General features: G+C 66.1%; 45 protein-coding genes, 1 tRNA gene and 1 other RNA gene. 22 read left to right on the forward strand and 25 right to left on the reverse strand.

The genetic code is table 11. The features are described 5' to 3' along the window. From C7411_RS31550 to gyrA, 15 genes are all read right to left on the reverse strand, one after another. Positions 1–94 (reverse strand): NAD-dependent epimerase/dehydratase family protein (locus C7411_RS31550; RefSeq protein WP_116603299.1); only part of this gene is annotated, 94 nt, incomplete at its 3' end. Between the two features lie 105 nt (positions 95–199). Further along, positions 200–1204 carry a D-glycero-beta-D-manno-heptose-7-phosphate kinase gene (gene rfaE1, locus C7411_RS31555; RefSeq protein ID WP_110387987.1) on the reverse strand — a complete coding sequence of 335 codons (1005 nt, stop codon included), beginning with the start codon at positions 1202–1204 and terminating at the stop codon, positions 200–202. Next, complete coding sequence (locus C7411_RS31560; RefSeq protein ID WP_110387988.1) at positions 1176–2573, reverse strand: UDP-glucose dehydrogenase family protein; 1398 nt, start codon at positions 2571–2573, stop codon at positions 1176–1178. The genes rfaE1 and C7411_RS31560 overlap by 29 nt, the downstream gene beginning before the upstream one ends. Before the next feature lie 86 nt (positions 2574–2659). Continuing rightward, positions 2660–3835: a lipopolysaccharide assembly protein LapB gene (gene lapB, locus C7411_RS31565; RefSeq protein ID WP_110387989.1), complete on the reverse strand. Its 1176-nt coding sequence runs from the start codon at positions 3833–3835 to the stop codon at positions 2660–2662. A gap of 64 nt (positions 3836–3899) precedes the next feature. After that, entirely contained in the window at positions 3900–4193 is a 294-nt protein-coding gene (locus C7411_RS31570; protein ID WP_110388053.1) for a lipopolysaccharide assembly protein LapA domain-containing protein, read from the reverse strand. Positions 4194–4487: 294 nt separating this feature from the next. Next, positions 4488–4811, reverse strand: a complete 324-nt coding sequence (locus tag C7411_RS31575) for an integration host factor subunit beta (RefSeq protein WP_027817382.1) — start codon at positions 4809–4811, stop codon at positions 4488–4490. Positions 4812–4836: 25 nt separating this feature from the next. After that, on the reverse strand, positions 4837–6567 hold the full coding sequence (gene rpsA / locus C7411_RS31580; protein WP_258365450.1) for a 30S ribosomal protein S1: 1731 nt from the start codon (positions 6565–6567) through the stop codon (positions 4837–4839). Positions 6568–6771: 204 nt separating this feature from the next. Further along, positions 6772–7467, reverse strand: a complete 696-nt coding sequence (cmk, locus tag C7411_RS31585) for a (d)CMP kinase (protein WP_110387990.1) — start codon at positions 7465–7467, stop codon at positions 6772–6774. Positions 7468–7495: 28 nt separating this feature from the next. Then, positions 7496–8800, reverse strand: coding sequence for a 3-phosphoshikimate 1-carboxyvinyltransferase (aroA, locus tag C7411_RS31590; RefSeq protein ID WP_110387991.1), 1305 nt, complete (start codon positions 8798–8800; stop codon positions 7496–7498). A gap of 76 nt (positions 8801–8876) precedes the next feature. Then, positions 8877–9833, reverse strand: a complete 957-nt coding sequence (locus tag C7411_RS31595) for a prephenate dehydrogenase (RefSeq protein ID WP_110387992.1) — start codon at positions 9831–9833, stop codon at positions 8877–8879. Between the two features lie 31 nt (positions 9834–9864). After that, positions 9865–10986 (reverse strand): histidinol-phosphate transaminase, encoded by a 1122-nt coding sequence (gene hisC, locus C7411_RS31600; RefSeq protein ID WP_110387993.1) that lies wholly within the window; start codon positions 10984–10986, stop codon positions 9865–9867. 138 nt (positions 10987–11124) lie between these two features. Then, on the reverse strand, positions 11125–12210 hold the full coding sequence (gene pheA / locus C7411_RS31605) for a prephenate dehydratase (protein ID WP_110387994.1): 1086 nt from the start codon (positions 12208–12210) through the stop codon (positions 11125–11127). Between the two features lie 63 nt (positions 12211–12273). Next, positions 12274–13356, reverse strand: coding sequence for a 3-phosphoserine/phosphohydroxythreonine transaminase (serC, locus tag C7411_RS31610; protein ID WP_110388054.1), 1083 nt, complete (start codon positions 13354–13356; stop codon positions 12274–12276). Between the two features lie 224 nt (positions 13357–13580). After that, entirely contained in the window at positions 13581–14189 is a 609-nt protein-coding gene (locus tag C7411_RS31615) for a DUF2059 domain-containing protein (protein ID WP_042261293.1), read from the reverse strand. Positions 14190–14384: 195 nt separating this feature from the next. Continuing rightward, positions 14385–16994 (reverse strand): DNA gyrase subunit A, encoded by a 2610-nt coding sequence (gyrA, locus tag C7411_RS31620; protein ID WP_110387995.1) that lies wholly within the window; start codon positions 16992–16994, stop codon positions 14385–14387. Between the two features lie 563 nt (positions 16995–17557). On the opposite strand from gyrA, the gene ompA reads away from it, so the two are divergent. The 4 genes from ompA (at position 17558) to ssrA (ending at position 20380) form a co-directional block, all read left to right on the forward strand. After that, positions 17558–18202, forward strand: a complete 645-nt coding sequence (gene ompA / locus C7411_RS31625) for an outer membrane protein OmpA (protein WP_042260999.1) — start codon at positions 17558–17560, stop codon at positions 18200–18202. A 214-nt stretch (positions 18203–18416) separates the two neighbouring features. Continuing rightward, positions 18417–19115 carry a bifunctional 2-polyprenyl-6-hydroxyphenol methylase/3-demethylubiquinol 3-O-methyltransferase UbiG gene (ubiG, locus tag C7411_RS31630; RefSeq protein ID WP_110387996.1) on the forward strand — a complete coding sequence of 233 codons (699 nt, stop codon included), beginning with the start codon at positions 18417–18419 and terminating at the stop codon, positions 19113–19115. Positions 19116–19198: 83 nt separating this feature from the next. After that, positions 19199–19909 (forward strand): phosphoglycolate phosphatase, encoded by a 711-nt coding sequence (gene gph / locus C7411_RS31635; protein WP_110387997.1) that lies wholly within the window; start codon positions 19199–19201, stop codon positions 19907–19909. 101 nt (positions 19910–20010) lie between these two features. Continuing rightward, positions 20011–20380: a transfer-messenger RNA gene (gene ssrA, locus C7411_RS31640) on the forward strand. A 194-nt stretch (positions 20381–20574) separates the two neighbouring features. Here the strand turns inward: ssrA and C7411_RS31645 are convergent. Together C7411_RS31645 and C7411_RS31650 are read right to left on the reverse strand one after the other, a co-directional pair. Next, a complete protein-coding gene (locus C7411_RS31645; RefSeq protein WP_110387998.1) occupies positions 20575–20841 on the reverse strand; it encodes a hypothetical protein in 267 nt (88 codons plus the stop codon). A 112-nt stretch (positions 20842–20953) separates the two neighbouring features. Continuing rightward, positions 20954–22051, reverse strand: a complete 1098-nt coding sequence (locus tag C7411_RS31650) for a substrate-binding domain-containing protein (protein ID WP_110387999.1) — start codon at positions 22049–22051, stop codon at positions 20954–20956. 130 nt (positions 22052–22181) lie between these two features. Here C7411_RS31650 and C7411_RS31655 point away from each other — a divergent pair, with 130 nt between their 5' ends. The 4 genes from C7411_RS31655 to C7411_RS31670 are packed head-to-tail and all read left to right on the forward strand — an operon-like array spanning position 22182 to position 27444. Beyond that, entirely contained in the window at positions 22182–22694 is a 513-nt protein-coding gene (locus C7411_RS31655; protein ID WP_110388055.1) for an NAD(P)H-dependent oxidoreductase subunit E, read from the forward strand. Further along, positions 22691–24250: a formate dehydrogenase beta subunit gene (locus tag C7411_RS31660; protein WP_110388000.1), complete on the forward strand. Its 1560-nt coding sequence runs from the start codon at positions 22691–22693 to the stop codon at positions 24248–24250. The genes C7411_RS31655 and C7411_RS31660 overlap by 4 nt, the downstream gene beginning before the upstream one ends. Before the next feature lie 13 nt (positions 24251–24263). Further along, complete coding sequence (gene fdhF / locus C7411_RS31665) at positions 24264–27200, forward strand: formate dehydrogenase subunit alpha (RefSeq protein WP_110388001.1); 2937 nt, start codon at positions 24264–24266, stop codon at positions 27198–27200. Positions 27201–27204: 4 nt separating this feature from the next. Continuing rightward, positions 27205–27444, forward strand: coding sequence for a formate dehydrogenase subunit delta (locus C7411_RS31670; RefSeq protein ID WP_110388002.1), 240 nt, complete (start codon positions 27205–27207; stop codon positions 27442–27444). 42 nt (positions 27445–27486) lie between these two features. Here the strand turns inward: C7411_RS31670 and C7411_RS31675 are convergent, their stop codons facing one another. From C7411_RS31675 to C7411_RS31685, 3 genes are all read right to left on the reverse strand, one after another. Continuing rightward, positions 27487–29175 (reverse strand): FAD-dependent monooxygenase, encoded by a 1689-nt coding sequence (locus C7411_RS31675; protein ID WP_110388003.1) that lies wholly within the window; start codon positions 29173–29175, stop codon positions 27487–27489. 115 nt (positions 29176–29290) lie between these two features. After that, positions 29291–30358, reverse strand: a complete 1068-nt coding sequence (locus C7411_RS31680; protein ID WP_243413416.1) for a cation diffusion facilitator family transporter — start codon at positions 30356–30358, stop codon at positions 29291–29293. Further along, positions 30355–30675 (reverse strand): ArsR/SmtB family transcription factor, encoded by a 321-nt coding sequence (locus C7411_RS31685; RefSeq protein ID WP_028208195.1) that lies wholly within the window; start codon positions 30673–30675, stop codon positions 30355–30357. Before C7411_RS31685 ends, C7411_RS31680 begins: the two co-directional genes overlap by 4 nt. 153 nt (positions 30676–30828) lie before the next feature. Between C7411_RS31685 and C7411_RS31690 the strand changes: the two genes are divergently transcribed. Continuing rightward, a complete protein-coding gene (locus C7411_RS31690; protein ID WP_110388005.1) occupies positions 30829–32766 on the forward strand; it encodes a tetratricopeptide repeat protein in 1938 nt (645 codons plus the stop codon). Positions 32767–32833: 67 nt separating this feature from the next. Here the strand turns inward: C7411_RS31690 and tcuC are convergent, their stop codons facing one another. Then, complete coding sequence (gene tcuC / locus C7411_RS31695) at positions 32834–34129, reverse strand: MFS transporter (RefSeq protein ID WP_110388006.1); 1296 nt, start codon at positions 34127–34129, stop codon at positions 32834–32836. Between the two features lie 336 nt (positions 34130–34465). Between tcuC and C7411_RS31700 the strand changes: the two genes are divergently transcribed. Further along, positions 34466–34996 (forward strand): GNAT family N-acetyltransferase, encoded by a 531-nt coding sequence (locus C7411_RS31700; protein ID WP_110388007.1) that lies wholly within the window; start codon positions 34466–34468, stop codon positions 34994–34996. Positions 34997–35283: 287 nt separating this feature from the next. Then, entirely contained in the window at positions 35284–36078 is a 795-nt protein-coding gene (locus C7411_RS31705) for a hypothetical protein (protein ID WP_133253729.1), read from the forward strand. A gap of 107 nt (positions 36079–36185) precedes the next feature. Here the strand turns inward: C7411_RS31705 and C7411_RS31710 are convergent, their stop codons facing one another. Together C7411_RS31710 and C7411_RS31715 are read right to left on the reverse strand one after the other, a co-directional pair. Then, positions 36186–37580 carry a gamma-glutamyl-gamma-aminobutyrate hydrolase family protein gene (locus C7411_RS31710; protein WP_110388009.1) on the reverse strand — a complete coding sequence of 465 codons (1395 nt, stop codon included), beginning with the start codon at positions 37578–37580 and terminating at the stop codon, positions 36186–36188. A 133-nt stretch (positions 37581–37713) separates the two neighbouring features. Beyond that, a complete protein-coding gene (locus C7411_RS31715; protein WP_110388010.1) occupies positions 37714–39471 on the reverse strand; it encodes a cation:proton antiporter in 1758 nt (585 codons plus the stop codon). A gap of 209 nt (positions 39472–39680) precedes the next feature. Here C7411_RS31715 and C7411_RS31720 point away from each other — a divergent pair, with 209 nt between their 5' ends. The 7 genes from C7411_RS31720 (at position 39681) to guaD (ending at position 49695) form a co-directional block, all read left to right on the forward strand. Beyond that, positions 39681–41060, forward strand: a complete 1380-nt coding sequence (locus C7411_RS31720) for an amidase (protein WP_110388056.1) — start codon at positions 39681–39683, stop codon at positions 41058–41060. A 151-nt stretch (positions 41061–41211) separates the two neighbouring features. Further along, on the forward strand, positions 41212–41742 hold the full coding sequence (locus tag C7411_RS31725) for a disulfide bond formation protein B (protein ID WP_110388011.1): 531 nt from the start codon (positions 41212–41214) through the stop codon (positions 41740–41742). A gap of 232 nt (positions 41743–41974) precedes the next feature. Beyond that, complete coding sequence (gene xdhA, locus C7411_RS31730; protein ID WP_110388012.1) at positions 41975–43531, forward strand: xanthine dehydrogenase small subunit; 1557 nt, start codon at positions 41975–41977, stop codon at positions 43529–43531. Between the two features lie 23 nt (positions 43532–43554). Continuing rightward, the gene (xdhB, locus tag C7411_RS31735) at positions 43555–45906 is read left to right on the forward strand and encodes a xanthine dehydrogenase molybdopterin binding subunit (RefSeq protein WP_373682724.1); all 2352 of its coding nucleotides are present in this window, start codon (positions 43555–43557) and stop codon (positions 45904–45906) included. 118 nt (positions 45907–46024) lie between these two features. Next, a complete protein-coding gene (gene xdhC, locus C7411_RS31740) occupies positions 46025–47083 on the forward strand; it encodes a xanthine dehydrogenase accessory protein XdhC (RefSeq protein WP_110388014.1) in 1059 nt (352 codons plus the stop codon). A gap of 40 nt (positions 47084–47123) precedes the next feature. Next, positions 47124–48185, forward strand: coding sequence for an adenosine deaminase (locus C7411_RS31745; RefSeq protein ID WP_110388015.1), 1062 nt, complete (start codon positions 47124–47126; stop codon positions 48183–48185). 202 nt (positions 48186–48387) lie between these two features. Continuing rightward, on the forward strand, positions 48388–49695 hold the full coding sequence (guaD, locus tag C7411_RS31750; RefSeq protein WP_110388016.1) for a guanine deaminase: 1308 nt from the start codon (positions 48388–48390) through the stop codon (positions 49693–49695). Between the two features lie 57 nt (positions 49696–49752). On the opposite strand, the gene C7411_RS31755 is transcribed toward guaD, so the two are convergent. Next, positions 49753–50451, reverse strand: a complete 699-nt coding sequence (locus tag C7411_RS31755; RefSeq protein ID WP_110388057.1) for a DUF4136 domain-containing protein — start codon at positions 50449–50451, stop codon at positions 49753–49755. Between the two features lie 352 nt (positions 50452–50803). Here C7411_RS31755 and pepN point away from each other — a divergent pair, with 352 nt between their 5' ends. From pepN to C7411_RS31770, 3 genes are all read left to right on the forward strand, one after another. Next, a complete protein-coding gene (pepN, locus tag C7411_RS31760; protein ID WP_110388017.1) occupies positions 50804–53494 on the forward strand; it encodes an aminopeptidase N in 2691 nt (896 codons plus the stop codon). A 264-nt stretch (positions 53495–53758) separates the two neighbouring features. Beyond that, positions 53759–54775, forward strand: a complete 1017-nt coding sequence (locus C7411_RS31765) for a class 1 fructose-bisphosphatase (RefSeq protein ID WP_110388018.1) — start codon at positions 53759–53761, stop codon at positions 54773–54775. 66 nt (positions 54776–54841) lie between these two features. Beyond that, positions 54842–54917, forward strand: a tRNA-Thr gene (locus C7411_RS31770). A 123-nt stretch (positions 54918–55040) separates the two neighbouring features. On the opposite strand, the gene C7411_RS31775 is transcribed toward C7411_RS31770, so the two are convergent. Further along, a complete protein-coding gene (locus C7411_RS31775; protein WP_181431400.1) occupies positions 55041–56009 on the reverse strand; it encodes a LysR family transcriptional regulator in 969 nt (322 codons plus the stop codon). Between the two features lie 117 nt (positions 56010–56126). Between C7411_RS31775 and C7411_RS31780 the strand changes: the two genes are divergently transcribed. Continuing rightward, the gene (locus tag C7411_RS31780) at positions 56127–57245 is read left to right on the forward strand and encodes an aldo/keto reductase (RefSeq protein ID WP_110388019.1); all 1119 of its coding nucleotides are present in this window, start codon (positions 56127–56129) and stop codon (positions 57243–57245) included. The last annotated feature ends 426 nt before the right edge of the window (positions 57246–57671 follow it).

Consider the following 57671-nt stretch of genomic DNA (forward strand, 5'->3'; position numbering starts at 1 on the left):
CGACGGCGATGATGCGGTCTTCGCCGCGTTCGTTCAGCGCCTTGACGATGTTGCTGCCGATGAAGCCGGCCGCGCCGGTGACGATGAGGGTCATGATAGGTCTGCGGTGAAGAGGTTCACGCGAGGTTGATCGCCCGCCGGAAAAACGCTGCGGAAATTCCGGCCGGGGTGCGAGCGCTGCGCGCCCGCGTGCACAACATTATTGAAAGAGCTCGTCGTAGTCGACGGTGGCCGTACCGAGCTTGCCGACCACGATGCCGGCCGCGCGATTCGCGAGCGCAACGCATTCGACGAGCGGCAAGCCCGCGCCCAGCATGACCGCAACGGTCGCGATCACCGTGTCGCCGGCGCCCGACACATCATACACTTCGCGCGCGTCAGCCGCCGCGTGCAGCGCGCCGTCGTCGGAAAAGAGCGTCATACCCTCTTCCGAGCGCGTGAGCAGCAGCGCGTCGAACTGCAGTTCGCGGCGCAGCTTCGTCACGCGCGCGTGCAGGTCCTCCTCGGACTTCCACGTGCCCACCACCTCGCGCAGCTCCGCGCGGTTCGGTGTGATGAGGCTCGCGCCGCGGTAGCGCTCCCAGTCGTCGCCCTTGGGATCGACGAGCACCGCCTTGCCCGCGGCGCGCGCCTTCGCAATCATCTGCGTCACGTGCGTGAGGCCGCCCTTCGCGTAGTCGGAGAGCAGGATCACGTCGTACGTGGGCAGCAGCGCGTCGAAACGCGCGAGGCCGGCGAGCAGGATTTCGTGCGCGGGCGTGTTTTCGAAGTCCACGCGCAACAGCTGTTGCTGGCGCGAAAGCACGCGCAGCTTGATGGTGGTCGGCAACGCTGGATCGCGCTCGAGATACGCATTCACATTGCTTTCGTCAAGCAGCTCGACGATGCGCTCGCCGGGCTCGTCGTGTCCCACCACACACAGCAGGCCCGCATGGGCGCCGAGCGCGGCCGCGTTGCGCGCGACGTTCGCGGCGCCGCCCAGACGATCTTCCTTGCGCTGCACATGCACGACCGGCACCGGCGCTTCCGGCGAAATACGGTTGACGTCGCCGAACCAGTAGCGGTCGAGCATGACGTCGCCCACCACCAGCACGCGCGCGGTCGCGAGCTTTTCGCGCGGCACGACGCGCACTTCGGGCGCAATCGCGGCGGCAAGCGCGGTCACTCGTGCGGCTTCAGGCTGCGGAGTTTGCGAGATTGACATGGGGCCGCCCAATCGAATGATAGTCAATGCCGAGCTCCGCCATGGCGTCGGGCTCGTAGAGGTTGCGTCCGTCGAAGATCAGCGGTGCCTTGAGCACCTTCTTCAAATGCGCGAAATCGGGCGCCTTGAAGGCGGTCCATTCGGTGACGATCACGAGCGCGTCCGCGCCCGTGAGCGCGTCGTCCTGGCTCGACGCGAACGTCAGACGCGCGTGCTGCTGCGGCGCCTGCGCGAGATCGAGCGCGAACACGCGCTGCGCCTCCTCGGCCGCGACCGGGTCCCACGCCGCCACCGTGGCGCCGCGCGAGAGCAGGTCGGCGATCAGCCGGCGGCTCGGCGCTTCGCGCATGTCGTCGGTGTTCGGCTTGAATGCGAGGCCCCACACGGCGAAGTGCTTGCCGGTGAGGTCATCGCCGCACACCTTGGCGATCTTCTTCACGAGCACTTCCTTCTGGCCGTGATTGACCTCCTCGACGGCTTCGAGCACGCGCAGGTTCTGGCCAGACTCCGCGGCAGTGCGGATCAGCGCCTGCACGTCCTTCGGGAAGCACGAGCCGCCATAGCCGCAGCCCGCATAGAGGAAGTGATAGCCGATGCGCGGATCGGAGCCGATGCCGCGGCGCACCGACTCGATGTCGGCGCCCACGCGGTCGGCGAGATTCGCCATCTCGTTCATGAACGAGATGCGCGTCGCGAGCATGGCATTGGCCGCGTACTTCGTGAATTCGGCGGAGCGCACGTCCATGTATATCGTGCGTTCGTGATTGCGGTTGAACGGCGCGTAGAGGCGCTTCATCTTCTCGCGCGCAGCGGCACCGTTCTCGTCCTCGTCGAGGCCGATGATGATGCGGTCCGGGCGCATGAAGTCGTCCACGGCCGCGCCTTCCTTGAGGAACTCGGGATTCGAGACGACCGAGAAGCGGTGGTCCACGCTATGCGCGAGCCCGCGCTTCGCCAGCTCCTCGGCCAGCACGCCGTGCACGCGCTGCGCCGTGCCGACCGGCACCGTCGACTTGTCGACGATCACCTTGAAGCCGTTCATGTGGCGGCCGATGCTGCGCGCCGCCTCGAGCACGTACTGAAGATCGGCCGAGCCGTCTTCGTCGGGCGGCGTGCCCACGGCGATGAACTGCACCTCGCCGTGCTCGACGCTCGCCGCGACGTCGGTCGAAAAGGTAATGCGCCCGGCCGCGCGGTTGCGCGCGATGAGTTCGAGCAGGCCCGGCTCGTGAATCGGGACGCCGCCGCCGTTCAGGATATCGATCTTGCGCGGATCGACATCGAGGCAAAACACGTCGTGGCCGATTTCGGCAAGACACGCACCGGTGACGAGGCCGACGTAGCCGGTACCGACAATGGTGATCTTCATAGGCGCTCCGGTGACAGATGCGGATGTTGGAATGACTGTGGGCGCGGCCGGCCAGGTGCCGGGCCGGGCGCGCGCGCCCTTAAGGCTCAGCTCGACGCGGGAACCGGCTCGACGCGGCGCGGCGCATAGGTTTCCCAGCCGCTGCAGCCCGGACACTGCCAGTAGAAGAGGCGCGCCCGGAAGCCGCAGTTCTGGCAGGTGTAGCGAGGCAGGTTCCTGGTGCGCTGCTGGAGCAGCTTGCGCATCAGTTCGAGTTCGCCGCGGCGCGGCTCTTCGGCCGTGGCCTGCTGCGCTTCGAGCAGACGCGCCATGCCGGCGAGGTTCGGCGACTTCTGCATCTGCGTACGGGCGAGCGCGTGCGCTGCATCGGGGCCGCGCAGCGCGGCGACATACTTGTAGGCGACATCGAGCAGATCGTTCGACGGATGCGCGTCAACCCACGTCGTGAGCAATTGCGCGCCCTCTTCGGCGCGGCCGAGCGTCTCGTAGGCCTTCATGACCTTTTCGGCAACGAGCGGCAGGTAAGCGGGATTTTGCGCCTCGACTTCGCGCCAGTGGCCGAGCGCAGTCTCGCAATCGCCGCTTGCCGCATCGACATCGCCCGCGAGGATCGTCGCGCGCACGTTTTGCGCGTTGGCCTTGAGCGCGAGCGCCAGTTGACGGCGCGCTTCGTCGGGCGTCTTCTGCTGCAGCGCTTCCTGCGCGAGTTCGCAGTGGAACTGTGCGATCTCGAGGTCGAGCGACGCCGCGCCCATCGTCTCGAGGTGGCGTGCGGTGTCGATGCAGCGGTTCCAGTCCTTCTCGATCTCGTAGATCGCGAGCAGTGCGCGCTGTGCGCCGAGCGCGAAGTCGCCCGACTTGAGCTTGCCGAAGGTTTCTTCGGCGCGGTCGAGCATGCCGGCCTTCAGGAAATCCTGGCCGAGTTCATACAGCGCGTGGTCGCGCTCGTTCACGGGCAGGTCGGAGCGCGAAAGCAGATTCTGATGCACGCGGATCGCGCGGTCGGTCTCGCCGCGGCGGCGGAACAGATTGCCGAGCGCGAAGTGCAGTTCGACGGTTTCGGGGTCGAGCTTGGCGACCTCGATGAACGCGTCGATGGCCTTGTCCGGTTGCTCGTTGAGCAGAAAATTCAGCCCGCGAAAATACGAGCGCGGCAGGTTGGCGCTTTCGGAAAGCAGTGCCTTCAGGTCGTAGCGCGACGCCATCCAGCCGAGCGCGAAAGCCACGGGAATGACGAGGAGCCACCAAAAATCGAGATCCATGCGAGCGATGGTATGAGCGGAAAATCAGCCGCACGCATTCAGGCGCGCGGCACGGCAATACAAATCAGATGAGCGGCGGCAGCGGCGGCTCGGCGCTCGGCGCGGGCGTTTCACGCGCCACCCGCAAGTCGCGTTTGAGGCGGCCGTTTTCCATGCGCAGCCGGAACACGCCGGGCAGCGCGGAAAGCAGCCCCGCCAGCAGCCCCACCACGAAAAACGCGAGGCCGATCAGGATCAGCGGGGCCTGCCACGAATATCCGGCCAGAAAGTTCAGCGTCGCGGTTTGCGTGTTGGCGAGCGCGAGTACAAGCAGCAGTACGAACACCAGCACACGGATCACCCAGGCGATCAATCTCATTGAAGGATTCTCTTGGCAGTTGAGAAAGGCGCCGGCACGGCGGACATGCTGCGCCGCAGCACAAGCCGCGCCGAAGTGTCCCGTATTGTAATTGAACGGCTCGCGGGCCGACACGTGTGAGCGAGCAGTGAGCCAGCCAGCCCGGGTTGCCGGAACTAACCGCGTCGAAAAGGCGCAGACGAAAAAAAAGCGCCGGGGTGTTCACCCTGGCGCCTTTTTACCGGTCCATGCATTCTGGCCATCTGGCATTGACCGCCGACGACCGCAATCGCCCGATCGAAAACAATCGAACGCTCACAGGTCGTCGTCCGGCTCGTCCGCCTTCAGCGGCTCGCCCGAATTACGGTCCACGCGCTCGCGCAACTCCTTGCCCGGCTTGAAGTGCGGCACGAACTTCTCAGGCACCAGCACCTTTTCACCCGACTTGGGATTGCGGCCGACGCGCGACGGCCGACGGTTCAGGCCGAAGCTGCCAAAGCCACGAATTTCGATGCGATGGCCCTTGGCAAGCGCCTCGGACATCGCATCGAGCATCGTCTTGACCGCGAAATCCGCATCCTTGAGAACAAGTTGCGGAAATCGCGTAGCCAGCTGCGCGACCAATTCAGATTTGGTCATACTTCAGCTTGCCCCCGTTTGAGGCTTACTGGTTCTGGCCGTCGAGCTTGGCCTTCAGCAGCGCGCCGAGGTTGGTCGTGCCGGTGGCAGCCTGACCCGAATCGGCCGACATGCTGCGCAGTGCTTCCTGCGTTTCAGCCGAGTCCTTCGCCTTGATCGACAGGTTGATGCCACGCGACTTGCGATCGATGTTGATGATCATCGCGTTGACCTTGTCGCCTTCCTTCAGCACGTTGCGGGCATCTTCCACGCGGTCTTGCGCGATTTCCGAAGCACGCAGGTAGCCTTCGACGTCGGCGTTCAGCGTCACGACTGCGCCCTTGGCGTCAACCGACTTGACCACGCCGTCGACGATCGAACCCTTGTCGTTCACAGCAACGAAGTTGCTGAACGGGTCGCCTTCGAGCTGCTTGATGCCGAGCGAAATGCGTTCCTTCTCGACGTCGATGCCGAGAACCACGGCTTCGACTTCGTCGCCCTTCTTGTACTTGCGAACGGCTTCTTCACCCGCTTCCGACCACGACAGGTCCGAAAGGTGAACCAGACCGTCGATGCCGCCAGGCAGACCGATGAACACGCCGAAGTCGGTGATCGACTTGATCGCGCCTTGCAGCTTGTCGCCCTTCTTGAAGTTGCGGCTGAAGTCATCCCACGGATTCGGCTTGCACTGCTTCATGCCGAGCGAGATGCGGCGGCGGTCTTCGTCGATCTCGAGGACCATGACTTCGACTTCGTCGCCCAGCTGGACAACCTTCGACGGCGCAACGTTCTTGTTGGTCCAGTCCATTTCCGACACGTGAACCAGGCCTTCGATGCCCGATTCGACTTCGACGAACGCGCCGTAGTCGGTGATGTTCGTGACCTTGCCGAACAGGCGCGTGCCCGACGGGTAACGGCGCGAGATGCCTTCCCACGGATCGTCGCCCAGTTGCTTGATGCCGAGCGAAACGCGGTTCTTTTCCTGGTCGAACTTGAGGATCTTCGCGGTGACTTCCTGGCCAACCGAGAGCACTTCGCTCGGGTGACGCACGCGACGCCATGCGATGTCGGTGATGTGCAGCAGGCCGTCGATGCCGCCGAGGTCCACGAACGCGCCGTAGTCGGTGATGTTCTTGACCACGCCGTTGACGATCGCGCCTTCCTTGAGCGTTTCGAGCAGCTTGGCGCGCTCTTCGCCTTGCGTGGCTTCGATCACGGCGCGGCGCGACAGCACGACGTTGTTACGCTTGCGGTCGAGCTTGATGACGCGGAATTCGAGGGTCTTGCCTTCGTACGGCGTCGTGTCCTTGACCGGACGCGTGTCGACGAGCGAACCCGGCAGGAACGCGCGGATGCCGTTGACCATGACGGTCATGCCGCCCTTGACCTTGCCCGTGATGGTGCCGGTCACGAGTTCGTTGTTGTCGAGCGCCTTTTCCAGCGACAGCCACGAAGCGAGACGCTTGGCCTTGTCGCGCGACAGGATGGTGTCGCCGTAGCCGTTTTCCAGCGCGTCGATCGCGACGGAAACGAAATCACCCGCCTGAACCTCCACTTCGCCCTGGTCGTTCAGGAATTCCTCGATGGGAATATAGGCCTCGGACTTCAGGCCAGCGTTGACGACCACGAAGTTGTGGTCGACGCGCACGACTTCAGCGGAGATGACTTCGCCGGCGCGCATGTCCTGGCGGGTCAGCGACTCTTCGAACAGAGCCGCGAAAGATTCGGTATTGGGGGTGGAGGTTTGCAGGTCGGACATAAAAATCTGGATTTGCATGGTTTTCGCTGCACTGCTGGCCAGTTTTGACCGGTGGTGCGTTGAGGCCGGAACGCTTACGCTCGCGGCACAGATGCAAAAGCCATACGGGGTTAAAGGGTTTAACATACGCCCTGTTTCTTTCCAGGGCACCAACGGGCACTGCTTACTGCTTTCGCTTACTGCCGCTTACTGCTATTCACTGCGCTTTGCCCCGTTCGTGGATTACCGGACGGGCCGCAGTTGGCTCGCCTCCTGATACCACTGCACTACCTGTTCGACCGCCTGGTCGACGGAGAGCGCCGAGGTGTCAAGTAGCTGCGCATCCGCTGCAGGCTTGAGCGGCGCGGCCGCGCGGTTACTGTCGCGCGCGTCGCGTTCACGCAAATCCCGAAGCAAGTCATCCATATTAGCAGAAAAACCTTTTTGGATCAATTGCTTATGCCGGCGGGCCGCGCGGGCCTCCACGCTGGCCGTCAAAAACACCTTCAGGACGGCATCCGGGAAGATCACGGTGCCCATGTCGCGGCCATCCGCGACGAGCCCGGGAAGCTTGCGAAACGCCCGCTGGCGCGCCACGAGCGCACTGCGCACGGCGGGATGCGCGGCGATCATCGAGGCGCGGTTGCCCACTTCCTCGGCGCGAATTTCGTTCGAAACGTCGACGCCGTCGAGCTGCGCGAGCCCCTCGCGGAACGTGATATGGAGATCGTCGATCAGCTTCGCAAGGCTGTCGGCGTCGTCGGCCGCAATCGCGTAGCGCACGCTCGCGAGCGCCGCCAGCCGGTACAGCGCGCCGCTGTCGAGCAGATGAAAGCCGAGGTGCGCGGCGACCAGCGCGGCCACCGTGCCCTTGCCGGAGGCGGTCGGGCCGTCGATCGTGATGACGGGCGTCGGATAAAAGGGACGGGTCGATTTCATGCGGCGAAGGTAGTCGGCTTCATTTGAATCAAGGTTGCGCGAGCGCAAGGAAGCGCTCGAAATAATCGGGGAACGTCTTGCCGACGCACTTCGGGTCGTTGATGCGCACCGGCACGCCGCCGAGGCTCACGAGCGAGAAGCACATCGCCATGCGGTGATCGTCGTAGGTGTCGATCGCGGCATTCGGCGTCAGTTTCTCGGGCGGACGCACGATCAGGTAATCCGGGCCCTCTTCCACGTTCGCGCCCACCTTGCGCAGCTCCGTGGCCATCGCGGCGATGCGGTCGGTTTCCTTCACGCGCCAGCTCGCGATGTTGCGCAGCGTGGTCGCGCCGTCGGCGAACAACGCAGCCACGGCGATCGTCATGGCCGCGTCGGGGATCAGGTTGAAGTCCATGTCGATGGGGTCGAGCTTGCCGTGATCGTTGCCGATACCGCGCACCTCGATCCAGTCGTCGGCGACCGTGACGTTCGCGCCCATGCGCATGAGCGCCGCGGCGAACGCAACGTCGCCCTGGATGCTCGAGCGTCCCACGCCTTCCACGCGCAGCGGTCCGCCGCCAATCGCGCCCGCGGCGAGGAAGTACGACGCGCTCGATGCATCGCCTTCCACCATGATCTTGCCCGGCGACTGGTAGCGCACGCCCGCCGGAATCTCGAAGCGATGCCAGCCGTGGCGCTCGACCTTCACGCCGAAGCGCTCCATCAGCTTGATCGTGATTTCGATGTAGGGCTTGGAGATCAGCTCGCCGTCCACCTCGACGATGGTCACGCCGTCCTTGGCGCGCACGAGCGGCAGCGTCATGAGAAGCGCCGTGAGGAACTGGCTCGACACGTCGCCGCGCACGCGGATGGGCGCCTCGACCGAAATCGGCGCCGGGCGGATGCGCAGCGGCGGATAGCCTTCGTTTTCTTCGTAATCGATCTTCGCGCCGATCTGGCGCAGGCCGTCGACGAGGTCGCCGATGGGACGCTCGTGCATGCGCGGCACGCCGTGAATGCGGTAGTCGCCGCCGTTCACCGCGAGCGCGGCCGTGAGCGGACGCACCGCCGTGCCCGCGTTGCCGAGAAAGAGATCCGCGCGCACCGCCTGGAACGCGCCGCGCGTGCCCTGCACGACGCAGGTGTCGTCTTCGCGCTTCAGCTTCACGCCGAGCTTTTCCAGCGCGTCGAGCATCACGCGCGTGTCGTCGGAGTCGAGCAGGTTCGTGATGGTCGTTTCGCCCTCGGCCAGCGCCGCGAGCAGCAGCACGCGATTCGAGATGCTTTTCGAGCCGGGCAGACGGATCGTGCCGGACGCACGGGTGAACGGTCCGAGATCGAGGTGTTCCATGAGCGTGTCCTGAGAATGCCTTGGGTTGCAGCCTGTTTTTTGCGGCGCTCGCGCCGCCGTGCTGGGTCCTGTTTGCTTATTTGCCTGGTGCCGTATCGATGGACGCTGCGATGGACGCTGCCGCGCCCTTGCCGCCGCGCTCCTGCCACGCCTCGCGCGCCGCGCGCGAACGCGCGAACACGGTTTCGAGCGCGGCGCCGTCGCCGGCGTCGATGGCCGCGCGCAGCCTGGCGAGCACTTCAGTGTAGCCGTCGAGTTCGGCGAGCAGCGCCGCGCGGTTCGCGAGGCACACGTCGCGCCACATTTCGGGGCTCGACGCGGCAATGCGCGTGAAGTCGCGGAAGCCGCCCGCCGCGAACGAGAATTTCAGCTCGGCGTCGGGCGACGCGAGAATCTGGTCGACGAGCGCAAACGACAACACGTGCGGCAGATGGCTCACCGAGGCGAACACGCGATCGTGCTGCGCGGCCGGCATCTCGCCGATCACCGCGCCTGTCGCGCGCCACATCGCGGCGATGCGCTCGACCGATGCCGGCACGTTTTCCGCGAGCGGGCACAGCACGACGTTGCGGCCCACGTAGAGATCGGGCAACGCGGCGTCGACGCCGCTCGACTCGCGCCCAGCGATGGGATGCCCCGGCACGAACTGCGCAACGCGCGCGCCGAGCGCCGCACGGGCCGCGGCGATCACGTCGCTCTTGGTGCTGCCGGCGTCGGTGACGATGGTTTCTTGCCCGAGGTGCGGCGCGATGCGCTCGAGCAGCGCCTGGGTTTGCGCAACGGGAGCGGCGATCAGCACGATGTCGGCGCCGTCCAGCGCGGCGGCGAGCGCCGCTTCGTTGTCGAGCGTCGCGGCGGCGTCGATCACGCCCAGTTCGAGCGCGCGCGATACCGACTTTGCGCTACGGCCCACGCCGACCACCTGCGCGCCTTGGCCGCAGTTTGAGCCGCGCTCGCGCAACGCGCGCGCGAGCGACCCGCCAATCAGGCCCACCCCGAAAATCACCAGTTTGCTAAACGAAAACGCACTCACGACGTCACCGAAGAAAGTAAGGGTTGCGCGCTCACGGCGCGCCGAGCGCTCGCTCGAGGGCCGCGACGAACGCCGCGTTCTCCTCGGGCAAGCCGATCGTCACACGCAGCCACTGCGGCAGGCCATAGTTGCCCACCGGGCGCACGATCACGGCTTGCTTGAGCAGCGCGAGATTCACGCGCTCGCCGGCGCCGTCGTCCGCTGCGTCCTTCGCCACGCGCACCAGCACGAAATTGCCGTCCGAAGGCACGTATTCGAGGTTCAGGCGCTCGAACGCCGCGGTGAGCGTGCGATAGCCTTCGGCGTTGAGCGCCGCGCTGCGCTCGAGGAACGGCGTGTCGCCGAGCGCGGCGATGGCCGCTGCCTGCGCGAGCGTGTTCACGTTGAACGGCTGGCGCAGACGGTTGAGCAGATCGGTCAGCTCCGGCTGCGCAATCGCAAAGCCGATGCGCAGGCCCGCGAGCCCATACGCCTTCGAGAACGTGCGAGACACGAGCAGGTTCGGATAGCGGCGCACCCACGCGATCGAGTCATAGCGCTTGCCGGCCGCGAGGTATTCCGTGTACGCCTCGTCGAGCACGATCGCGACATGCGCGGGCACCTGGGCGATGAACGCCTCGAGCTTCGCGCCATCGACGAACGTGCCGGTCGGGTTGTTCGGATTCGCCACGAACACGAGACGCGTATCTTCGTCGATCGCCGCCAGCATCGCGTCGAGATCGTGGCCGTAACGCACGGCGGGCGTGACGATATGGCGCGCGCCGAGGCCCTGGGTGGCGAGCGCGTAAACCGCGAACGAGTACTGCGAATAGACGATCGACTGACCGCGTTCGACGAACGCATGCGCGGCCATTTCGAGGATGTCGTTGCTGCCGTTGCCGAGCGTGATCCAATCGGGCGGCACGTCGTAGCGCGCGGCCAGCGCGGCCTTCAGTTCGAACGCGTTCGAATCGGGATAACGGCCCAGTTCGCTCGCGGCCTGCGCGATCGCGCGTTGCGCCGATTCGGGCATGCCGAGCGGATTCTCGTTCGACGCGAGCTTCACGATGCGCGCTTCGTCGAGCCCGAACTCGCGGGCGACTTCGGAAATCGGTTTGCCGGCGATGTAAGGTGCGATTGCGCGCACGTACGAGGGGCCGAATTGCGTGGTCATTCGTCTCTCCAGGGCTCAAGGCGCCGGGCGTACAACAGTCTCTTCCAGACGGATCGGCAAACGCGCGCCGCCCGGCATCCTCATGGGGCAGGCGGCGATTGGCGGCGGCCCGCCCGCGCCTTCCGCGCCTTCCCCAAGTTAGCGCGCGCGCGGATACGAGCCGAGGATCTTCAGATACGCGGCTTTCTTGCCGAGTTCGTCGAGTGCGGCGGCCACGGCGGGCTCGTCCCGGTGACCTTCGAAGTCGATGTAGAAGTAGTACTCCCACGTGCTGCCAAGGCGCGCCGGCCGCGACTCGAAGCGCGTCATCGACACGCTGTGGCGCGCGAGCGGCTCGAGCAGCTTGTACACCGCGCCCGGCTCGTTCTTCACCGACACGATCATCGAGGTCTGGTCGCGACCCGTCGCGCCCGCCGGCTGTTTGCCGATCATGACGAAGCGCGTACGGTTGTGCGGGTCGTCCTGGATCAGCGCATTCGCGATCAGCAGGCCGTAGTGCGTGGCGGCGCGATCGCCGGCAATCGCAGCGACCGTCGGGTCGGCGGCGGCGAGGCGCGCAGCCTCCGCGTTGCTGGACACACTCTGACGCTCGAGTTGCGGCGCGTTCGCCGTCAGCCAGTGCTGGCACTGTGCGAGCGCCTGCGGATGCGCGCACACGCGCGTCACGCCTTGCAGGTTGCCGCTTTGCGTCATCAGATTGTGCTGAATCGGCAACGCGATTTCGCCGCCAATGACGAGCTGCGTTTCGAGGAACAGGTCGAGCGTGCGCGAAACGGCGCCTTCGGTCGAGTTCTCGACCGGCACGACGCCGAACTCGGCGGCGCCCGCCTCGACCGAGCGGAACACCTCGTCGATCGACGGGCACGGCAGACCTTCGATCGACTGACCGAAGTACTGGTACATCGCCTGTTCGCTATAGGTGCCGACCGGGCCGAGGAACGCAGCCGAAATCGTCTTTTCGAGCGAGCGGCTCGCGGCCATGATCTCGCGCCAGATCGCGCTGATATGCTCGTTGCCGAGCGGGCCGTCGCTCATGTTCTGCAGGCGCTCGATCACCTGAAGCTCGCGCTCCGGGCGAAACACCGGCGCGTTGAAATGCTTCTTGACTTCGCCCACTTCGAGCGCGACCGAGGCGCGCTGGTTCAGGAGCGCGATGAGCTGTGCGTCGATCGCATCGATGCGTTCGCGCAGCGGCTTGAGTTGGGAGTTGAGTTCGTCGTCCATGCGTGAAACCGGCAATCTGAAAGGATGCGCGCGGCGCCGCTTCGCCCGGTGAGCGAGGGGCGCTTACGCGTGCTTCGCCTCGAATTCCTTCATGTACTCGACCAGCGCCTTCACTGCCTCGAGCGGCACCGCGTTGTAAATCGATGCCCGCATGCCGCCGACGGACTTGTGGCCCTTCAGCTGCAACAGCCCGCGCGCTTTGGCGCCGGCGAGGAAATCTGCGTTACGTGTTTCGTCGGCGAGGAAGAACGGCACGTTCATCCGCGAGCGAGCGCGGCGCTCCACCTTATTGATGTAGAAGCGGCTTGCGTCGATCGTGTCGTAGAGCAGCTTCGCTTTTTCCACATTGCGCGCCTCGATGATTTCAAGACCGCCCTGGCGCTTGAGCCACTTGAACACGAGCCCGGCGATATAGATCGCGTAGGTGGGCGGCGTGTTGAACATCGAGTTGTTCGCCGCCACGGTCTTCCACTCGAATGCCGAAGGACAGATCGGCATCGAGCGGTCGAGCAGGTCTTCGCGCACGATCACGACCGTCACGCCCGCCATGCCGATGTTCTTCTGCGCGCCGCCGTAGAGCACGCCGTACTTGGCAATGTCCATCGGGCGCGACAGGATGTGCGACGAGGCGTCGGCCACGAGCGGAATGTCGCCGAGATCGGGGATCTCGAAAGTCTCGACGCCGTCGATCGTCTCGTTCGTGCACAGGTGCACGTAGGCGGGGTCGTCGGAGAGCTGCCACTCGCTCTTCGGCGGCGAATGCGTGAAGCCGGCCTCGGTGCGGCCCGTCGCGGCGATGTGCGCTGCGCCGTACTTGAGCGCTTCCTTCTGCGACTTCTGCGACCACGAGCCGGTCACGACGAAGTCGGCGCGCGGCTTCGAGCCGAACAGGTTGAGCGGCACGATCGCGTTTTCGCCGATGCCGCCGCCCTGCAGGAACAGAATCTGGTGACTGGCGGGCACCTGCATCAGCTCGCGCAGATCGAGCAGCGCCTCGGCGTGGATCTGCATGAATTCCGGGCCACGATGGCTCATTTCCATCACGCCCATGCCGCTGCCGTGCCAGTCGAGCATTTCGTCGGCGGCCTGACGCAGGACTTCTTCTGGCAACGCTGCCGGTCCGGCTGAGAAGTTGTAGACGCGCATCGTAAAAAGGATCCCCGAGGCAGGCGCTGTGGCAAAAACCGCCGGAAAACACGCCAGAAAAAGAAAATGGCCGCTTGCGCTCATCGCGCAAACGACCATTATCGCATTGTCGCCGGGAACCCGCCACGCGTGGCGCGGCGGCGGGCTTCCCTGCCTGCGCAGCCGACCCGGCCCCGCTGCCGTACTTCATGGCGGCGGACCGGAGGGCGCGTGTGCCGGAAGCCTTACTTGCCGACCTTGACCGAAGCGACTTCCTTGTCGGCCTGGTCGCGCGTTGCCTTGATCGACTGCGGCATGTACTTCTGCATCAGGCTGTTCACGACGTCGCGGCCAACCTGGTCCTGAACCTGAATGAACTTGCGGCCGGTCGGGCTGCGGTAGAACGTGGTCAGGTCCTTGATTTCCTGCGTGCTGTAGTACTTCGCGTAAGCGTCGTACTGGGCTTGCATGGCATCCTGCTTGAACGAGTCGGTCGCGAAGACCTGGCCTGCCGAGTCAACCAGCTTCGGCACGGCGTTCTTCTGCAGCGACGGAACGGCAGCCTGCTTCTGCTTGTCCGTCATCGTCTTGTTTTCCGAGAGCGCGTCCGACAGGATGGCCGGAACGAGCTGCTTGGCTTGCATCTGGGCGCTGTTGCCGATTGCGCCGACGAGCTTCTGTGCGTCGATCGCGTCGAGCAGGTCCTTGATCGCGGCTTGCTTGGCCGGATCGACGGGTGCTGCAGCCGCTGCCGGTGCCTGGGGGGCGGGCGCCTGGTTCTGGAGCGCCTGAGCCATCGCAAACGTCGGCACGAGAGCGGCCAGCAACATCACCTGCTTGAATCGTTTTTGCATCATTACTCCCTTTGAGAAATTAATCGATTTGCGCTGCCGTGCGGACTGCGGGGCGCCGCGTTGCGCGATGCGCCCGCTCACCGGTCCGCCCGGCATACCATTCATTTCGCTGACACTAACAAGGCTCGCTGAAACCCACCTTAAAGCCCGCGTAAGCGCATGGATCGAACACGCTTTCGCGGGCCCGCAGACGCATCACTCTTCGCCTTCGCCCGGTTCGCCCTCACCTTCGGCGTCCACTTCTGCGTCCGCTTCGGCGATCTGCTGCAGCCCGGAGAGCTTCGTACCTTCGTCAAGGCTGATGAGTGTAACACCTTGCGTTGCACGGCCCATTTCGCGAATTTCCGCCACGCGGGTGCGAATCAACACGCCCGTGGTGGTGATCAGCATGATCTGCGCTTCGGAGTCGACGAGTGTGGCCGCAACCACCTTGCCGTTGCGCTCCGAAGTCTGGATCGCGATCATGCCCTTCGTGCCGCGGCCGTGGCGCGTGTACTCCGTGATCGGGGTGCGCTTGCCATAGCCGTTCTCGGTCGCGGTGAGCACCGACTGCTGCTCGTCGCCCGCCACGAGGAGCGCGATGACCTGCTGATTGTCTTCGAGCTGCATGCCGCGCACGCCGCGCGCTTCGCGGCCCATCGGGCGCACATCGTTCTCGTCGAAGCGCACCGCCTTGCCGGCGTCGGAGAACAGCATCACGTCGTGTTCGCCGTCGGTGATCGCGGCGCCGATCAGGTAGTCGCCGTCGTCGAGACCGACCGCAATAATACCCTTGCGCAGCGGGCGGCTAAAGGCTTCGAGCGGCGTCTTCTTGACCGTGCCCAGCGCCGTGGCCATGAAAACAAACTTGTCGGCCGAGAATTCCTTGACCGGCAGCACGACCGTGATCTTCTCGCCGTCCTGCAGCGGGAACATGTTGACGATCGGACGGCCGCGCGAGTTGCGCGAACCCTGCGGCACTTCATACACCTTCACCCAGTACACGCGACCGCGATTCGAGAAGCACAGGATGTGGTCGTGCGTGTTGGCGATGAAGAGCGTGTCGATCCAGTCGTCGTCCTTCATCGAGGTGGCCTGCTTGCCGCGACCTCCGCGCTTCTGGGCGCGATACTCCGACAACGGCTGCGATTTCACGTAACCGGCGTGCGACATCGTCACGACCATGTCCTGCGGCGTGATCAGGTCTTCGGTGTTCAGCTCGGTGGCGTTCATCTCGATCTTCGAGCGGCGGGCATCGCCGAATTCGCTCTTGATCGAGGTGAGTTCGTCGGAGATCATGACCGTTACGCGCTCGGGGCGCGCAAGAATGTCGAGCAGGTCGGCGATCTGCGCCATGACTTCGCGGTACTCGCCGATAATCTTGTCCTGCTCCAGGCCGGTCAGGCGCTGGAGGCGCATTTGCAGGATTTCCTGCGCCTGCGTGTCGGACAGACGGTAGAGGCCGTCGGGCTGCATACCATATTGCGGGTTCAGCCCTTCCGGACGGTAGGCTTCGCGGCCGCCCGCCGCCGCGTTGTCCTGCTCCGCGCGCGTGAGCATCTCGCGCACGAGCGACGAATCCCACGAGCGGTTCATCAGCTCCTGCTTCGCGATGGGCGGCGTGGGCGCGGCCTTGATGAGCTCGATGAATTCGTCGATGTTCGCGAGTGCGACGGCGAGCCCTTCGAGCACGTGGCCGCGTTCGCGCGCCTTGCGCAGTTCGTAAACGGTGCGGCGCGTGAGCACTTCGCGGCGATGCGAGAGGAAATGCTCGAGCATTTCCTTCAGGTTGAGCAGCTTCGGCTGGTTGTCCACCAGCGCGACCATGTTCATGCCGAACGTGTCCTGCAGCTGCGTCGCCTTGTACAGATTGTTGAGGATGACCTCGGGCACTTCGCCGCGCTTGAGCTCGATCACGACACGCATGCCGCTCTTGTCGGATTCGTCGCGAATATCGGAGATGCCTTCGAGCTTCTTCTCGTTGACGAGCTCGGCAATGCGTTCGAGCAACGAACGCTTGTTCACCTGATACGGCAGCTCGTCGACGATGATCGCCATGCGCTGACCGCGATCAATTTCCTCGAAGTGCGTGGCCGCGCGCATCACGACGCGGCCGCGGCCGGTGCGATAGCCGTCGCGCACGCCGGCGACGCCATAGATGATGCCCGCGGTCGGGAAATCGGGGGCGGGAATGATCTCGATCAACTCGTCGACCGTCGCCTGCGGGCTCTTCAGCAGATGCTGGCAAGCGTCGACGACCTCATTGAGATTGTGCGGCGGAATGTTCGTGGCCATGCCGACCGCGATACCCGACGAACCGTTGATGAGCAGGTTCGGAATGCGCGCGGGAAGGATCTGCGGCTCGTTTTCGCTGCCGTCGTAGTTCGGCCCGAAGTCGACCGTTTCCTTGTCGATGTCGGCCAGCAGTTCGTGGCCGATCTTCGCCATGCGGATTTCGGTGTATCGCATGGCGGCGGCGTTGTCGCCGTCGATGGAGCCGAAGTTGCCCTGGCCGTCGACCAGCATGTAGCGCAGCGAAAAGTCCTGCGCCATCCGCACGATCGTGTCGTAGACAGCCGTGTCGCCGTGGGGGTGGTACTTACCGATGACGTCGCCGACGATACGCGCCGACTTCTTGTAAGCGCGGTTCCAGTCGTTATTCAGCTCGTGCATGGCGTAGAGCACGCGCCGGTGGACAGGCTTGAGGCCGTCACGAACATCCGGAAGTGCTCGCCCGACGATCACGCTCATCGCGTAATCGAGATACGAGCGGCGCATTTCCTCCTCGAGGGAGATTGGCAGAGTCTCTTTGGCGAATTGATCCATTATCGATGTCTTATTTGGGCACGCGGTGTGCTGGCGCCTCGCCCCGACTGGAGGAGCGCAGGTCGCCGCAGTCACCGCGGGACGCCCAGCTGTCGCATGGACGCCGCGGACGCAGCGCATCACGCGATTCTACCATGCACGACACCCTCGCCCGCCGCCTGCGTATACCTATTAGAGGAGTGAAGCCGAAGGGCTCAAAAGCGCCTTGAGCGTGGCGCAAACGCCGCAGTGCGAACCGCAATCCGATGCATCGCCCCCGATTTGGATGACAATGTGTGACGCTCGTGCTACCCAGGCGCAATACCAGGTAAAATTAAGGGAACTTTTTTGTTGCGGGCGTACCACGTTCGACTAGCCGCAGTGAAAGGGGCGGATTTTTTTTATCGTCGGAGGGGAACGATATGGCAAAATGCCAACGCACAAAGTTAGACACTGCTCGAAGTCTACACAACGCAAAGCGTTCCCCACAACGTGCCAATGTTATACTTCGAGCAATGTATGACTTGTCTTCGTCACATGGCTCGCAGTAAACCTGCGGTAATCTCAATTTCGAGAGGAGAAATATGAATAAACTTTCAAAGCTCGCGTTCATTGCAGCTACCGCAGTTGTGGCTGCATCCGCTCAGGCACAATCGGTGCCGGCGTCGCGACAAGCCGTCAATGACAACTGGGTGAATGGTACCGGCGAATACGTGTGGATGAACGGCACGAACGAGCTTTGCTGGCGCGATGCATTCTGGACGCCGGCCACCGCCAACGCCAAGTGCGATGGCGCCCTGGTCGCCCAGGCACCGCAGCCGCCGGTCGCTCCGCCGCCGCCGGCCATCACCAGCCAGAAGATCACGTACCAGGCTGACGCCCTGTTCGACTTCGACAAGGCCATCCTGAAGCCGGCTGGCAAGGAAAAGCTGGACGACCTGGCAAGCAAGATCCAGGCTCTGAACCTCGAAGTCGTCGTCGCGACGGGCTACACCGACCGCATCGGCTCGGTTGCCTACAACGACCGTCTGTCGCTGCGCCGTGCGCAAGCCGTCAAGTCGTACCTGGTCAGCAAGGGCGTTCCGGCAGAGCGTATCTACACGGAAGGCAAGGGCAAGCGCAACCCGGTTACGACGGGCTGCAACCAGAAGAACCGCAAGGCTCTCATCGCCTGCCTCGCACCGGACCGTCGCGTGGAAGTCGAAGTCGTCGGCACGCAAAAGCAGTAATCGCGAGCTCTCGACCGCAAGTCTCAAAAGCCCCGCTTCGGCGGGGCTTTTTTTATCCCACGCCTTACCCTTCTTTCATTTCGCCTGTCTCCGCGCGGCTATATCGGTTTGGAAAGGTTGACGGCACAGCGTGGCATTTTGCCGCCCTGGGCACCCGCCTATATACTCGGGGTTTATTCTTTCCGACCCGCACCGCGCTTCAGGCTGCCACGACATGACGAATGCCGATCCCCACGAGCTGCAGAAATTCAGCGATCTCGCTCATCGCTGGTGGGACCCGAACGCCGAATTCAAGCCGCTGCACGAACTCAACCCCATTCGCCTCGGCTGGATAGACAGCCATGCGCATCTGCCGTCCAAGCGTGTGCTCGACATCGGCTGCGGCGGGGGCATCCTTTCCGAATCGATGGCAGGCCTCGGCGCAACCGTGAAAGGCATCGACCTGTCGCGCGAGGCGCTCGGCGTGGCCGACCTGCACAGCCTCGAGAGCGGCGTGACGGTGGACTACGAGCTGATCGCGGCCGAAGCGATCGCCGCGCGCGAACCTGCATCGTTCGACGTCGTGACCTGCATGGAAATGCTCGAACACGTGCCGCAGCCCGCCGAGGTCGTGAAGGCCTGCGCCACGCTCGTGAAGCCTGGCGGCTGGGTGTTCTTTTCGACGCTCAATCGCAACGTGAAATCGTATCTTCTTGCCGTGATCGGCGCGGAATACATCGCGCAGATGCTTCCCAAGGGCACGCACGACTACGCGCGCTTCATCCGCCCCTCGGAGCTTGCCGCGTTCGTGCGCGACGCCGGCCTGCGTGTCGCCGAGATCAAGGGCATCACGTATAACCCGCTCACGCGGCACTTCGCGCTTTCGAACGATTCCAGCGTCAATTACATGATCGCTTGCCGGCGCGACGCCTGACGGCAGCGCGAGCGGTGCCGCCGAATCCCCCTGCTCCGGCGGCATTTCCTGCACACCGGCGCACTGCGCCATCGTTTCCAGACATGAACTCATCCACGAACGCCCAATCTGCCGCGGCGCTTGCCGCCTGCGACGCCGTGCTGTTCGACTTCGACGGCACGCTCGCCGATACGGCCCCCGATCTCGCCGCCGCCGTCAACCAGATGCGCCACGCGCGCGGCCTCGCGCCCGCGCCGCTCGAAAGGCTGCGGCCGCTCGCTTCGGCGGGCGCGCGCGGCCTGATCGGCGGCGCGTTCGGGATCGGCCCCGACGACCGCGAGTTCGCCGCCATGCGCGAGGAGTTTCTTGCCAACTACGAGGCGAATCTGCGCATCGAGACGGCACTTTTCGCGGGTGTCGATGCTGTGCTCGACGACCTCGACGGCCGCGGTGTGCGCTGGGGCATCGTGACCAACAAGGTCGCACGCCTCACCGAGCCGCTCGTGAAGCTGATGCATCTGGACACGCGCGCAAGCTGCGTGGTGAGCGGCGACACGACGCCTTATTCCAAGCCGCATCCGGCGCCGTTGCTGCACGCGGCCGAGGCGCTCGGCCTTGCGCCGCAGCGCGTGGTCTATGTCGGCGACGATCTGCGCGACGTGCAGGCGGGCGCCGCGGCGGGCATGGCGACGATCGCCGCCGCCTACGGCTACTGCGGCAACGACGTGCCGCCCTCGCAGTGGAACGCGCAATATATCGCCGACACCCCAGCGACGCTGTTCGCCCTGCTTCAGCACGTCGGCAAGCCGGCCTGAGGCGCCGTAAAGCGGCTTTTGATCGCGAACACCCCACGCGCCCTTGAACCGGGCGCGGTTCGCCTCATATGGCGAACTATGGGATAATTGTATTTTTCTCTGGGGCCGACCTGGTTTCGACAGGGGTTATGAAGTAATCAGGGCATGCCGAGGACCCGTCACCTCGTTAATCAATGGGAAAAACGTAACTGCAAACGACGATACGTTCGCACTGGCAGCCTAAGGGCCGCCGTCCTCTGCCTGGCTCACTGACGGGCTAGTGTCGCAAGACCGGTAGCAATACCGCCAGAGGTCATTTACGTCAGTTAAGCCTTGGTGGCGTCACGACGCCAAGGTCGAAAATTGAGTGAATCGCCGTAGCGCAGCGTGTTCGTCCGCGTCGCTGCGGTTAAATCAAATGACAGAACTACGCATGTAGAACTGGTTATGGACTGCTTCTGGACGCGGGTTCGATTCCCGCCGGCTCCACCAGATATTTCCGGTCGTCCACGACGAACGGACTCGAGCCCCGGCGCCGCAAGGCTGTCGGGGCTTTTTGCTTTCCACCGGTTCCGATCGCCGGCTAACCGGGCAGCGCGCACACAAAAAACTCGCGACGGCCCTCTCGGACCTCGCGAGTTCTTCTTCATTACGCCACAAGCCGCGTAGCTGCCGCCTTTACACCATTAATTGTCCTGCGGACACTGCAGATTACAGCCGTTCGGATCGCCCAGATCGCCACGCTTGCGCGCGGCGGTCGGCTTGCCATGCTGGTACTTGCCCGACGGCGCCGAAGCGGCGAACTGCATTTGCGGATGCTCGTTGAACTTGAACTGATCGCTCAGAATGCCACCCGGGACGCCGGGGGAATTCTGCGCGAAAGCAACGTTGAAGGTAGCCAACAACGCTGCTGCCGTAGCGGCTGCAGCACCTACTTTGAGAACAAATTTCATGGTCGATCGGCGCGACGAGCGCGCATCTGAAACGTGAGGGCGAATACGAACTGAAAGTATCACAAAAAGCGCCTCAGTCTGCAGCGTAGTCCGGCCAATCCGTTGCCTTCCATTACAATGCCCGCACGTCGCCCTCGCGCGGCCCGCCCCATGCCGCTTCGAGTTCCACCACGTCGCCGCACATCGCTGGATCGTATCCCTTCAGTTGCGCGACCGATGCACGAAACCCGGCTCCGCGCAGCAAACCCAGCACCGTCGCCAACGGCTCATGCGCGAGATGACCGCGATCACACGCGAAATAGTAGTCTTCGTCTGCAATCTCGATGAAATCGAGCCCGAAATGGTGCGCTGCCGGCGCCACGCCGAAGCCCACGTCGGCCATTCCGCTCGCCACGAATGCGGCGATCGCCGAATGCGTCAGCTCCGACGACGCATAGCCGTTCACGCGCTCGGGATCGACGCCGATACGTGTCAGCAGCAGGTCGATCAGCATGCGCGTGCCCGAGCCCGGCTGCCGGTTCACGAAACGGATGTCGCCGCGCGCGAGATCGGCGAGACCCGTGATCTGTTTCGGGTTGCCGCGCCCGACAAAGAGGCCCTGCTTGCGCTGCGTGAGATGGATGAGCACGTGCCGCTGCGGGTCGAGCCAGCTGCGGTAGGCGTTGGCGCAGGCGGCCCGAAAATCCCCGCGCGGCAGATGAAAGCCCGCGAGATCGCATTCGCCGCGCGCGAGCGCCGTGATCGCGTCCACGCTGTCGCGGTACTTGATCTCCACCGGCACCTGGTCGGCGACGAGCGCCGTCACGAGCGCCGCCACCGCGTAGCCGTGCGAAGCATGGATGCGCAGATCCTGCGCATCGGGTGCGAGCCAGCGGTTCAGGTCGCTCGCCACTTCACTTGCCAGCGCCTCGAGGTTGCCCTGCAGCCGCTCCCCGCACAGGCGCTGCGAGCGCAGCACAGCCTCGCCCAATTCGGAAAGCACGGACCCACGGCCACGCGCTTTCGCGATCAGCGCGCCCCCCAGGCGCTCTTCCACTTCACGCAAAACACCCCACACATGGCGATAGGACAAACCCTTACGCTGCGCGGCCTGCGCGATGCTTCCTTCTTCGGCGACGAGCGCAAGCAACGGCACAACGTCCGTCAGGCTTGCCTCGCGGCCTTCCGCGTCGCGCACGACTAGCTGCGCATGGCACTCGACCTTGATCATTATGAAATTTCCCTTCCTATTGCATCTGCCTTTCCACGGGCCTATTGTTCGGTCAGACAACAAGACAACCGCAGCATAGATGCACACTTTATGAATAACAAGTGCATATATGCCCAGGAGAAGCCCCATGATGGAAGAGACAACTGCTAGCGCGCCGGACGATCTCGTCCTGCGCCACGCGCAACCAGGCCGCACGCTGCTTGCGATCCTGCATGCGATCCAGGACGAAGCCGGCTTCGTGCCGCCGGCCACGGTCGTGCCGCTCTCGAAGGCGCTGAATCTTTCGCGCGCCGAGGTCCACGGCGTGATCACCTACTATCACCACTTCCGCACTGCGCCGCCCGCGCCGGTCACGGTCCAGCTGTGCCGCGCCGAGGCCTGCCGCAGCATGGGCAGTGAGGCGCTCGCGCAGCACGTCGAGGCGCACACGGGCTGCCGGTTCGGACAGCACGGCCACGACGCCGAACACGCGCACGCGCATGAAGGCCCGGTCGCGCTGGAGTCCGTCTATTGCCTCGGTCAATGCGCGCTCTCGCCCGCCATGATGATTAACGGCACGTTGCACGCAAAAGTGACCCCGCAGAAGTTCGACAAGCTCTACGCTGCCGCGCTCGCGACCGTCCCCACCGAGGAGGCCGCATGATCCGCATCTACGTTCCCCGCGACTCCTCGGCCCTCGCGCTCGGCGCAGACGCGATTGCCGAGGCCATCGAACGCGAAGCCGCCGCGCGCGGCGCGAACATCGAACTCGTGCGCAACGGCTCGCGCGGCCTGCTTTATCTCGAACCGCTCGTGGAAGTTCAAACGCCCGACGGCCGCGTCGGCTACGCGAACGTCGAACCCGACGAAGTCGGCGCACTCTTCGACGCCGGCTTCCTGCAAGGCGGCCTGCACGCACGCAGCGTCGGCCTCGTCGAGCAGATTCCGTATCTGCGCAAGCAGCAGCGCCTCACCTTCGCGCGCATCGGCATCACCGACCCGCTTTCCACCGGCGACTATGTCGCCCACGGCGGCCTCGCAGGTTTGCGCAACGCGTTGAAGATGACCGGCGCCGCTATCTGCGAAGCGCTCCTCGAATCGGGCCTGCGCGGCCGCGGCGGCGCGGCGTTCCCGGCCGGCATCAAGTGGCGCACGGTTGCGAACGCGCAAGCCGACCAGAAGTACATCGTCTGCAATGCCGACGAAGGCGATTCGGGCACGTTCTCCGACCGCCTCGTCATGGAAAGCGATCCGTACGTGCTGATCGAGGGGATGACGATCGCGGGCATCGCGGTGGGCGCGACCGTTGGCCATATCTACGTGCGCAGCGAGTATCCGCATTCGATCGCGGCGCTCGAGGAAGCCATCCGGCGCGCCCGCGCGGCGGGCTGGCTCGGCGACGACGTGCTCGGCAGCGGCAAGCGCTTCGAACTGTTCGTGGCCAAGGGCGCGGGCGCTTACGTGTGCGGCGAGGAAACGGCGCTGCTCGAATCGCTCGAAGGCAAGCGCGGCATCGTGCGCGCCAAGCCGCCGCTGCCCGCGCTCTCCGGTCTCTACGGCAAGCCCACGGTCATCAACAACGTCATCACGCTCGCTACGGTGCCGATCATCTTTGCCAGGGGCGCGGCGTTCTACAAGGACTTCGGCATGGGCCGCTCGCGCGGCACGCTGCCGTTCCAGCTCGCGGGCAATATCGCGCGCGGCGGGCTCGTGGAGCTTGCGTTCGGCGTAACGCTGCGCGAACTGATGGTCGACTACGGCGGCGGCACCGCCAGCGGCCGTCCGGCACGCGCCGTGCAGGTGGGCGGCCCGCTCGGCACCTATCTGCCGGAAAGCCAGTGGGACATTCCCATGGACTACGAAGCGTATGCGGCGGTTGGCGCGGTCGTGGGTCACGGCGGCCTCGTCGTGCACGACGACACGTCGAATCTCGCGGAACTCGCTCAGTACGCGATGGAGTTCTGCACGCTCGAATCGTGCGGCAAGTGCACGCCGTGCCGTATCGGCTCGACGCGCGGCGTCGAGGTGATCGCGAAGATCCGCAAGGGCGACACGTCCGAAAAGCAGGTCACGCTGCTGCGCGACCTGTGCGACACCATGGTGTCCGGGTCGCTCTGCGCGATGGGCGGCATGACGCCCTACCCCGTGATCTCCGCGCTCAACCATTTCCCTGAAGATTTCGGTCTCGAACCCGTCGCCCAACAACCGGCGGCCGCCTGAACGAGGAACCACCATGTCCGACACGCTCATGTCCCAAGCCGGTGGTTGCGGTTCCGGCAATTGCGCCTGCAAATCGGCAGCCATGAAGCAACGCTCGCCCCTCGACGACACCGATTACGGCACGCCGCCCGTCCACGCCGATGTGGACGTCACGCTCGAAATCGACGGCCAGTCCGTCACCGTGCCGGCCGGCACGTCGGTGATGCGCGCCTCCATCGAGGCCGGCATCAACGTGCCGAAGCTCTGCGCCACCGATTCGCTCGAACCGTTCGGTTCGTGCCGCCTGTGCCTCGTGGAAATCGAAGGCCGCCGCGGCTATCCCGCTTCGTGCACGACACCCGTCGAAGCGGGCATGAAGGTACGCACGCAAAGCAATCAATTGCAGAAGCTGCGCCGCAACGTGATGGAGCTGTACATCTCCGATCACCCGCTCGATTGCCTCACCTGCCCCGCCAATGGCGACTGCGAACTGCAGGACATGGCCGGCGTGACGGGCCTGCGCGAAGTGCGCTACGGCTTTGACGGCGCGAACCACCTGAAAGACAGGAAAGACGAATCGAATCCGTACTTCACGTACGACCCGTCGAAGTGCATCGTCTGCAATCGTTGCGTGCGCGCCTGCGAAGAGACGCAAGGCACGTTCGCGCTGACCATCGCCGGGCGCGGCTTCGAATCGCGCGTGGCGGCGGGTGCGAGCGAATCGTTCATGGACTCGGAATGCGTGTCGTGCGGCGCCTGCGTGGCCGCATGCCCGACCGCCACGCTGCAGGAAAAGACCGTCGTGATGCTGGGCCAGGCCGAACATTCGGTCGTGACGACCTGCGCCTATTGCGGCGTAGGCTGCTCGTTCAAGGCCGAGATGAAGGGCAACGAAGTCGTGCGCATGGTGCCGCACAAGAACGGCCAGGCGAACGAAGGCCACGCCTGTGTGAAGGGCCGCTTCGCGTGGGGCTACGCGACGCACAAGGACCGCATCAAGAAGCCGATGATTCGCGCGAAGATCACGGACCCCTGGCGCGAAGTGAGCTGGGAAGAAGCGATCAACTACGCCGCGAGCGAGTTCCGCCGCATCCAGGCGAAGCACGGGCGCGATTCGATCGGCGGCATCACGTCGTCGCGCTGCACGAACGAGGAAACGTACCTCGTGCAGAAGCTCGTGCGCGCCGCGTTCGGCAACAACAACGTCGATACCTGCGCACGCGTGTGCCACTCGCCCACGGGCTACGGCCTGAAGACGACGCTCGGCGAATCGGCGGGGACGCAGACCTTCGCTTCCGTCGATCAATCCGACGTGATCATGGTGATCGGCGCGAACCCCACCGACGGCCACCCCGTGTTCGGTTCGCGCCTGAAGCGCCGCGTGCGTCAGGGCGCGAAGCTGATCGTCGTCGATCCGCGCCGCATCGACATCGTCGATACCGCGCACGTGAAGGCCGAGTACCACCTGCAACTGCGCCCGGGCACCAACGTCGCGATGGTCAACTCGATCGCGCACGTGATCGTCACCGAAGGGCTCGTCAACGAGGCGTTCGTGGCCGAGCGCTGCGAAACGCGCGCATTCGAGCAATGGCGCGACTTCGTCTCGTTGCCGGAAAACTCGCCCGAAGCCATGGCCGAAGTGACCGGCGTGCCGGCCGGGCAGGTGCGCGCCGCCGCGCGCCTCTACGCGCAGCAAGGCAACTCGGCGATCTACTACGGCCTCGGCGTCACGGAACACGCGCAAGGCTCGACCATGGTGATGGGCATCGCCAACCTCGCGATGGCCACCGGCAACATCGGCCGCGAAGGCGTGGGCGTGAATCCGCTGCGCGGCCAGAACAACGTGCAGGGTTCGTGCGACATGGGCTCGTTCCCGCACGAGCTGCCCGGCTATCGCCACGTGGGCGACGCCACCGTGCGCGGCCTCTTCGAAAGCGCCTGGAACGTCGCGCTGCAAAGCGAGCCGGGCCTGCGCATTCCGAACATGTTCGACGCGGCGCTCGACGGCACCTTCATGGGCCTGTACTGCCAGGGCGAGGACATCGTCCAGTCCGACCCGAACACGCAGCATGTGGCGGCCGCGCTTTCGTCGATGGAATGCATCGTCGTGCAGGACATCTTCCTGAACGAAACGGCAAAGTACGCGCACGTCCTGCTGCCGGGCTCGTCGTTCCTCGAAAAGGACGGCACGTTCACCAACGCCGAACGCCGCATCTCGCGCGTGCGCAAGGTCATGCCGCCTGTCGCAGGCTATTCGGACTGGGAAGTGACGATCCTGCTCTCTCGCGCGCTCGGCTACGAGATGGACTACACGCATCCGTCGCAGATCATGGACGAGATCGCGCGGCTCACGCCCACGTTCCACGGCGTCTCGTACAAGAAGATCGACGAGATGGGCAGCATCCAGTGGCCGTGCAACGAGCAGGCGCCCGATGGCACGCCGATCATGCACATCGACGAATTCGTGCGCGGCAAGGGCAAGTTCGTCATCACGAAGTTCATCGCCTCGCCGGAGAAGGTCACGCGCCGCTTCCCGCTCCTGCTCACGACGGGCCGCATCCTCTCGCAGTACAACGTGGGCGCGCAAACCCGCCGCACCGAGAACTCGCGCTGGCACGAGGAGGACCGCCTCGAGATCCACCCGGTGGACGCCGAAGACCGCGGCATTCGCGACGGCGACTGGGTGGGCATCGAATCGCGCGCAGGGCATACGGTGCTGCGCGCGAAGGTCAGCACGCGGATGCAGCCGGGCGTGGTCTACACGACGTTCCACTTCCCCGAGTCGGGCGCGAACGTCATCACCACGGACGCCTCCGACTGGGCCACGAACTGCCCCGAGTACAAGGTGACGGCCGTGCAGGTCAGCCACGTGCAGCAGCCTTCGGAGTGGCAGCGCGAATACTCGCGCTTCAACACGACCCAGCTCGAACTGCTGAGCAAGCGCGAACCGCTTACAACCTCAGGGAAATAAAGCGATGAAAGCGGATCACTTGATCGAAATGGCGAACCAGATAGGCATGTTCTTCGACTCGCTGCCCGATCGCGAAGAAGCGCTCACGGGCATCGCGGAGCACATCCGCAAGTTCTGGGAGCCGCGCATGCGCCGCAGGCTGCTCGCGGCGCTCGATGGCGAAGGCGAGCAAGCGGGCTTCACGGAGATCGTGCTTGCCTCGCTCACGAAGCATCGCGAGGCGCTGGCGCCCGCGGCGGCTTGAGCCGGGCCGGCCCGCCCCATCAGACGCATGGCGCCGCGCGGTTCAGACCGGCGGCGCCTGTGCAAAGCCCGCAGCGGCATACCACGTCTCGCAGTGGCGCAGCAGCGCATTGAGGTCCGACGCGGGACGCCCCCGCGCGCCGATATAGCCGTCGGGCCGCACCAGATAAAACGCGGGCCGCGTGCGCCCGTACGATTCGGTTAGCGAGGCCGCGCCCTCGCCCGCCAGCGGCGTCTCGCCGTTGTCGAGCTCGGCGATCCACCAGACCCGCAACGCCTGCGGAAACAGCCGCTCGACGGCTTGCACAAAACGCATGAGCGCTGCGCTCGCTTGCGCGCCGTTTTTCGCCGCTGCAGCGTCGGCGTCGCCCTCCACCAGCAGAAACAACGAAAAGCACGCCGGGTCGTGCAGATCGAAGATGCGCCCCTTGCCCGGCGCCTTGCCTAGCGGACCGTCCACCACGCGCACGAATGCGTCCGGGGCGCGCTCGCCCGCGCGCGGGCCGCCGTCCAGCACGCGCTCGAGCGTGAGCGGGCTGCGGCGGTACTGGATCGACAGCTCGCTCACCGCCTGGCGCGCCGCGTCGCGCAGCGGTCCGAGCGCGACGAGCGCCGGCATCACGCGCTCGCGCAGCAGCTTGAGCGGGCCGTGATCGGCTTCCACCAGCTGCGTCATGAAGCTCGTCTGCTGCAGCACGAGCCGCTCGATCGGGTAACGCTCCGCGTGATAGGTGTCGAGCAGGCGCTCGGGCGCGCCGCGCGCGTGCACGCGTGCGATCTTCCAGCCCAGATTGAAGGCTTCCTGGATACCCGTGTTCAAGCCCTGCGCGCCTGCGGGGCTGTGCACGTGCGCGGCGTCTCCGGCAAAGAAAGTGCGCTCGACGCGCAGTTGCCGCACCATGCGGCTGTTCACGCTGAAGTACGAAGCCCAGCTCATGTCCGAGACGGACACCGGGTGGTGCACGCGCTGCAGGATGATGTCGCGGCATTCAGCCAGCGTGGGCACGGGGATCGTGCCTTCGGGCGCGGCGGGCAGCATGGCCTTGTGATCGGCGATCAGGCGGTAACGGCCGTGGCCGAACGGAAAGAGCGCGGCGAGACCGTCGCCCGAGGCGAAGATATGGAACTCGTCGTCGGACCAGGGCGTGCTCGCGCTCAGGTCGGCGAGCAGGAACGATTGCGCCATCGTCTCGCCGTCGAACTTCATGTCGAGACGGTGGCGCACGGTGCTATGCGCGCCGTCGGCGGCAATCACGTAGGCGCAGCGCAGCGACTCGACGCGTCCGTCGGGGCGGCGCACTTCCGCGCTCGCGCCGGCCGAGCCCTGGGTGTACTCCAGCAGTTCGCAGCCGCGCTCGATCTCCACGCCGAGCGTTGCGAGATGCCCGGCGAGAATGCGCTCGGTGACGGTCTGTTCAATGAAGAGCAGATAGGGATAGCGCGTGAAAAGCGGATCGAAGTCGAGCCGCGCGCGGCGCTGGCCGTTCGAATAGAGATTCGCAATATGCGCGCGGTGGCCGAGTTCGAGAAACGGCTCGACGATGCGATGCTGCTCGAACAGTTCGAGCGTGCGCGCCTGAATGCCGATCGCCCGCGAGTGGCGTCCGGGCTGCGGCGCGCGATCGATGAGCCGCACGGGAATATGCGCGCGCGCAAGACTCATCGCCGCGGCGAGCCCGGTGGGTCCCGCGCCCACGATGAGCACGGGCGCGAGAGAAGAAGCCACGGCCATGCAGACCTCCATGTGAGCAGGCCCTTAGTGTATCGCCCGCGCCGGGACTGGTCGCGCGGCAGCGCATCAAATGCGGTCTGAATCGAGCGGAAAGTCGCTGCGCGGCTTCCCGCGCTCAGTGCGCGTGCGGATGCCCGTGCGCCTGCGTGTGTCTGTGCGCGCCGTCCGGCACGTCCAGCGCGCAGCGATGCTCGCTCGTGCCGAGATCCACCTGCAACGTCACGTGCCGCATGCCGAAGCGCCCCTGAAGCGACTCGACCATATGATCGAGCGCGGCGTCGCCGGGGTGCCCCGCCGGCATCACGAGGTGTGCGCTCAGCGCGCAGCCCGTGGTCGAAAGCGCCCAGACGTGAAGGTCATGCACGTCGATTACGCCTTCCTGCTGCGCGAGGAAACTGCGCACGCGCACGATGTCGACGTTCTCGGGCACCGCAGCCAGGGCAAGCCGCACCGACTCGCGCAATAGCCCCCAGGTGCCGTAGACGATCACGAGCACGACCGCGATCGACATGAGCGGATCGATCCAGCTCCAGCCCGTCGCAAGAATCAGCAGACCGCTCATGGCCACGGCGGCGGAAACGCCGGCGTCGGCGGCCATGTGCAGGAAGGCGCCGCGAATGTTCAGGTCGTCCTTTTGCCCGCGCACGAAAAGCCACGCCGAGAAGCCGTTGACCACGATGCCGATGGTCGCCACGACGAACACGTCGAAGCCAGCGACCGGCGCCGGATGGAACAGCCGGCCAAGCGCTTGCGCGAGGATCGCGCCGCACGCGAGCAGGAGCAGCGCGGCGTTGGCGAGCGAGGCGAGAATCGACGAACTGCCGAACCCGAACGTGAAGCGCGCCGACGGACGGCGTGTTGCGAGCCACGCGGCGCCCCAGGCGAGCAGCAGGCCGAGCACGTCGGACAGATTGTGGCCGGCATCGGCGAGCAGCGCGGTGGAATGCGCGAGCACGCCGTACACCGTCTGCACGACGACGATGAAAACGTTCAGCGCGACGGCGATGGCGAACGCGCGGCCGTGCCCCGCGACGGGCGCGTGGTGATGGTGGCCGTGCGCGTGACCATGCCCGTGCGGCGCGTGGGCGTCCTCGTGCGCATGGCCGTGGCCGTGCTCGTGCTCGTGCACATGCTTCCCGGCGCCTTCGGCGTTGTGCGCGTGTTCGTGATCCGCTGCGCTCATGCGCCCTCCTGCCATTGCGCCGAGGGTTCGGCCACGTGTTCCAGCATGCCGGCGATCATCGCGCTGATATGCGCGTCCGCAGCCGCATAGAACACCTGCTTGCCCTCGCGTTCGGCGCGCACGACGCGCGCGGCGCGCAACAGCCGCAGGTGGTGACTCACGAGCGACGGCGACAAACCGAGCGTGTCGGCAATCGCTCCCACGGCAATCCGGTCCTGGACACACGCGAGCACGATGCGCAGGCGCGTGGCGTCGCCGAGCAGACGGAAGAGGTCGGCGAGCGGAACGACGCGCTCGTCATCGGAAACTGGGGTCATGACTACATACGATACATATGAACAAGTGTTCAAATGTTAGTTCGACAACGAATGCCCGTCAACTTTCGATCAACATTTGGCCAACTTCGGGACTGGGTCCGCGAGTGTGGGAAAATGCCGCCTTTGTGTCTCGATCGTTTTGCTTCTTCAGTCATGGAACAGCTTTTTGTCCGCGCGTACGCCGCACATCGCGACGGCCGGCTGGACGACGCCGAGCGCGACTACCGCGCGACGCTCGCCGCCGATCCCGTGCACGTCGATGCGCTGCATCTGCTCGGCGTGCTGCGGCATCAGCGAGGCCAGCATGCCGAAGCCGCGGACCTCGTGCGCCGTGCAGTCGCCTTGCGCCCTGACGACGCCGCGCTCCAGCTGAACCTCGGCAACGCGCTCAAGGCGCTCGGCGAACTGGAAGGCGCGATCGAGCGCTTTCGCAACGCCCTCACGCTCGCGCCCGCCTTTGCGCTCGCGCATTACAACCTCGGCAACGCGTATGCGGCGATCGGCCGGCACGAGGACGCGATGTACGCGTTCGGCGAGGCCGTGCGCCTGCAGCCCGGCGACGCCTCGTCGCACAACAATCTCGGCAATGCGCTGCACGCGCTTGGCCGCCATGCCGAAGCCGCCGACTCGTTTCGCCGCGCGCTCAAGATCCGCCCGGGCCACGCAGGCGCGCACAACAACCTCGGCATGTCGCTCAACGCGCTTGGCGACAGCGCGAGCGCGGTCGAACATTTCCAGCAGGCGCTGCGCGCGCAGCCGCGCTTCGTCGCCGCGCATTTCAATCTCGCGAATACGCTCGATGCGACTGGCCATCACGCCGAGGCCGTGGCGGCCTTCGAAACGGCGCTGTCGCTGCAGCCGCATTTCGCGCCGGCCCTCTTCGGGCTCGGCAATGCGCTTGCCGCGCTCGGCCGCCATGACGAAGCCATCGGCCCCTACGAGCGTGCGATCGGCTTCGATCCGAAATTTGCCCTCGCCTGGCTCGCGCTCGGCGCGGCGCATCACGCGCTCGGCCGGCATGCGGCCGCGCTGCGCGCCTTCGACGAAGCGCTGCGCGTGCGGCCCGATCTGGCCGCCGCGCATTTGAACCGGGCGCTCACATGGCTCACGCTCGGCGACTTCCGGCGCGGACTGCCCGAGTACGAATGGCGGCTCGATCCGGCCGCACGCGACGAGGCGCACGCCAACGCACCGCGAGGCGCGGGCTACGCTCCGCCCCCGCGGGTGAACGCACCGATCGCGCCGCGCACGCCGCAAGGCGCGCTGCCACGCTGGCACGGCGAGCCCCTGAACGGCCGCACGCTGCTGATCGAGGCAGAGCAGGGTTTCGGCGACACGCTTCAGTTCGTGCGCTTCGTGCCGCAAGTCGTCGCGACGGCGCAGAAGACCAACGCGCGCGTCGTGCTCGAAGTGCAGCGCGCGCTCGTGCCGCTCATCGCGCCCGCAGCCGAAGCCTGGCGCGTCACGCTCGTCGAGCAGGGCGCGCCCCGGCCCGCCGCCGATCTGCACTGCCCGCTCCTCTCGCTGCCGCTCGCGCTCGGCACGAGCATCGACACGCTGCCCGCGCGCACGCCCTACCTCAACGCCAGCGCGGCCTACAGGCGCAAGTGGCGCGGCTCGCTGGGCGGCCAGGCGCGCCGCAAGATCGGCCTTGCGTGGTCCGGCCGCATCCAGAAGCACGAGAATCGCGCGATTGCGCTCGCCGCGCTCGAACCGCTCTTCGCGCTCGACGGTATCGACTGGATCGTGCTGCAGCCCGAACTCAGCGCCGCCGAACACGCGGCGCTCGACGCGCATCCGCGCGCCCGCTCGATCCACCGGCTCGGCGGCAAGCTGCGGGATTTCGCGGACACCGCGGCCGTGATCGAACGTCTGAACGGCGTCGTGTCGATCGACACCTCGATCGCCCACCTCGCGGGCGCGCTGGGCGCGAAACTCTGGGTCATGCTGCCGTTCGCCGCGGACTGGCGCTGGTTTGCGGGCACCGACGAAAGCCCCTGGTATCCGCGCGCGCGGCTCGTGCGTCAGCCGCGCCCGCATGCGTGGGGGGAAGTCGTGGAAACGGTCGCGCGCGAGTTGCGCGACGCGTAAGCGGCACATGAAAAACGGGACGCCTGAGCGCCCCGTCCTGTTTTGCTTTCGCCGCGCGATGCGCGGATCAAGCCGCCTTGTACTGATTGCGGGCTTCCGGCGTGCGATAGAGCACGAGCGTCGCGATGAGGCCGCACACGCCCGCGACGCCCATCCACGCCCCGGGCGCAGCCTTGTTGCCGCTCACGTGAATGAGGTACGTCGAGATCGCCGGCGTGAAACCGCCGATCGTCGTCGCGAGGCTGTAGGCAAGCGAGAAGCCGGCGGTGCGGACGTCGGCGGGCATGACTTCGGTGAGCGCCACGACCATCGCGCCGTTGTAGCAGGCATAGAGGAACGACAGCCACAGCTCGACCGTGAGCAGGCGCCCGAACGACGGTTCCGCCACGAGCCACTGCACCGTGGGATACGCAGTGAGGATCGTGAGCACGGTGAAGGTGATCAGCATCGGGCGACGGCCCACCCGGTCCGAAACCGCGCCGGAAACCGGCAGCCAGAAGAGGTTCGACAAGCCGATGCAGACCGTCACGATCAGCGTGTCGAGCTCGTTCAGCCTGAGCACTTCCTTGCCGAAGGTCGGCGTATAGGCAGTGATGAGGTAGAACGATACGGTGGTCATGATGACCATGCCCATGCCGGCGATCACGACGCCCCAGTTCTGCACCATCGACGCCATGATTTCGCCCATCGACGGACGATGCTTCTTCTTCGCGAACTCCTCCGTTTCCTGGAGCGAGCGGCGAATGAGGAACAGGAACGGCACGATCAGGCAACCGATGAGGAACGGCACGCGCCAGCCCCAATTCGTCATGTGCTCGACGGGCAGCAGGCGATGCAGCACCACGCCCAGCAGCGCGGCAAACACCACGGCGACCTGCTGGCTGCCCGACTGCCACGAGACGTAGAAGCCCTTGTTGCCCCTCGTCGCGATCTCGGAGAGATAGACCGAGACGCCGCCCAGTTCCACGCCCGCCGAGAAGCCCTGCAGCAGGCGCCCCACCAGCACGAGCGCCGGCGCGAGTATGCCGATGGTCGCGTAACCTGGCACGACGGCGACCGCGAGCGTGCCGAACGCCATCAGGCCGAGCGTGAGCATGAGGCCCTTGCGGCGGCCGTGATGGTCGATGTACGCGCCGAGGATGATCGCGCCGAGCGGACGCACGAGGAAGCCCGCGCCGAACACGGACAGCGTGAGCATCAGCGAAGCGAATGCATTGTCGCTCGGGAAGTAGGTCCGGGCGATCGCCGAAGCGTAGTAGCCGTAGACCATGAAATCGTACATTTCCAGGAAGTTGCCGCTCACGACGCGGAAAACAGTCCGGAATTTAGATTCGCTCGGGGATGCGTGGGACGCGGTAGACATGAGATTCTCTGAAGAGACTGTCCGGGAAGCCTGAGCGGCTCGCGGGACAGTGAAAAACAATCACTCGCGATAAAGCGAGGGTCGCGCGGGCGCGCATTTTATTGTGAGGTACGCGCCAGGAGTCAGATATTCCGGCATTTCCTTAAAAGAGGCCAGCAAAAAGCATCAACGCAGGCCAATTCTTCCATTTTTATTACCATATATATTCATTATTCTTTCATTGCTGGCAAGGCCGCCGCGAGCCTCCTCGATTGGGGCAAAATATCCTGCAGCAGGGCTTGGCGCGCGGCCCCCGACGCGCGCCCCGATCCAGACGCCCAGACTTGCTCCATCCGCATGACCGAAATCCCAGCCTTCACGCTGCGCCCGGCCACCGTAGCCGATGCCCCCTTGCTCGCCGCCATGCACGCCGCAAGCTGGCAGGCCACGTATCGCGCGCTGCTGCCCGCCGCGTTTCTCGAACGCGAGGTCGACGCCGAGCGCGCGGCTTACTGGCGCGCGCGCATGGAGGCGCCAGGCGGCGAACGGCGGCTCGTCCTGATCGCCGAGCTTGCATCGGGAGCGGCCGTGGGCTTCGTGTGCGTCGAACGCCAGCCGGGCTCCCCCTGGGGTGTGCTGCTCGACAATCTCCATGCGCTGCCGGCGCATCAGGGCACCGGCGTCGGCAAGCGGCTCATGCGCGCGGCGCAGGACTGGGCGCGCGCCCAGGGCGAGACTCAGCTGTATCTGTACGTCCTCGACGGCAATACGCCCGCGATTGCGTTCTACGAGCGCCAGGGCTGGACCTATTCGGGCTCGGAGCCCGACCGCATGGGCGGCATCGACATCACGGCACTGCGTTACGTGTACCGGCTCGACGGTGAGTGAAGCACGCTCCAGACGCAGCGCAAAGAACCCGGACATTTAAGCCATTTCCGATGGAACGCAGAAATGGGGGCGGTCATGATCGGCGGCATTCCTTTAATTGCATGCGCCGCAGGCGACCCATCGACACGCGCCGCCGATGACATCGCTGAGCGGCGCCGTCGCCAGAGCGGGGTTGCGAGAGATCGATGTCCACATTTCAGTTCATTCAGGTCGAAGGTGCGCTCGCGTTGCCGCACATTCGGCCGCTAGCCTGTTTGCCTGCGTCGTTTGGCCGGGAATGGGCGTTAATGCCTCCCCATTTCAGCATGCGCGCTGAACTGCGCGCGCTCTATGCCGCCATCATGCACACGGTGTGTCTGAGCGCCGAAGCGTTTCGTGCCGCGGTTGGCTGGGGCAACGAGCACCGTCCTGCCCTGCAGCCCCCCAGGCCCGCTGCGGCGCCTGTTGGCGCACCCGCCGGCCGCGTCGCCGATGCGCGGCGCACGCCTGAGGCATCGCCGAACCGCGCGCCAAAGCACGCATCGTCGTCGCAACCACGCAGGCTCACCGGCGGCGCGGTCGCGATTGGCGGCGCCGCACTGCTCGCATGGATCGTCGCGAGTCATGCACCGCACGAGTCAGCAAGCGCAAGCGGCGACGCGACCCCGCGCCCGACTGCGAGCAAGGTTCAAGACACCTCGCGGCGTCTGGCCGATGTACGTGCCGAGCCCGCGCCGCCCGCGAGACTGATCCAGCGCGAAGCGCAGAGCAACGAGCGTGCGGCCGAGCGCAGTGGCAGTCGGCGCGTTGCAGAGCACGGCACGAATCCGCGTCGCGACGTCCGCACATTTGCGCCATATCGCCAGGCGCGTCCGGTAACGTCGCATCGCGCGCAGGGCGCCTACCCGGAAGCGCAAGGCTATGAGCCGCGGCCAACCCTCGCGAATCAAGCCGACGAATACGCGGCCATCCTTTCCTACGCGAAAACATATGCCCCTGCAGGGACATCGAATTCGCCGGCCGTGCCGGTCGACAGTACGGAATGGGTCAATCATGTTTCGCAACGCCGCATCACCGAGGTGCCCGACCGATTCGCACCGTGACTCGCGCGTCCGCCCGCCGTCGCGCCGTAAAAAACCCGGCAGCTGCCGGGTTGCGCGCGGCCAGGACGGAGTTGCTGCGATTCGCTGTGATTGCCCCTGGTCGGCAATCAGAAGCGGGTTTCCCGCGCGGCTCGCAGGAAGGTGTCGAGCAGCGGCGTGCAGTCGAGCAGTTCGGGGCCGCCCGCGCGATGAAACTCGGGGTGCCACTGCACGCCCACCACGAACGGCGAGCGGCGGTAGCGCACCGCCTCGATGAGCCCGTCGCCCGCCGAAACGGCCTCGACGGTCAGGTCGCGTCCGAGGTTCTTCACGGCCTGATGGTGAATCGAGTTGACGATCGCCTCGCGCCGCCCGGGGAACAGGGTTGCAAACGTCGAGCCCTCCGGGAACGTGACAGCGTGGCGATGCTGGTCGTAATGCTCGCTCACGTGCACGCCGGCCGTCGGCACGTCGGACGCGATGTCCTGATAAAGCGTGCCGCCGAACGCCACATTGATGAGCTGGCAGCCGCGGCACACGCCCAGCACCGGCTTGCCCGATTCGACGAACTCATGCAGCAGTTCGAGTTCGTACATGTCGCGCACGCGGTCGCCCGGCCATTCGGGGCGCGGCGAGATTTCCGCATATGTCTGCGGCGAGACGTCGGCGCCGCCCTGGAGCAGCAGGCCGTCGAGATGCTTCGCGTAATCGCGCAAGCGGATATTGCTCGGGTGCAGCATCCCCTGGTGCCCGACCGTCGGAATCATGAACACGATGACGTCCCGGGACATCACCCAGTGTGCGATCGACTCCTCCAGGTATTGCAGCGTCTTGCCGCGCAGCCCTTGTGCGCCCGGCTCCGGGTGGAAGATCCGCGCCGACACGCCGATGCGCAGCGTGCGCTGCGTGATGCGCTGACCGGCGCGGTCGAACAGTTGCCGCGCACGCGCCGCGACGATGCGGCCGAACACCGCCCAGGCCGAATCGCTCGGGCGCAGATAACGCGGCGGCTCCGGCGGAATGGCGCCGGGCGGCGGCGGATGATGCGCCGTGAAGTCGGGCGCCTGGCCAAAGCCGGCCGGCGCAGCACCAGGACGTTGCCGCGCAGCAGACGCTGCCGCCTCGCCCGTGCTCGCCGGTTCGGTATGCGGGGCCGGCGCGGGCGCAGCCTTGCCGGCCTCGGCGGTTTCGCTGATCGGAATACCCGGCGTCGTGCCCGCCGGCGCCTGCTTCGGCAACTCGCGAGGCGTGGCAGCCGATGCGGCCGCTCCAGCGTCGGGCGTGACGGTCGAAGCGCTTTCGGGCGCATCGGTCGAAGCACGTTGCGCGGCTTCCCCAGAGGGCGAAGCAGGCAGAGAACCAGGCGGAGAACCGGACGAAGAAGCGGAGGAGGAACCAGCGGAGGCGCCGGGAGAACCGGCAGGAGGAGAGGACGAGGCCGCGGGGGCGCCGGCAGGACCGGCATCGGCAGGACGGTTTGTGCCGTCAGGAACCTCGGGTTGGTCTGATTTGTTATCGCTCATGACGTGGGGTCAGGCGCGCGGCGCGCGAACGAATGAACAGGCCTTGATTATCCGTCGCACGGCACGCCGCCGCCACCCCCGCACACAATTGCTCACATCCCGTCACACCGGGGACGTCTCGACCACGCCCGGATCAGGCATCCGGCCGCTCGTCGAAGGTCTCGCGCAACGCAATCTGCATCGACGCGTGGATCTTCACGCACCAGCGCCACAGCAGCATGGTGAGCGCCGCCGCGCACACCAGCACGCCGACGAGAAAGCCCGTGGGCGGCAGGATCGTCCCCGACAGCGCCGCCACGAGCAGGAATACGCCGAACATCGAGACCACGGGCACCAGTTCCGCAATCACATGGCGGATCGCGCGCGTAAAGCGCCCGGCCTTCTCCGGCTGCACGCTCACTTCGGCGAGCAACAGCGCGAGCGACTGCGTCTTGCGCCACACCGCCACGAGAAACGGCATCGCGAGCACGAGCGCGGCGCTCCAGAGGACGACGCGCTGAATGCGCTCGTCGGCGATCCAGTGCGCAAGCAGCGGCGCCGCGTAGCGCGCACCGTACGAGACGCCGATGAAGATCGCCGAGACGAGCGCGAGATTCACGGCAATCTGCACGACGATGCGCTTCGTGAGCGAAAAGATCGTGGGCCCCTCGGAGCGCGGCACGAGGCAGCGCAGCCACTGGCCGTACATGCCGAACACGTTCGAGACGGCGGGCGGCATGGCGCGCGCGAGGCGCTGCGAGAGCGGATCGGCAATGCGGATGAGGTAAGGCGTGGTGAGCGTCGTGATGGCCGAGACGGTCACGGCGATCGGATAGAGAAACCCGCTCGTCACCTTCAGCGTGAGTCCGAGCGAGGCGATAATGAACGAGAACTCGCCGATCTGCGAGACGGTCATGCCCACGCGCATGGCGGTGCGCCCGTCGCGGCCCGCGAGAAAGGTGCCGAGGCCGCACGACACGAGCTTGCCGAGCACCACGGCAATCGAGATCACGGCGATCGGCCAGGCGTAATCGACCAGCACGAGCGGGTTGAGCATGAGCCCGATCGTCACGAAGAAGATGGCGGAGAACGCGTCGCGCAGCGGCGCGACGAGATGCTCGATGCGATGCAGATGCCGCGACTCGGCCATCACCGCGCCGATCAGGAACGCGCCGAGCGCGATCGAATAATCGAGCTTCACGACGAGCAGGCAAAAGCCGAAGCAAAAGCCCAGCACGGAGACGAGCAGCATCTCGTCGTTGCCCACGCGCGCGATATAGCCGAGCACGCGCGGCACGATCAGGATGCCCGCGAGCAGCGAGACCAGCATGAAGAGCAGCAGCTTGCCGAGCGTGATGAGCGCGATGCCCGGCGAAAGCTCGCCCGTCTGCGCGATGCCGCCAAGCAGCACGAGCATGGCAATGCCGAGAATGTCCTCGACGATCAGGATGCCGAACACGAGCTGCGCGAACGGCTCGCGCTTCACGCCGAGATCGGAGAGCGCCTTGACGATGATCGTCGTCGAAGAGATGGCGAGAATCGCGCCGAGGAACAGCGCATCCATCGTCGCCCAGCCGAACGCGCGGCCGATCTCGTAGCCGATCCACAGCATCAGCACGATCTCCGAGAGCGCCGCGACGATGGCGGTCGCGCCCACCTGGAAGAGCTTGCGCAGGCTGAATTCGAGGCCGAGGGAGAACATCAGGAACACCACGCCGAGCTCGCCGAGCGTCTGGATGGTCTGCTCGTCGTGAATGAGCTGGAACGGCGGCGTGTACGGCCCGATGATCACGCCCGCCGCGATATAGCCGAGCACGACCGGCTGCTTCAGGCGATGAAACAGCACGGTGACGACGCCTGCAATCGCCATCACGACTGCCAGATCCTGAATGAAGCCGATTCCGTGGTGCATGAAGGCCCTTCCTTACAAATAGCTATCGATTCTGCGCATGTTACCCGATGCGCGGCCTGAGCCAAATCGCACGCAAGGAAAAAAGCCGACCTACAATGATGCGACCCTTGCAGGCGCCGCCCTTGCCGCCCTTCGCCGGCGGCCTGACAGCCTGCTCCGCTGAACTTCGCGCAGCGCGCCGCCGCGCATTGACCGAGTCTTCCGCCACCATGACCACCGCTTTTACCCCGTTCCCTCCCCTCGCCCAGCTCGCGGCCGATCTCGCCGCGGGCCGCACGACGAGCCGCGCGCTCGCCGAAGCCGCGCTCGAACGCATCGCCGACCCGGCCGGCCAGGGCGCGACCGTCTTCACGCACGTGGATGCCGGGCGCGTGCGCGCCGCCGCCGACGCGCACGACCGCCTGCGCGCGGCCGGCACCGTGCTTTCGCCGCTCGCCGGCATCCCCGTCTCGGTAAAGGATCTGTTCGACGTGGCGGGCGAAGTCACCCGCGCGGGCTCCACGGCGCTTGCGAATGCGGCGCCCGCCAAAGAGGACGCCGCCGCCGTTGCGCGGCTGCGTCATGCGGGCGCGGTGCTGGTCGGCCGGACCAATATGAGCGAATTCGCGTTCTCGGGGCTCGGCCTGAACCCGCACTACGGCACGCCGCTTTCGCCCTGGCGCCGCGGCGTGGCGGGCGATGCGCGCGTGGCGGGCGGCTCGTCCTCGGGCGCGGCGGCCTCGGTCGCGGACGGCATGGCCGCCGTCGCGCTCGGCACCGACACCGGCGGCTCTATCCGCATTCCCGCCGCGTTCTGCGGCCTCACGGGCTTCAAACCCACTGCCGGGCGCATTCCGAAAACGGGCGGCGTGCCGCTCTCCCCCACGCTCGACTCTTTCGGCCCGATCGGCAACACGGTGGCGTGCTGCGCGCTCATGGACCGCGTGCTCGCCGGGCTCGCGCCGCACGTCCCGGCCACGCGCCACCTCGAAGGCGTGCGCCTCGGCGTGCTGACCAATTACGTGACCGACGGCGTGGACCCCGAAGTCGCAGAAACGATCGATACGGCGCTCAAGCATCTCGATGCGGCCGGCGCGATCGTGAGCGAAGTCCGCTTCGCCGCCTTCGAGCGCTTCGCCGCGATCAACCGCATCGGCTTCTCGCCGATGGAAGCGTATGCGTGGCATCGCGAGCTGATTGCGAAGCATCGGGACCAGTACGACCCGCGCGTGCTGGTGCGCATCCTGAAGGGCGAGCACGCGACGGCCGCCGACTATCTGGACCTGATCGCCGCCCGCGCAGCGGTCATGGACGAAGCCCAGGCCACGCTCTGGTCGCGCTTCGACGCCGTGATCGCGCCGACCGTGCCCATCGCGCCGCCCCCCGTCGCCCCGCTCGCCGCCGACGACGATGTCTTCGCGCGCACCAACGCGCTCGTGCTGCGCAACCCGAGCGCGTTCAATTTCCTCGATGCCTGCGCGCTCTCGCTGCCATGCCACCACTACGGCGCGGCGCCCGTCGGGCTGATGCTCGCAGCCGCGCCTGACAACGATGACGCGCTGCTCGCCATTGGCCGCGGCGTCGAAGCTGTGCTCGCGCCGCTGCGCTGACCCGGGCGGGAATCGTTCAACTACCCCTGCGCGCGGACAAGGACACGTCCGCGCCGCGCGCAGCCTTCGCGCTAGAATCCCGTCACGCCGTCGCAGCCGCCTGCACGCTGCGCCAGACAACCCGAACTGAACGAGACAACGAACGAGCCTCATGAACGACGATAACGCGCTGTTGCGCCGCGAGCGCGGCCTGCTGGTCCTCCTTGGCCTGATCTGCCTCGCGCTGCTGGGCGGCGCCCTGTACTTCCAGTATGTCGAACATCAGGACCCGTGCCCGCTGTGCATCCTGGGGCGCTATTTCCTGATCCTGATTGCGGTCTTCGCCTTTCTCGGCGCGCGTATGACGAGCTGGCGCGGCGTGCGCGTGCTCGAAGCGCTCGTGGCGCTTTCGGCGGCAGGCGGCGCGGTCGCGTCCGCGAGGCTCGTCTGGGTGCAGGCGTTCCCCAATTACAGCTGCGGCTTCGACACGCTGCAGCCCATCGTCGACGGTCTGCCGTTCGCGCACTGGCTGCCCGGCGTGTTCAAGGTGCAAGGCCTTTGCGAAACCACCTATCCGCCGACGCTCGGCCTGACCATGCCGGTGTGGTCGCTGCTCGCCTTCGTCATCGCATTCCTCGCCGTGACCCTGAGCCTGTGGCGCAATCGTCGCCGTCAGGTGTCGTGGCCCGGCATCCGCCGCTGACCAGCCAAAGGGCGCGATCGCCGCACGCGCCGCACGCAATGGCCCGGCACCGCCATGCGCGCTGTGACGGCGTCATGACCCAAGTCACATAATCCCCATCTTGCGGGGGAAATACTTTCCTGCGGCAAGCGGTGCTATCTTCGGAACTGGATGGCGATCTACGTGCGCGAGGCCGGTGTTGGCGCGCCCCTCTCGTAACGCGCGCCTGATCCGCAATGTCCCCGGGTTCACCATGACAACGCAAACCATCCGCTTCCTCCACCGAGGCGCCGTGCACGAAGTGCGCGATCTGCCTCCCACGCGCACGGTGCTTCAGCACCTGCGCGAGGACCTGCATGCCTGCGGCACCAAGGAAGGCTGCGCGGAGGGCGACTGCGGCGCGTGTACGGTCGTCGTGGGCGAACTCGACGGCCAAGGCCGTCTCGCGCTGAAGGCCATCAACGCCTGCATCCAGTTCCTGCCGACCCTGGACGGCCGCGCGCTCTACACCGTCGAAGACCTGCGCCAGCCGGACGGCGCACTGCACCCGGTCCAGCAGGCGATGGTCGATTGCCACGGCTCGCAGTGCGGCTTCTGCACGCCGGGCTTCGTCATGTCGTTGTGGGCGCTCTACGAGAACCAGCCTGCCGGCGCGGGCCTGCCGAGCCGCGAGGAAATCAACGAGGCGCTCTCGGGCAACCTGTGCCGCTGCACCGGCTACCGGCCGATCATCGAAGCGGCGCTGCGCATGTTCGACGAAACCTGCCATGCGCGCGTGTCGCTCGATCGCGCTGGCGTCGAGGCGCATTTGCGCGCGCTGCAGCGCACCGGCACCTTCGAATATCGCGGCCCCGACGTGCGAGGCGCCGCGCACGGCGAAAGCACGTTCTACGCGCCGCGCACGCTCGCCGCCTTCGCGGCGCTGCGTGCCGCGCATCCTGACGCGCGCGTGCTAGCGGGCGGCACCGACATCGGCCTGTGGGTCACGAAGCAGTTCCGCGACCTCGGCGACCTCATCTATACCGGCAACGTGGCGGAACTGACGACCGTTTCGCGCGACGCCCAGACGCTCACGATCGGCGCGGCCGTCCCGCTCGAAGAGGCCTACGCCGCACTCGCCGCCGATTACCCCGAACTCGCGGAACTGTGGGCGCGCTTCGCCTCGCTGCCCATTCGCAACGCGGGCACGCTCGGCGGCAACGTCGCGAACGGCTCGCCGATCGGCGACTCGATGCCCGCGCTGCTCGCGCTCGACGCCACGCTCGTGCTGCGCCGTGCGGCGCGCGTGCGCACACTGCCGCTCGAGGCCTTCTACACGGGCTACCAGAAGAACGCGCTCGAAGCGGGCGAATTCGTCGAGGCGGTCCGCGTGCCGCGCCCCGCGCCGACACTGCGCTTTCGCACCTACAAGGTGTCGAAGCGCTACGACCAGGACATCTCGGCAGTGTGCGCCGCGTTTGCGCTCGACGTGCGCGAGGACGGCACACTCGCGAGCGCGCGTATTGCCTACGGCGGCATGGCCGCGATCCCGCAGCGCGCCGCGCTTGCCGAAGCCGCGCTCGCCGGCGCGCGTTGGGACGAGACGGGCGCACTGCACGCGATGGATGCGCTCGCCACCGACTATCGGCCGCTCACGGACATGCGCGCGAGCGGCGCCTATCGGCTGAAGGTCGCGCGCAATCTGCTGTGGCGCTGCTGGCTCGAAACGCGCGACGAGGCCCCGCTCGCGTTGTGCGACGTCAACGCGTTCGCTTTCGCCGAAGATGACGACGATGGCCAGGGCTGCGCAGCCGCCGGAGTCGCGCCATGAACGATCAAGCCGAAGCGCTCGTCATGCGCCAGCCGCCAGAGACCTTGCACGAGCGCGCGCTCGGCGCAGCGCTGCCGCACGAATCCGCCGACGCGCACGTCAGCGGCGAGGCGCGCTACACCGACGACATCCCCGAACTGCACGGCACCGTGCACGCGGCGCTCGGCCTGGCGCGCCATGCGCACGCGCGCATCGTCGCGCTGGATCTCGAACGCGTGCGCTCGGCGCCGGGCGTGCTTGCGGTGCTGACGGCCGCCGACATCCCCGGCGAGAACGACTGCGGCCCGGTCGTGCACGACGACCCGGTGCTCGCGAGCGAGGTCGTGCACTATCTCGGGCAGCCCGTGTTCGCGGTGATCGCCACGAGCCACGAACTCGCGCGACGCGCCGCGGCGCTCGCCGCGAGCGAAGACGTCGTTCGCTACGCGCCGCTCGAGCCTGTTCTGAGCATCGAGGAGGCGCGCACGCGCCGGCACTACGTGCTGCCGCCGCTGCGGCTCGTGCGCGGCGCGCCCGATGCTGCGCTCGCCGCGGCGCCGCATCGCCTGGCGGGCACGTTTGCCGTGGGCGGCCAGGAACAGTTCTATCTCGAAGGCCAGGTGGCCTACGCGCTCCCGCAAGAGCAAACGGGCATGCTCGTCTACAGCTCGACGCAGCACCCGAGCGAAATGCAGCAGGTCGTCGCGCATCTGCTCGGCTGGCCCGCGCATCGCGTCGCCTGCGAATGCCGGCGCATGGGCGGCGGTTTCGGCGGCAAGGAATCGCAGTCGGCGCTGTTCGCGTGCATCGCCGCGCTCGCGGCGCACACGCTGCAGCGGCCCGTGAAGCTGCGCGCGGATCGCGACGACGACTTCATGATCACCGGCAAGCGCCACGATGCGCGCTACACGTATGAGGCGGGCTACGACGACGAAGGACGGCTCCTTGGCGCGCGCGTGGAGATCGCGCTGCGCGCGGGCTACTCCGCCGATCTGTCGGGCGCCGTCGCCACGCGCGCGGTATGCCATTTCGACAACGCCTACTTTCTGCCGGACGTCGAAATCGTCGCGCTCTGCTGCAAGACGAACACGCAGTCGAACACCGCGTTTCGCGGCTTCGGCGGCCCGCAGGGCGCGCTCGTGATGGAGGTGATGCTCGACGAAATCGCCCGGGCGCTGGGCCGCGATCCGCTCGATGTGCGGCGCGCGAACTACTACGGCATCGGCGAGCGCGACGTCACGCCGTACGGCCAGCGCGTGGAGGACAACGTGCTCGCGCCGCTCACCGACGAACTGCTCGCGTCGAGCCGCTATCACGAGCGTCGCGCGGCCATCGCCGCGTACAACCGCACGAGCCCCGTGCTCAAGCGCGGCCTGGCGCTCACGCCGGTCAAGTTCGGCATCTCGTTCAACGTGCCGCATCTGAACCAGGCGGGCGCGCTCGTCCATGTGTACCGCGACGGCTCGGTGCTCGTGAACCACGGCGGCACCGAAATGGGCCAGGGGCTCAACACCAAGGTCGCGCAGGTCGTGGCGGGCACGCTCGGATTGCCGCTCGCACGCGTGCGCGTGAGCGCCGCCGATACCTCGAAGGTCGCCAATACTTCGGCCACGGCCGCCTCCACGGGCAGCGACCTCAACGGCAAGGCCGCCGAGGATGCAGCGCTCACGATCCGCGCGCGTCTCGCGGCTTTCGCGGCCGCACAATACGGCGGCGCGGCCGAAGACGTCGCGTTCGAAGCCGGCCACGTGCGAGCGAACGGCAAGGCGATTGCCTTTGGCGAACTCGTCGAACTCGCGTACATGAAGCGCGTGCAACTGTGGTCCGACGGCTTCTACGCCACGCCCAAAGTGCATTGGGACGCGCGCACGCTCACCGGTCATCCGTTCTACTACTTCGCCTATGGCGCGGCCGTGTCCGAAGTGATCGTCGATACGCTCACGGGCGAATGGAAGCTCGTGCGCGCCGATGTGCTGCACGACGCGGGCCAGTCGATCAATCCGGCCATCGATCTCGGCCAGGTGGAAGGCGGCTTCATCCAGGGCATGGGCTGGCTCACCACCGAGGAACTCTGGTGGAACCGCGACGGGCGGCTCATGACGCATGCGCCTTCGACCTACAAGATTCCGGCGGTGAGCGACACGCCAGAGGCGTTCAACGTGAGGCTCTATCGCAGCGGCGGCAACGACAACGTCGAACCGACGGTGTTCCGCTCGAAGGCCGTGGGCGAACCGCCCCTGCTGTTGCCGTTCTCGGTGTTTCTCGCGATTCGCGACGCCGTGGGCGCCGCGGTGCCCGAGGCGCGCGAGGCCGCGCCGCTGCGTGCGGCCGCGACGCCTGAAGCGATTCTCGATGCGCTGGACGCGCTGCGGGCAAACAGCCGCAAAACGGACTGACCGCGCGAACCTGCAGGCGCCTCGCCCACTCCAAGCGCGAAGCGCCGCCCGCGCGAAGCCACGAAGATTAACCGGCGACACAGGCAGGTACGTGCCGCCCCGTAGGGAGAAGCGCCAGATGCAACCCTGGCTTTCCGATCTGCAGCAACTGCTCGCGCACGGCGACGCCGCCGTGCTGGTCACCGTTGCGCGCGTCGAGGGATCGGCGCCGCGCGAGGCCGGCACGAAGATGATCGTCACGCGCGAAGCGGCCCGCCACACCATTGGCGGCGGCCATCTCGAATGGAAGGCCATCGAAATCGCGCGCCAGGTGCTGCGCGACGGCATGCGCACGCCGCACGCGCGGCGCCTCGAGCGTCTCGCACTCGGGCCGAGCCTCGGCCAGTGCTGCGGCGGCGCCGTGGTGCTCGCGTTCGAGCGCCTCGACGTGGCCGACCTCGGCTGGCTCGCCACGCTCGCGCGCCGCCTCGCGGCAGGCGCGTCGACCGTGCGTAGCGTATCATTCCGCTCCTTGCGGAACGGGAGCCCGGAAGGCGTCGGCAGCGCAGCCGATCCGGCCATGCTTTCCGAGCCGGAACCGGGCGTGGAAGCGCCCGACTGCCTGCTGTGGGAAACGGGCGGCGCGCTGCTCCTCACCGAAACCATCGCGCCGAACGATTTTCCCGTCGTGCTGTTCGGCGCGGGCCATGTGGGCGCGGCGCTCGTGCGCGTGCTCGGCACGCTGCCCTGCCGCGTACTGTGGGTCGACGAGCGCGACGCGGCGTTTCCGGCTCCCGAGGCGTTCGCATTGCTGAACGCGCCCAACGTGGCGATCGACGCCAACGACGCGCCGGACGAAGCCGTCGACACCGCCCCGCCCGGCACGAGCTTCATCGTGATGACGCACGACCATTCGCGCGACCTCGATCTCGCCGAACGCATCCTGCGCCGCGGCGACTTCGTGTTTTTCGGCATGATCGGCTCGCACACGAAGCGCAAGCAGTTCGAGCACCGGCTCGCCGCGCGCGGCATCGATCCCATGCAGATCGCGCGCATGAACTGCCCGCTCGGCGTGGACGGTATCGTCGACAAGTCGCCCGAAGTCATCGCCGTCTCGGCCGCCGCGCAACTGCTGCAGGCGATCGAAGCGGCGAAGCCGGCGAGCGCGGCGCATGCCCCCTCGCCCCATTCCGCGTGATGCCGAACACCGAAGAACCCGTAAGCCAATCGAACCGAACATGACGATCACGACCACCGCCCACACCGCCGCCAACGCAAAGGCACTCGTCGACAAGGCCGCCAATGCGCCGAAGGCCGAGCTGCACATCCATATCGAAGGCTCGCTCGAACCCGAGCTGATCTTCGCGCTCGCCCAGCGCAACGACGTGAAGCTCGCCTACGACTCGATCGACGCGCTGCGCGCCGCCTACGCGTTCACCGACCTGCAGTCGTTCCTCGACATCTACTACGCGGGCGCGAGCGTGCTGCTCTCGGAGCAGGACTTCTACGACATGACGATGGCGTACTGCGAGCGCGCGCTCGCCGACAACGTCGTGCACACCGAAATCTTCTTCGATCCGCAAACGCATACCGAACGCGGCGTGCCGATCGAAACCGTGGTCGCGGGCATCGACCGTGCGCTTGCCGACGCCGAAAAGCGCGGCCTCACGAGCAAGCTGATCCTGTGCTTCCTGCGCCACCTGAGCGAAGCCGATGCGCTCGCCACCTTTGAAGCCGCGCGCCCGCTCTTCGCGCGCCATGCGCGCCTGATCGGCGTGGGCCTCGACTCCTCCGAGCGCGGCCATCCGCCTTCGAAATTCGAGCGCGTGTTCGAGAAAGCGCGGGCAATGGGGCTGAAGCTCGTCGCGCACGCGGGCGAAGAAGGCCCGCCCTCCTACATCTACGAAGCGCTCGACCTGCTCAAGGTCGATCGCGTCGATCACGGCGTGCGCAGCATCGAAGACGCGGCGCTCGTCACGCGTCTGGCCGACACGCGCGTGGCGCTCACGGTGTGCCCGCTCTCGAACACCAAGCTGTGCGTGTTCGACGACATGACGCAGCACACGCTCAAGGCGTTGCTCGACAAGGGCGTCGCAGTGACCGTCAATTCCGACGATCCGGCCTACTTCGGCGGCTACGTCAACGAGAACTACCGCGCCATCATCGAGGCGCTCGAGCTCGACGACCACGAGGTGTACACGATCCTGCGCAACGGCTTCGAGGCTTCGTTCGTGACGCCCGATGAGCGCGCCGCGCTGATTGCGAAGCTCGACGCGAGCTGGAATCGCGCAACGGCTTAAGGCGTGAACTCAGGCGCAGACTAAAACGCGGACTCGTCCGCACAGCAGGCCCCAGCCCGGGCTGTCACACGCATCCGGTCCAGCGCGCGAGCGCCGGACCGAGAGCCCGCTCGCGCCCTTCGTGCCGCGCTTTCAGGAGCGGCACGCGTCATGCGGGGCATGCATTGGACGAATACCTGAATTTATCGGAGACGAAGTTCCCATGACTCAATCGGCTTACCGCGCAAAACTGTTGACGTTCACCGGCGACCCTGCGCAATCGTCCGACGCCGCTGTCTTTGACGAAGACGGCGTCGTGATCGTCGAAGACGGCCACGTGGTCGCCTCGGGCGCGTGGTCCGCGCTCAAGTCGCGCGTCGGTGAAAGCGCCACGGTCCACAATCTGCGCGACAAGCTGATCGTGCCGGGCTTCATCGACACGCACGTCCACTATCCGCAGACGGACATGATCGCCTCGCCCGCGCCGGGTCTGCTGCCGTGGCTGAACACGTACACCTTCCCGACCGAGCGCGGCTTCGAAAACGAAGCGGTGGCGCGGGACACGGCGCGCTTTTTCGTCGACGAGCTGCTCGCCTGCGGCACGACCACGGCGCTCGTGTACTGCACGGTGCACAAGCAGTCCGCCGACGCGCTCTTTACCGCGAGCGAAGCGAAGAACCTGCGCATGGTCGCGGGCAAGGTGCTGATGGACCGCCATTGCCCCGAGTTCCTGCGCGACACGCCGCAAACGGGCTACGACGACAGCGCCGAGCTGATCGAGCGCTGGCACAACCGCGGGCGCCAGATGTACGCGCTCACGCCGCGCTTCGCGCCCACTTCGACCGAGGCGCAGCTCGAAGCGTGCGGCGCGCTCGCGAAGGCGCATGGCGACATCTTCATCCAGAGCCACGTGGCCGAGAACCCGGACGAAGTGAAGTGGGTCAAGGAACTGTTCCCCGGCCATCGCAGCTACCTCGACGTGTACGATCACTACGGACTCCTGCGGAAGCGGGCGGTCTATGGCCACTGCATCTGGCTCGACGACGAAGACCGCCGTCGCATGGCGCATACGGGCACGGTCGCCGCGCACTGCCCGACCTCGAACCTGTTCCTCGGCAGCGGCTTGTTCGACTTCGACAAGGCGGCCGAATCGTCGATGCCCGTGACGCTTGCGACCGACGTGGGCGGCGGCACCTCGTTCTCCATGCTGCAAACGATGAACGAGGCGCACAAGGTCGCGCGCATGGGCGGCCACCACCTCACGGCCACGCGCATGTTCTGGCTCGCGACAGCGGGCGCGGCGCAGGCGCTCGATCTCGCCGACAGGATCGGCACGCTCGCGCCCGGCAGCGAAGCGGACTTCGTCGTGCTCGATGCGCAGGCCACGCCGCTGCTCGCGCGGCGCACGGCGCGCGCGGGGACGCTTGAGGAATTGCTGTTCGCGCTCGCCCTGCTCGGCGACGACCGCGCCGTGTTCGAGACCTACGCGGCAGGCGAACGCGTGCACAGCCGCGACGGCGCGCGCCGCTGATACCGCGTCCGGCGGTTCGCGGGCCGCGTGAACCGCTCACTGCGCGACGATACGCGCCTATTTCGCCGGCGCGCTCCCCGTCGCGGCCGCACCGCCCTGCCCCGCACCCGCCGGGGCCGCGGCTGTCTCGTTCGGCGCGCCACCGCTCTTGCCGACCGGGATCCTGACCTCCGTGACCGTGCCGTTGGCCAGCGGGAAATTGCCGAGCGCGCTCTGCACGAGAAAAGGCATCACGCGCACGAGCGAAGGATCGTCGCCCGAGGTGCGCGCCTGCACGTTATAGACCTCCTTGCCGCTTGCCTTTTCCGTGATGCGAATGCCGAGCGCATGCGAATACACCGGATAGCTCTGGTTCACGTAGGCAGGCTGATACGGCCCCCACGCGCCCCACGGGTTCCACGGCCCCCAGTACGGACCTGGCCAGGGGTTGTAGAACACGGGCTGCGCGACCGTCACCGTGTCGGTGCGGCTGCCGTAAGCGAGACCCACCAGATAGCGCGCGTGCGGCTCGGCCACGAGGTGAAACGCGTGCATGGCGAGCCCGTTGGCGACGAACTGCTCGTAGGTGCTCTGCTCGATGCTCTGGTTCTGCTCGGGGCTGCGTGTGAACGCGAAGGTGCGCGCGGCGTCGCTGCCTCCTTCCCACGCGGAAAAGGCGGTCACCTGGCTCGTCACGTACGTCGTGCAGCCGGAAAGCGTGAGGGCGAGCGCCGCCAGCATCAGGAGGGCGCGGCGGGTCCATCTGTCGTGCATCATGGTCTTCTCGTAGCAGGGTTGCTTCAGTTGGAAAAGCGCAGCCGTGGGGGCCGCTCTCTCCGATACGATCTTCGCACCGCGCTTATTCCGTGCGCATTCCGCGCCGGTCGTGTCTTGTTTTGCGCTCCGCTTGCCGTGCGGCAGGGCCTGATCATACTGACTCGTGGCGCGGCGCGAAAGTTCGGAGGCCGGGCCCCGACGGACAAAGCGGCCCGAGCCTTTGTACAATGGGGCGATCCGCCGCGCTCCCGCGACGGCTGGCAGCGCCCGACGGGCGCACACGCCGCCGCGGCCGGCCCATTCGATCAACACCGAGCGATCCACACCGATCCGACACGCCCCTATCCAGACCATGTCCGATACCGCCACGCCCACCGTGATCCGCCGCGAAGACTACGCGCCGCCCGCGTTTCTGATCGATACCGTCGACCTCGAATTCGACCTCGTGCCCGAGCGCACAATCGTCAAGAGCACGCTGCGCGTGCGTCGCAATCCCGAGGCGCAACCCGCCACGCATCTCGAACTGATGGGCGAGCAGCTCGAATTCCTCGGCGCGGCGATCGACGGCAAGCCTTACGCGAATGTGCGCGCGCACGAACACGGGCTCACGATCGAGAACGTGCCCGAAGCCTTCACGCTCACGCTCACCGGCGCGTGCGCGCCCGAAGCCAACACCACGCTCTCGGGCCTTTACGTGTCGAGCGGCAACTTCTTCACGCAATGCGAGGCCGAAGGTTTTCGCCGTATCACCTGGTTCCTCGACCGCCCCGACGTCATGGCGACCTACACGGTCACGCTGCGCGCAGACAAGATCGCCTACCCGGTGCTGCTTTCGAACGGCAACCTGATCGCCGAAGGGGAACTGCCCGATGGCCGTCACTATGCGAAATGGGAAGACCCGTTCCGCAAGCCGAGCTATCTGTTCGCGCTCGTGGCGGGCAAGCTCGTGGCGCTGGAAGAACGCATCCGCAGCGGTTCGGGCAAGGAGAAGCTGCTGCAGGTCTGGGTCGAGCCACACGATCTCGACAAGACGCGCCACGCCATGGACTCGCTCATTCACTCGATCCGCTGGGACGAGCAGCGCTTTGGCCTCGAGCTCGATCTCGACCGCTTCATGATCGTCGCCGTGAGCGACTTCAACATGGGCGCGATGGAGAACAAGGGGCTCAACATCTTCAATACGAAGTACGTGCTCGCGAACCCCGAAACGGCCACCGATGTCGATTTCGCGAACATCGAGGCCGTGGTCGGCCACGAGTACTTCCATAACTGGACCGGCAACCGCGTGACCTGCCGCGACTGGTTCCAGCTGAGCCTGAAGGAAGGCCTCACGGTGTTCCGCGACCAGGAGTTCTCGGCGGCGATGTCGGGCGGCGACGAGAACGAAGCCGCGCGCGCGACCAAGCGTATCGAGGACGTGCGCGTGCTGCGCCAGATGCAGTTCGCCGAAGACGCAGGCCCGATGGCGCACCCGGTGCGCCCCGAGAGCTATGTCGAGATCAATAACTTCTACACGATGACCGTCTACGAAAAAGGCGCGGAAGTCGTGCGGATGTATCAAACGCTGCTCGGACGCGACGGTTTCCGCAAAGGCATGGACCTGTACTTCCAGCGCCACGACGGCCAGGCCGTGACCTGCGACGACTTCCGCCACGCGATGGCCGACGCCAATGGCCGCGACCTCGCTCAGTTCGAGCGCTGGTACAGCCAGGCGGGCACGCCGCGCGTCGCCGTGAGCACGAGCTACGACGAAGGCACGCGCTGCTACAGCGTGACGCTCACGCAAGGCTACGCCAACGGCGCGCCCGCCGCGCGCGAAACGCAAAAGGGCCCGCTGCACATTCCGTTTGCGATCGGCCTGATCGGCCCGGACGGCGCGGACCTGCCGCTGCGCCTCGAAGGCGAAGCCGCCGCGCACGGCACGACGCGCGTGCTGGAGCTGACCGACACGCAGCAGACCTTCACGTTCGCCGATGTGATGGTCAAGCCCCTGCCCTCGCTGCTGCGCAACTTCTCGGCGCCTGTCATCGTCGACTACGACTACGGCAACGACGAACTCGCGTTCCTGCTCGCGCACGACAGCGACGCGTTCAACCGCTGGGAAGCGGGCCAGCGCCTCGCCACGCGCGAGTTGCTCGCGCTTGCCGCTCGCTCGGCGGCGGGCCAGCCGCTCGAAATCAACACCGCGCTCGTCGATGCGTTCCGCCGCGTGCTGACCGACGAATCGCTCTCGCCGTCGTTCCGCGAGCTTGCGCTCATGCTGCCTTCGGAAACGTATCTCGCCGAGCAGATGACCGAATCCGATCCGGCTGCCGTGCATGCCGCGCGCCAGTTCGTGCGCAAGCAGCTGGCAACGGCGCTGCGAGGCGAATGGCTCGCGGCCTATGAGCGCAATGTCACGCCGGGCGCATACGAGCCGACGCCCGAGGCGGCCGGACACCGCGGGTTGAAGAACCTCGCGCTCTCGTATCTCTCGGAACTCGACGATGCCGCGCAAGCGGTGCGACTCGCCACGGCCCAATACGACGCCGCGAACAACATGACCGACCGTTCGGCGGCGCTGTCCGCGCTGCTGAACGTGCAGGCGGCGACGGGCGGGGACGTCGCGCGCCGCGCACTCGAAGACTTCTACGTGCGCTTCGAGAAGGAACCGCTCGTGATCGACAAGTGGTTCGCGCTGCAGGCCACGCAGCGGGGCACGGCACAACGCCCGACCATCGAGACGGTGCGCGCGCTCATGGGTCACCCGGCGTTCAACATCAAGAACCCGAACCGCGCGCGCTCGCTGATCTTCAGCTTCTGCGCCGCGAACCCCGCGCAGTTCCACGCCGCCGACGGCTCCGGCTACGCGTTCTGGGCCGACCAGGTGATCGCGCTCGACGCGCTCAATCCGCAGGTCGCGGCGCGCCTCGCGCGCAATCTCGAACTGTGGCGCCGCTTCACGCCCGCGCTGCGTGACGCGATGCGCGCGGCGCTGGAGCGCGTCGCCGCCGAAGCCAGGTCGCGCGACGTGCGCGAGATCGTCGAAAAGGCGCTGGCTTGATCAGACGAAAGTGCACTGGTCGACACACAACGCGCGGCGCCTGAGTCGCGCCGCGCGGCGACCCACGAACCGGCCTTCGCGCCGGTTTTTTTTGCGCATTTTTTGGCGATTAATTTTGGCGGCGCGAAGCATCCCGTCACGGCGCGAGAAGCCGCTCCAGCAAGCCCGGGGGGCCCGGCGCTTTATTTTGCGCGGCTGTGCGGCGGGAGGTCACAGTCGAGCGGGTAGAATTGCGCTATTCCCAAGCGTATCCGGAGTACTGCAATGGCTTTGCAACGTCGCACCACCCTCACCAAGTACCTGATCGAGCAGCAGCGCCAGCACCGCAACCTGCCCGCCGACCTGCGTCTTCTGATCGAAGTCGTCGCGCGCGCGTGCAAGGCGATCAGCTTCAACGTCAGCAAGGGCGCGCTCGGTGACGCCCTCGGCACGGCCGGCAGCGAGAACGTCCAGGGCGAAGTGCAGAAGAACCTCGACATCCTCTCGAACGAAATCCTGCTCGACGCCAACGAATGGGGCGGCAACCTCGCCGCGATGGCCTCGGAGGAGATGGAAACGTTCTTCCCGATCCCGGCCAACTATCCGAAGGGCGAATACCTGCTCGTGTTCGACCCGCTCGACGGCTCGTCGAACATCGACGTGAACGTGTCGATCGGCACGATCTTTTCGGTGCTGCGCTGCCCGGACGGCCAGCAGGCAACCGAGGAGTCGTTCCTGCAGCCCGGCACGAAACAGGTCGCCGCAGGCTACGCCGTGTACGGCCCGCAAACGGTGCTCGTGCTCACGACCGGCCACGGCGTGAACTGCTTCACGCTCGACCGCGAACTGGGCTCGTGGGTGCTTACGCAAAGCAACATGCGCATTCCGGAAGACACTCGCGAATACGCGATCAATGCATCGAACGCACGCCACTGGTACGAGCCGGTGCAGAAGTACATCGGCGAGCTGAACGCCGGCAAGGACGGCGCGCGCGGCGATAACTTCAACATGCGCTGGATCGCATCGATGGTCGCGGACGTGCACCGCATTCTGAACCGCGGCGGCATCTTCATGTACCCGGCCGACAAGCGCGACCCGTCGAAGCCCGGCAAACTGCGGCTGATGTACGAAGCGAACCCGATGTCGCTCATCGTCGAACAGGCGGGCGGCATGGCGACCAACGGCGAAGAGCGCATTCTCGACATCCAGCCGAAGAGCCTGCACGAGCGCGTAGCCGTCTTCCTCGGCTCGAAGAACGAGGTCGAGCGCGTCACGCGATATCACCGCGAAGCGAAAAAATGAAAAAAGATGAGGAAACGGCTTGCATAATTCGCGGCACTTTCCTATAATCTTTCTTCTCTGATGCACGCCGGAATAGCTCAGACGGTAGAGCAGCGCATTCGTAATGCGAAGGTCGGGGGTTCGATTCCTCTTTCCGGCACCAGGATTCAAGCAAAAAGCCCAGTCTTCGGACTGGGCTTTTTGCTTTGTGCCGTCGGCGCACGGCCCTGCGTGCGCAGGGCTATCCAGCGTCTCGCGAACCCTTTCGGTCCCATCATCGCCCCGCTCACGCGACGCGAGCCTGGACGCCTTCACGCTTCTCGCGCAGAAAGTCGATGAACGCGCGCAGCTTGGGCGGCAACGGCGCGCGCCCGGCCGTATACAAATAGAACCCTGGAAACGACGCGCCCCACGGCTCGAGCACCGGCACGAGCCGGCCTTCCTCCAGCTGTGTACGCACGTAATCCTCGATCACGTGCAGAAGACCCACGCCCTGCTCCGCGGCGCGCACCATCGTACGCAGATCGTTCGTCACGAAGCGGCCCTCGGTGATCACGTCGAATACGCGCCGAGGTTCGTCCGGCTGCGCGAACTCCCAGCGATAGACGCCGCCCGTCGCGAAGCGATAGTGCAGGCAGTCATGCGCGGCGAGGTCGTCGGGGGTGACGGGCCGCGCGTTGCGCTCGAAGTACGCCGGCGAACCCACCACGACGATACGAATCGGCCCGCCGATCGGCACCGCCACCATGCCGGGCGCAACCGATTCGCCCAGGCGGATGCCCGCATCGAAACCGTCGCCGACCAGATCGGCGAAACCGTCGTCGAGCGCGAGCTCGAGCTTGATCTGCGGATAGCGCGTCATGAATTCCGCAAGGTGCGGCATGACGAGCAACTCGCTCGCCACGCGCGGCAGGTTGATGCGCAGCGTGCCGGCCGGTGCGTCGCGCGAGGCGTCGAGCGCATCGAACGCCGCCTCGATCTGCAAGAGCGCGGGCTGCACATGCGCGAGAAACTGCGCACCCGCCTCGGTCAGCGCAACCCGGCGCGTCGTGCGATTGAAGAGCCGCACGCCGAGTTGCGCTTCGAGTGCCCGCACGGTTTGCGAAAGCGCCGAAGTCGAGCAGCCCGCGGCAGACGCCGCACGCGTGAAGCTGCCATGGCGCGCGACAGCAGCCACCGCAAGCAGTGCGGGCAGGCGTCCCGCCAGCCCCGACGCGGCGGCCGACGCGAACGCCTGATTGGAAACCGTGCCCATGTTGTCCTCATTGTGAAGCCTGACTTCACAGTGCTTTCAGGTGAACCCGATTTTTCCACAAAAAGGAAAGGCGCAAGATGAGCTTGCGTTCACCACTCACTCTTTGAGGAAATCGCCATGAAGCTCGATAGCTACACCCTGCTCGGCCGCTCAGGCCTGCGCGTCAGCCCCATCGCCCTAGGCACAATGACGTTCGGCACCGAATGGGGCTGGGGCGCCGACGAAGCCACCGCACAGCGACTCTTCGACCTCTATGTCGACGCAGGCGGCAATTTCATCGACACCGCCGACCTCTATACAGAAGGTACGAGCGAAACCTGGGTGGGGCGCTTCGCGGCAGCGCGCGGTCTGCGCGAGCGGCTCGTCATCGCCACCAAGTATTCCTACAACGCACAAGCGGGCAATCCGAACGCCGGCGGCAACCATCGCAAGAACCTGCTGCGTGCGCTCGACGGCTCGCTCAAGCGCCTCGGCACCGATTACATCGATCTCTATTACCTGCACACGTGGGACCGCATGACGCCCGTCGACGAGGTGATGCGCGCCATGGACGACGCCGTGCGCGCGGGCAAGATCCGCTACGTGGGTCTCTCCGACGTGCCCGCGTGGTACGCGGGCCGCGCGCAGACGCTGGCCGACTGGCGCGGCTTCGAGCCGGTAGCGGCCATGCAGCTCGAATACTCTCTGATCGAGCGCAACGCGGAACACGAATTCGCCGATCTCGCGACGCAACTCGGCATGGGGCTCGTGCCGTGGAGTCCACTCGGCATGGGCGTGCTGTCGGGAAAATATCGGCCGTCGCAGGCAGGCGAAGGCGTGAGCGGTGCGGGCCGCTTGCAGACGGTGGGCGCAAAGCCGCCGCCCGGTTTCGACAAGCTCTCGGCGCGTAACTTCGCGATCGTCGCCGAGCTCGAGCGGGTCGCGCACGAGGCCAATCGGCCCATGGCCCAGGTTGCGTTGAACTGGCTGTATCAGAAGCGCGGCGTGGCGAGCATCATCGTGGGCGCAACCAGGGCCGCGCAACTCGAAGAGTCGCTGGGCGCGCTCGACTTCATGCTCGCCCCTGAACTGATCGCGCGTCTGGACGCGGCCTCCGAGCCCGCCCACCCGTTTCCGTACTACATGTTCGCGGACGGCCACCAGTCACGCATACACGGTCAGGTGGAAGTGCGCGCGACGCCCGCGAACCATGCTCACGTCCAGCGCGTGCCGGCGCCACCGGAGGCACAAACGTAACGAATTATCGGAGCGCATCCATACGCCGCGCCCGAATGCGCGGCTATTTACGTACGTTCGGTCATTAAATCGCGGCCAAATGCCGGGCAACAAAGTATTAATCCCCCAATCGGATAGAAACGGACGCTTACATAGTTTTAATTCTTATTAACGTTTCGACGTCAACGGCTAAGCATAATCGACCGTTGTAGACGAACGGCGGGTGCACGCTGAAGCTGAAGCCGCAGGTACCGGCCGAGCTTGCGTGTCGCGCAACACGGACGCGCCAAGACTGGGCGAACGCGCTTCCCAGAGCCCAGGGGGAACAGCGATTGAGGCGTTGTACGACTGCAGCATGCGCTGCGCGGGAAATCCGGGACAAAGGTCGAACGTGCGCGATTCACGCAGCATGCAACAGTGCGAAGAACATTCCAACAATTATATTCC

The sequence above is a fragment of the Paraburkholderia silvatlantica genome (assembly GCF_003096715.1).
Lineage (GTDB): Bacteria > Pseudomonadota > Gammaproteobacteria > Burkholderiales > Burkholderiaceae > Paraburkholderia > Paraburkholderia silvatlantica.

What these genes read in the sequence shown, in the direction of transcription:
- rfaE1 (WP_110387987.1), bottom strand. Translation starts at nt 1,204, where the DNA reads ATGTCAATCTCGCAAACTCCGCAGCCTGAAGCCGCACGAGTGACCGCG.
- C7411_RS31560 (WP_110387988.1), bottom strand. Translation starts at nt 2,573, where the DNA reads ATGAAGATCACCATTGTCGGTACCGGCTACGTCGGCCTCGTCACCGGT.
- lapB (WP_110387989.1), bottom strand. Translation starts at nt 3,835, where the DNA reads ATGGATCTCGATTTTTGGTGGCTCCTCGTCATTCCCGTGGCTTTCGCG.
- C7411_RS31570 (WP_110388053.1), bottom strand. Translation starts at nt 4,193, where the DNA reads ATGAGATTGATCGCCTGGGTGATCCGTGTGCTGGTGTTCGTACTGCTG.
- C7411_RS31575 (WP_027817382.1), bottom strand. Translation starts at nt 4,811, where the DNA reads ATGACCAAATCTGAATTGGTCGCGCAGCTGGCTACGCGATTTCCGCAA.
- rpsA (WP_258365450.1), bottom strand. Translation starts at nt 6,567, where the DNA reads ATGCAAATCCAGATTTTTATGTCCGACCTGCAAACCTCCACCCCCAAT.
- cmk (WP_110387990.1), bottom strand. Translation starts at nt 7,467, where the DNA reads ATGAAATCGACCCGTCCCTTTTATCCGACGCCCGTCATCACGATCGAC.
- aroA (WP_110387991.1), bottom strand. Translation starts at nt 8,800, where the DNA reads ATGGAACACCTCGATCTCGGACCGTTCACCCGTGCGTCCGGCACGATC.
- hisC (WP_110387993.1), bottom strand. Translation starts at nt 10,986, where the DNA reads ATGACCACGCAATTCGGCCCCTCGTACGTGCGCGCAATCGCACCTTAC.
- pheA (WP_110387994.1), bottom strand. Translation starts at nt 12,210, where the DNA reads ATGGACGACGAACTCAACTCCCAACTCAAGCCGCTGCGCGAACGCATC.
- serC (WP_110388054.1), bottom strand. Translation starts at nt 13,356, where the DNA reads ATGCGCGTCTACAACTTCTCAGCCGGACCGGCAGCGTTGCCAGAAGAA.
- C7411_RS31615 (WP_042261293.1), bottom strand. Translation starts at nt 14,189, where the DNA reads ATGCAAAAACGATTCAAGCAGGTGATGTTGCTGGCCGCTCTCGTGCCG.
- gyrA (WP_110387995.1), bottom strand. Translation starts at nt 16,994, where the DNA reads ATGGATCAATTCGCCAAAGAGACTCTGCCAATCTCCCTCGAGGAGGAA.
- ompA (WP_042260999.1), top strand. Translation starts at nt 17,558, where the DNA reads ATGAATAAACTTTCAAAGCTCGCGTTCATTGCAGCTACCGCAGTTGTG.
- ubiG (WP_110387996.1), top strand. Translation starts at nt 18,417, where the DNA reads ATGACGAATGCCGATCCCCACGAGCTGCAGAAATTCAGCGATCTCGCT.
- gph (WP_110387997.1), top strand. Translation starts at nt 19,199, where the DNA reads ATGAACTCATCCACGAACGCCCAATCTGCCGCGGCGCTTGCCGCCTGC.
- C7411_RS31645 (WP_110387998.1), bottom strand. Translation starts at nt 20,841, where the DNA reads ATGAAATTTGTTCTCAAAGTAGGTGCTGCAGCCGCTACGGCAGCAGCG.
- C7411_RS31650 (WP_110387999.1), bottom strand. Translation starts at nt 22,051, where the DNA reads ATGATCAAGGTCGAGTGCCATGCGCAGCTAGTCGTGCGCGACGCGGAA.
- C7411_RS31655 (WP_110388055.1), top strand. Translation starts at nt 22,182, where the DNA reads ATGGAAGAGACAACTGCTAGCGCGCCGGACGATCTCGTCCTGCGCCAC.
- C7411_RS31660 (WP_110388000.1), top strand. Translation starts at nt 22,691, where the DNA reads ATGATCCGCATCTACGTTCCCCGCGACTCCTCGGCCCTCGCGCTCGGC.
- fdhF (WP_110388001.1), top strand. Translation starts at nt 24,264, where the DNA reads ATGTCCGACACGCTCATGTCCCAAGCCGGTGGTTGCGGTTCCGGCAAT.
- C7411_RS31670 (WP_110388002.1), top strand. Translation starts at nt 27,205, where the DNA reads ATGAAAGCGGATCACTTGATCGAAATGGCGAACCAGATAGGCATGTTC.
- C7411_RS31675 (WP_110388003.1), bottom strand. Translation starts at nt 29,175, where the DNA reads ATGGCCGTGGCTTCTTCTCTCGCGCCCGTGCTCATCGTGGGCGCGGGA.
- C7411_RS31680 (WP_243413416.1), bottom strand. Translation starts at nt 30,358, where the DNA reads ATGAGCGCAGCGGATCACGAACACGCGCACAACGCCGAAGGCGCCGGG.
- C7411_RS31685 (WP_028208195.1), bottom strand. Translation starts at nt 30,675, where the DNA reads ATGACCCCAGTTTCCGATGACGAGCGCGTCGTTCCGCTCGCCGACCTC.
- C7411_RS31690 (WP_110388005.1), top strand. Translation starts at nt 30,829, where the DNA reads ATGGAACAGCTTTTTGTCCGCGCGTACGCCGCACATCGCGACGGCCGG.
- tcuC (WP_110388006.1), bottom strand. Translation starts at nt 34,129, where the DNA reads ATGTCTACCGCGTCCCACGCATCCCCGAGCGAATCTAAATTCCGGACT.
- C7411_RS31700 (WP_110388007.1), top strand. Translation starts at nt 34,466, where the DNA reads ATGACCGAAATCCCAGCCTTCACGCTGCGCCCGGCCACCGTAGCCGAT.
- C7411_RS31705 (WP_133253729.1), top strand. Translation starts at nt 35,284, where the DNA reads ATGCCTCCCCATTTCAGCATGCGCGCTGAACTGCGCGCGCTCTATGCC.
- C7411_RS31710 (WP_110388009.1), bottom strand. Translation starts at nt 37,580, where the DNA reads ATGAGCGATAACAAATCAGACCAACCCGAGGTTCCTGACGGCACAAAC.
- C7411_RS31715 (WP_110388010.1), bottom strand. Translation starts at nt 39,471, where the DNA reads ATGCACCACGGAATCGGCTTCATTCAGGATCTGGCAGTCGTGATGGCG.
- C7411_RS31720 (WP_110388056.1), top strand. Translation starts at nt 39,681, where the DNA reads ATGACCACCGCTTTTACCCCGTTCCCTCCCCTCGCCCAGCTCGCGGCC.
- C7411_RS31725 (WP_110388011.1), top strand. Translation starts at nt 41,212, where the DNA reads ATGAACGACGATAACGCGCTGTTGCGCCGCGAGCGCGGCCTGCTGGTC.
- xdhA (WP_110388012.1), top strand. Translation starts at nt 41,975, where the DNA reads ATGACAACGCAAACCATCCGCTTCCTCCACCGAGGCGCCGTGCACGAA.
- xdhB (WP_373682724.1), top strand. Translation starts at nt 43,555, where the DNA reads ATGCGCCAGCCGCCAGAGACCTTGCACGAGCGCGCGCTCGGCGCAGCG.
- xdhC (WP_110388014.1), top strand. Translation starts at nt 46,025, where the DNA reads ATGCAACCCTGGCTTTCCGATCTGCAGCAACTGCTCGCGCACGGCGAC.
- C7411_RS31745 (WP_110388015.1), top strand. Translation starts at nt 47,124, where the DNA reads ATGACGATCACGACCACCGCCCACACCGCCGCCAACGCAAAGGCACTC.
- guaD (WP_110388016.1), top strand. Translation starts at nt 48,388, where the DNA reads ATGACTCAATCGGCTTACCGCGCAAAACTGTTGACGTTCACCGGCGAC.
- C7411_RS31755 (WP_110388057.1), bottom strand. Translation starts at nt 50,451, where the DNA reads ATGATGCACGACAGATGGACCCGCCGCGCCCTCCTGATGCTGGCGGCG.
- pepN (WP_110388017.1), top strand. Translation starts at nt 50,804, where the DNA reads ATGTCCGATACCGCCACGCCCACCGTGATCCGCCGCGAAGACTACGCG.
- C7411_RS31765 (WP_110388018.1), top strand. Translation starts at nt 53,759, where the DNA reads ATGGCTTTGCAACGTCGCACCACCCTCACCAAGTACCTGATCGAGCAG.
- C7411_RS31775 (WP_181431400.1), bottom strand. Translation starts at nt 56,009, where the DNA reads ATGGGCACGGTTTCCAATCAGGCGTTCGCGTCGGCCGCCGCGTCGGGG.
- C7411_RS31780 (WP_110388019.1), top strand. Translation starts at nt 56,127, where the DNA reads ATGAAGCTCGATAGCTACACCCTGCTCGGCCGCTCAGGCCTGCGCGTC.